Origin of the sequence: Kordia sp. (assembly GCF_050633145.1) — a bacterium.
Classification (GTDB): domain Bacteria; phylum Bacteroidota; class Bacteroidia; order Flavobacteriales; family Flavobacteriaceae; genus Kordia.
The window spans coordinates 1,797-59,467 of record NZ_JBOEFY010000060.1 but is presented as its reverse complement, the minus strand read 5'-3'; the positions used below and the strand labels follow the sequence as shown (position 1 = coordinate 59,467).

The window sequence follows — 57,671 nt, the reverse complement described above, 5'->3', positions numbered from 1 at the left end:
CCTAAGATTACAAACATTTGCCATGCTCTTGAAAATCCTACTCTTCGAATAGTTCCACGGTATAAGGTTAAAATATCATCCAAACCGTATACGCTTCTATATTTTAACGAATCGCGATTAGCATAGGCTTCAAACTTTCCGTAACCTTCTACGCTCAAAAATTCCGTTCTGCGGAATAATCGGTTGTATGGAATGTATTTATATGTGCCTTCTTGAATAAATTTTGCGGTTCCGCCTTGTCCAGCTAAAACAACATTTCTAGGGTTCCATGTAAACTTATAGTTCCATAAGTTGGTATCACTCTCTGGAGCGACTAATCCGCCTGTAAATGACTCAAACAAAATCATTTTTCCGTCATTATCACGAATACGATCAATCACTTCCATGGCGCTCATGTGGTCAATTCCAGGATCAACACCAATTTCGTTCATGAATACCAAGCCTTTTTCTTTTACGGCTTCGTCAAGTGCTTGCATTTCTTTACTGATGTATGAAGCAGTTACCATGTTTTTACCGAAATGAACACAATCTTTAGCGACTTCAATATGAAAACGCGCAGGTAGCATTGAAATAACGATAGACGCTTTTTCGACAGCTTCTTTTCGACTTTCTGCATTAAAAACATCTAACAAAATAGCAGAAGCATTTTCATGATTTCCAACTAGTTTTTGTGCATTTTCAATGTTGATATCTCCAACAGTTATATGTAAATTTTCAGTATGACTTTTATCTAAAAAATATTTAATGAGGTATGAAGCAGATTTTCCTGCGCCAATAATTAAAATGTTTCGCATATGTGGGTTTTGTTGCGTAATTTTGTAAAAACACAAATATAACACGAATGTAGCAAAATGTTACATTTATAAAAATAACTTCGCAATTTTATGAGAAAAAAAATATTGATTACAGGTGCAATCTTAGGTTGCTTGGCAGTTATTTTAGGAGCTTTTGGAGCGCATGGACTCAAAAAAGTATTGAGTGTAGACCAAATTTCTTCGTTTGAAACAGGTGTGCGTTACCAAATGTATCATGCGTTTTTATTGTTGGTTGTTGGAATTTCTGGGTTTATCTCACCTAAAATGCAACGATTAATCTATGTGTTTGTATTGTGGGGAACTATACTTTTCTCAGGTTCTATTTACCTTTTAGTAACTAAAGATGTAACTTCTATAGATATCAGCTCAGTAGGTTTTATAACGCCGATTGGCGGAGTTTTATTGATTGTTGGATGGTTGCTTCTTATCGTTAGTTTCTTTAGGTTGAAAATAGATAAAACAACCTAAAATTGTGGTATTATTAAAAATGAGGCTACATTTTTTAATTTAAGCAGATAAAATCGCTTTAAAATGTGGTATCTATAAAAATATTTATACTTTTGCTCTTTACAAAAAACACAACAAGAGTTAAAAGTTATGACGAATAACACCTTCTCAACGAAAACGATTTCGTTAAATCAATACGGAATTAAAGATGCGAAAGCGCACTACCAACTTTCCTCAGACCAATTACATGACGAAACTATACAAAAGGGACAAGGAGTTGAAACTTCTTTTGGAGCTATCACTGTAAATACAGGAGAGTTTACTGGAAGATCACCTAAAGACCGATTTATAGTAAAAGACAGCATAACAGAAGATAGAGTTTGGTGGGGAGACATCAATATTCCTTTTGAACCAGCTGCTTTTGATAAGTTGTATGATAAAGTTGTTGATTATTTATCAGAAAAAGAAGTATATGTGCGTGATGCATATGCTTGTGCTGACGAAAATTACAAGCTAAATATTCGTGTCGTAAACGAGTATCCATGGAGTAATATGTTTTCTTACAACATGTTTTTGCGTCCAACAGAAGCAGAATTGAACGGTTTTGAAGAAGAATGGCTTATTGTAAATGCACCTGGCTTTATGGCTAACCCTGAAGTTGATGGAACGCGCCAACATAACTTTGCTATTTTGAACTTTGAAAAGAAAATTGCACTTATTGGAGGAACTGGTTATACAGGAGAAATCAAAAAAGGAATTTTCTCTGCGTTGAATTTTATTTTACCAGTATTCAAAAATACATTGCCAATGCACTGTAGTGCAAATGTTGGTAAAGATGGTGATACTGCTATTTTCTTCGGATTGTCGGGAACAGGAAAAACGACGTTATCAGCAGATCCAGAACGTAAGTTAATTGGTGATGATGAACACGGTTGGACAAACGAAAATACAGTCTTTAATTTTGAAGGTGGTTGCTACGCAAAAGCAATCGATCTAAGTGAAGAAAAAGAACCAGAAATTTATCACGCAATTAAAAAAGGAGCAATTCTTGAAAACGTTGTGTTAGATGAAAATAAAAATGTAGATTTTGCGGATACTTCTATTACACAAAATACACGTGTAAGTTATCCAATTTATCATATCGAAAATATTCAAGTACCATCTATAGGTAAAAATCCTAAAAACATTTTCTTTTTAACAGCAGATGCTTTTGGTGTGTTACCTCCAATTTCAAAATTAACACCAGGACAAGCAGCGTACCATTTTATTTCTGGATATACAGCAAAAGTTGCTGGAACAGAAGCTGGAATCAATGAGCCTGTGCCAAGTTTCTCTGCGTGTTTTGGAGCGCCTTTTATGCCGTTGCACCCAACTAAGTATGCAGAAATGCTAAGTGAGAAAATGCAAGAAGCTGGTGTAAATGTTTGGTTAGTGAATACAGGATGGACTGGTGGACCTTACGGAACAGGAAGACGTATGAAATTAAAATATACGCGTGCTATGATTAGTGCGGCATTAGAAGGAAAGTTAAATGCTGTAGACTATCAAACGCATCCAATTTTTGGATTGGCAATGCCAAAAGATTGTCCAAATGTTCCAAATGAAGTATTAAATCCAATTGATACATGGGAAAGTGCAGACGCATACAATGCAAAAGCTTCTGAATTATCGAACTCATTCAAACAAAACTTTGCACAGTTTTCAGCATATGCAAATGAAGAAATTCTGGCTGGTGGCCCAATAAGCTAACTAGTTTAAACGATAACAACCCAAAAACAAAAAAAGCGTATATCTGTAATGGATATACGCTTTTTTAAATTATGTATACGAAAGTAATTATTTCTTATTTACTTCGTCAATGTATTTTGCTAGTGCCATTGTCATTGATGGCGTTTCTGGTGTTGGAGCTTTGATATCTACTCTTAAACCTGCTTCTGTTGTTGCTTTTACGGTTGTATTTCCAAAAACGGCAATACGGGTGTCATTTTGCTCAAAGTCTGGGAAATTAGCTAATAATGATTTAATTCCTGATGGACTAAAGAACACTAAAATGTCATAATACACATTGCGTAAATCTGATAGGTCACTTACAACGGTTTTGTAAAACACACCGCGTTCCCATGTTACATTCAATGAATCTAGTGTGGTTGGAATGATGGCCTTTAATGCATCAGAAGATGGTAACAAGAATGATTCGTCCTTATATTTTTTAATAAGAGGAGACAATTCTTGAAATGTACGCTTACCAACATAAATTTTACGTTTTCTGTATACTACATACTTCTGTAAATAGTAAGCTACTGCTTCTGACTGACAAAAGTATTTCATTGTATCAGGCACTTTGAAGCGCATTTCTTCTGCCACTCTAAAAAAGTGATCAACCGCATTTCTACTAGTTAAGATGATAGCAGTGAACTTTGTCAAATCTATCTTTTGGTGACGTACATCTCTTGCACTAACACCTTCAACGTGGATAAACGGCCTAAAATCGATTTTTACCTTTTGCTTATCAATAAGCCTCGAGTAAGGTGAGTTCTCAATTTTTGGTTCCGGTTGAGAAACTAAAATGGTTTTTACTTTCATAAACCTAAATTTTTATATGTCGCGTTATTCAATTAATAATTTATAGATAACTAAATAAGGGGCAATTTCAAGTGCGCAAAGATACAAAATAAAATAAAACAACTTGCTGATTATCAATTTTTGATAATTCTTTAGTAGAAAAAATAATACAATGAGATTATAAGATAGAAATATAAAAATTACTGAGAAAAATATAACATTATTCTTATAATCGTAGTATACAAGCACTAAGTTTATGGGAATCAAGAATAAACCAAAGAGGTTTCTAGCGTTAATTTTATGAAAGTTATACGCATTTATATACGGTTCAATATCTAAAATAACCGCCATAATTTTTTCAATAATGTACCTAATTACAATGAAAAACATCATAAATGAGATGATTTTTACAAATAAATATGGCGCATTAATTAAGTGAGGACGAAAAAAAACAACGGCAATATATCCGAAAATAGAAAACGAAATTACTTGTACAAAAAACAAAATAGAAGTAAATCCGTTAATGATGTTTTCTTGCTTAGATTCTACTTGAGTCTGATACTTATTAGAGAAAAGGAATCCTAAAAATAAAGAAAGTTTTTTCTGAAATGCAAAACGTGTTATTACAAGCAAACACAAAGTTGTTACAAATAATAGTGTGAGCCAATCTTTAGAAATTATAGTTCTTTCAATAGTAGATAACATTTGGTAAAATTAACAAGTATGTTAAATAATACATAAAAATTTAGGACAAAATAATTTAGTGAGCCTCAAAACTTATAATTTGTTTACTTTTGTTGTATCAAGTAAGCTTTAAAATGATTGATGTAAAATTTGAATTATAGTTTCTTTAGATGAAATAGAAAATATAAGCATAGCCTTAGTTACGGTTCTGTTTTATATTGAAAATATAAAGGAAATAGAAACAAATTTATCGGTTATTTTAAAGTTTATTTGGTATTATCTTAATTTTAGAAAATGTCAGACGCAATTGTAGTCATACCAACGTATAACGAAATTGATAATATAGAAGCCATTATTGAAGCAGTTTTTGCTCAAGAAAAGGCGTTCCATGTTTTGATTGTAGACGACAATTCTCCTGACGGAACGCACAAAAAAGTCATTGAACTTCAAGAAAAATACCCAACCCAGCTATTTTTAGAAGTACGAGAAGCCAAAACAGGTTTGGGAACGGCTTATATTCATGGTTTTCGATGGGCATTGGAACGCGATTACGAATATATTTTTGAAATGGATGCTGATTTTTCACACAATCCATCAGATTTAACTCGTTTGTTAGCGGCTTGCCAAGAAGAAGGCGCAGATGTCGCTATTGGTTCACGTTATGTAAAAGGTGTGAATGTGGTTAACTGGCCAATGAATCGTGTATTGATGTCGTATTTTGCTTCAAAATATGTACGCTTCATCACAGGAATTCGTATTCATGATACTACTGCCGGATTTATTTGCTATCGTAGAAAAGTACTAGAAACAATTGGTTTAGATAACATCCGATTTGTAGGATATGCGTTTCAAATTGAACTTAAATTTAAAGCATGGAAACTCGGTTTCAATATCAAAGAAGTTTCGGTTATTTTTACCGATAGAACTAAAGGAGAATCTAAAATGGACAGCTCTATATTTTCGGAAGCTGTTTTTGGAATTATAAAGATGAAAGTTAGAAGTATGTTTACTAAAACAAAACGCAATGCATAAAATACTACTAAAAAACGCACAAATTGTTAGTGAAGACGCAGTACAAACTGCCGATATTTTAATTGAAGGCGAACGAATTGCAAAAATTGGCACAAATCTTTCAGACGTAGTCGATGAGGTTATCGATATCGCAGGAAAGCATGTTTTTCCAGGTGTAATTGATGATCAAGTGCATTTTAGAGAGCCTGGATTGACTCATAAAGCAAATATTGGAACTGAATCGAGAGCAGCAATAGCAGGCGGAATTACATCTTTTGTAGAAATGCCAAATACAAATCCGCAAACAACTACCATTGAGAAGTTTCAGGAAAAGCTAGACATTGCTAAAGAAACATCATTTGCTAACTATTCGTTTATGTTTGGTGGAACGAATGATAATTTAGACGAAATCTTAAAAGTTGACACAACACAAGTTGCTGGGTTAAAATTATTTTTAGGTTCTTCCACAGGAAATATGTTGGTTGATGATGCTGCAGTTTTAGAAAAAATATTCTCAAGTACAGATATGGTTATTTCTGTACATTGTGAAGATGAAGGAACAATTAGAAAGAATTTAGCCGAATATAAAGAGAAATACGGAGACGATATTCCAATTGAATATCACCCAATTATACGAAGTGAAGAAGCTTGTTATATTTCTTCTTCAAGAGCAATTGAACTTGCAAAGAAAACTGGAGCGCGTTTGCATGTTTTTCACTTATCTACAGGAAAAGAAACGGCTTTGTTTGACAATTCGATTCCGTTAGAAGAGAAGAAAATTACAGCAGAAGTATGTATTCATCATTTATGGTTTTCGGATGAAAATTACAAAGAAAAAGGAACGCATATCAAATGGAATCCTGCGGTAAAAACAGCGAGCGACAGAGATCAATTATGGGAAGCTTTGTTAGATGACAGAATTGATGTTATTGCTACCGATCATGCACCACATACATTAGAAGAAAAAAACAATCCATATACAAAAGCACCTTCTGGCGGACCATTAGTGCAACACGCATTAAATGCCATGATTCAGATGCATAAACAAGGTAAAATCTCTCTAGAAAAAATTGTTCAAAAAATGTGTCACAATCCAGCGCGATTGTTTCAAGTAAAAGACAGAGGTTTTATTAAAGAAGGATATTACGCAGATTTAGTAGTGGTCGATTTAGAAAAATCATACACAGTTACCAGAGATAATGTACTATACAAATGTGGTTGGTCTCCGTTTGAAGGCGTAACGCTTGATAGCACTGTTACACATACATTTCTAAACGGAAATTTAGCGTACAGAGAAGGAACATTTTCTGAAAAACGCCACGGAAAACAATTAGAATTTAACAGATAATGAACAGATATATAGCATTCATACTAATTGTAGTACTCACTATAGTTTCTTGTGAAGAAGAAGCTGTGCCAAAGCCTAGCAATTTATTGTCAAAAGAGAAAATGGCAGAAATTCTATACGACATAACTTTGGTGAACTCCATTAAAGGAGTGAACAAAAAGAAGTTGGAAGATAGTTATATGCATTTAGACACGTATTTATACAAAAAGCACGATACGGATAGCCTGCAATTTGTAGATAGCAATAATTATTACGCAGCAAACCCAACAGTGTACAGTGAAATTTATGGTATTGTACAAGCCAGATTAACTAAAGAACGTAAAGATGTTGGAAAAGAACTAGAAGCTGAGCAAAAACGTAGGGATTCCATTCAAAAAGCTAAAAAATTAGCACGCAAAAATAAAAACAAAGATTCTGTTGCAAAACCAAAACCTAAATTTGGAAAAGCGGAGAATGATGGATAATAATTTTTTAATGAACGGATAATACTTTTGTATTCATATTATATTTTTCCATTCTAACATTGCTACTAAACCATCCATGCCAACCAAAAATGACACTTTTTGTTAATTGTTTTTTCAAATTATAAGGATCTTTGCTGAAATCGATGAAGATTATGAATAATTTTTTCTCTCCATTTTCGATATATCCAATATATTGACGGTCAAATTTTGGAAGCCTTTTAGCTTCGATAACAACCCACTTCATTATATCCGAATATTCTTTTTGCTTATTAATTTTTTGGTCACCATAAATTTGTTTATTCCTAGTATACACTTGTTCGTAAACAAACCTTCTATTGGCTTCTAAATATTGTTTTTGGATCTCTATTTCTGCATTTTTTACTTCCTCTATAGAAGGTGTGAATCTGTTGCTTTTAGATTGATTACCAGTAAGGTTGCTTTCATATCCAGATGGAAAAATGACTCCAGTACTTTTTTTGAGCTTAATTATTTGAATATCTTTTTTTATTTCATCAGAAATAGGATTTATGACCATTCCATAACTTTCTCCAGATTTTGAACTTCTACAGGCGGTTGCTACAATTAGAATTAAAAGTACATTAATACACTTTTTCATATATAGTAATTCAATTAACTATTTTTATATCGCTCACTCACACGCGCAATAGTTTCTTCCATCGGTGTAAACGTAAAGTTCAATGCCTCTTGAATCTTACTACTATCAAAAAATGTTTGTGATTGAATTGATTTTGAAGTCGATCGTGTCAATCTGCGGTGTTTTCCTGTAAAAAATTGTCGCCACCAATCCATTCGCCAAGCAATTCCTAACAAAAAGGAACTGGCTTCTTTCTTAGGAGGTTTTACATTCAATGCTTTTGCGGTGGTTTTGGAAAACTTTTCTACCGTCCAATTTTCGGCAACGAGAATAAAACGTTCGTTTTTAATATTGCTATTCATCAGTTGAATCATCACAGAAACGACATCAACAACATCAACATAGCTTAAAATTCCTTTGGTGTAATATTTTAATCCTTTATCAATTTGTCTAAATAACGAGCCACTTCCGCCACCGCGCCAAAATCCAGCACCCAAAATAATAGCAGGATTTACAATCACCATATCCAAACCTTCTTGCGAACCGCGCCAAACTTCCATTTCCGAACCGTATTTTGAAATGGCGTATACACTATTGTCAATTTCTGCGTTCCAATGGGTTTCTTCGGTAATAGGAACGCTAGGATCTGTATTTTCTCCTATGGCAGCAACCGAGCTTACAAAGCAGAATTTTTTCACGCCGTACGCAATGGATAAATTCACCATATTAGCAGTTCCTTCAATATTTATTTTGCGAAGATTTTCAAACAATTTCGGATCAAATGTAATCAAAGCAGCTATATGATACACGTGCGTAACGTCAGGAAATACCTTTTCCAACGAAGGAACATCGGTCACATCAGCTTTTAACCATTCAATCTTATCAAAATGAGTTGTAACATCATCAAAATAATAACCAAATACATTTTTAACGGATTCCAGCTTTTCGGACGTTCTGTAAATTGCTCGAATGCGCGTTTCTGTTTGTACTAAATGTGCTAATAAATGCGCACCAACCAATCCTGTTCCACCAGTTACTAATATCATGCTACTAAAATAAACTTTTTTCTTTTCACTTTTATATCTTTGCGGAGCTTAAAAAGAATATACAGATGAATAGCAATTTAGTAGAAGAATTACGTTGGAGAGGAATGATACATGATATCATGCCAGGAACAGAAGAACAATTAAATAAAGAAATGACGACTGCGTATATCGGATTTGACCCAACATCCGATTCTTTACACATTGGAAGTATGGTGCCTATTATTTTATTAATGCATTTGTATAAGTCTGGACATAAGCCAATTGCATTGGTTGGTGGTGCAACTGGAATGATTGGTGATCCATCAGGAAAGTCAGACGAGCGTAATTTGCTAACAGAAGATATTTTAAATCATAATGTTGCTGGAATCAAACGTGTATTGTCTCGCTTTTTAGATTTTAATTCGAACGAAGAGAATGCGCCAATTTTAGTAAACAACTACGATTGGATGAAAAATTTCTCTTTTATCGATTTTGCACGTGATGTTGGAAAACGAATTACGGTAAATTATATGATGGCGAAAGATTCTGTAAAAAAACGTGTTTCGAGTGAAGGTGCTGGAATGTCGTTTACAGAGTTTACATACCAACTGATTCAAGGATACGATTTTTACCATTTACATAAAGAGCATAACTGTTTGTTACAAATGGGTGGATCGGATCAATGGGGAAATATTACCACAGGAACCGAATTGGTGCGTAGAATGAACACAGAAGAAGCTGCAAAAGCATACGCAATGACCTGTCCGTTAATTACCAAAGCCGATGGTTCTAAATTTGGAAAAACGGCTGGCGGAAATATTTGGCTAGATGCGGATAAAACATCAGTATTCAGATTTTACCAATTTTGGTTGAATGCTTCGGATGCAGATGCAGAAAAATACATTAAAATCTTTACGTTTTTAGATAAAGAAACTGTTGAAGCGTTAATTGCAGAACATACAGAAACACCACATTTACGAGTTTTACAAAAACGTTTAGCTGAAGAAGTAACAACGTTAGTGCATAGTAAAGAAGATTTAGAAAATGCAAAAAAGGCTACAAATATTCTATTTGGGAAATCAACAGCAGAAGATTTTAAACAACTAGATGAAAAAATATTATTAGAAGTTTTTGAAGGTGTGCCGCAAGCAGAGATTGATCGCGCTGATATTGAAGAAGGTTTGGATATGATTGCTGCATTATCTGCAAAAACGAACTTCTTAAATTCAAACGGAGATGCGCGTAGAGCGTTGAAAGAAAACTCGGTTTCAGTAAATAAAACGAAAGTTAAAGAAGATTATAAAATCACAACAGACGATTTGATTAATGATAAGTTTGTAACGATTCAACGTGGAAGAAAGAGGAATTTCTTGTTGATAGTTAAATAGACTTTTTAGACACGCTTTCACTTCGATTTCGCTCAATGTGAAAGCTGTTAGATCGTTTCACTCTTAGATTGTTAGACAGTTTCATACAATATTTGATTTTTTGTTTGAAACTTTATTGATGCGTTTTCATATTAGCGAATTTATAGAAATTCGCTTTTCCCTACAATGAATTATAACTATTGTAGTTACTCGTCATTTTTAGAACTATTTATGTAAATGATAGTTGGGTTTTCTCCATCACTATTTCGTTTGGAACGTCCATAAATACCTATAGTTATGTCGTTAGGCGAGTTCGTTTCAAGTTCAGAAGGGTTAACGTATGTGTACATTCCATATCCGTGTCCAGAAACAATCCAACCTTCGGTTTTCTTAAGAGATATTACATTAAAATCTCCTGCAGCTCCGCCAGCGTAAACAGGACCGAATTCTTTCATTAATTTTATTGCTTCATCCTCAATGTTGTCAATTTGATTGATATCATCAAATATTATGTAGGTTCCATTTTTAAATAATACCCAATCTTTAAACTTAGGACTTATTGAGAGTTTAACATTTTCTACTAATGATTTAGGTGTCACTTCTTTCTTTTTGGTTTCAATTTTTGACTCTTTGCTCTTCATTTTATTTACACAACTAATTAAAATTAAGGAACTTAAAAGTGCTATGAGTAGTATGCGCATTTTGGATTTTAATTAGTTGTAATGTCTGTAATAATTGAATCTCTATTATTACTAGGTCAGCTTTTAAGAGCTTAATTATTTTAAAACTACAATTTTCTCACTCAAAGTCAAAATCATTTAATTTTAAAACACGACTAAAAGTAAGAATGCCGAAGCAATCTATTTCTTTTGATTGATAATTTTTGTTTGAAGGCAATTGATGCATTAGCGAATTTTCGTATTAGATTAGGTGCACTTAGCAATTAGATTATTAGACTTGTTTGATACATCATTGCGATGAAATAATCTATTGATTGTGAACTAGAGCTGTATTTGCTTTGGCTTTAGGAATTCTATAATTCAACTGGTATTATTTTTGGCTAGCAATTTTTTTATTCAAATTGTGCAGATATCCTATTTGGAGTCTACTCCAACTGCTAGACATGAATTCTGTTGTATAGGTAGTATTTGTTTTTCGATCATAAATAAAGAATTTCTTAACATCAGGGTTATCATCAAAAAAATATTTACCTTCTGGATCTAAGAGTGTATATTCGAATCCAAAAACATATCTATATTTTGATATATCTTGATATTTTTTATTGTTTTTGAATTCTCTTTTTCGTAGAAAAATGTAATTGCCTTTATAGATGTTACGAACGTTTCTTTTCATGTAACGATTGTATGATCCGTGGTACATTAAAAAAATCATAGTGGTATTTTCCTTGCCTAAATCAGGTGGAATTGCGCCACTTTCTTCGGTAATAAGCCTTTTGGCTTCATCCGTGACCAATGTAGCACAAGAATTAAATAGGAAAATAATACTGAATATTGGAAGTAAAAGTGCTAATTGTATTCGCTTCATTTTGTAATGATTTAATTGCAAGTTACATAATTCTATAAAGGAGCATTAATGCTTTTGTTGCGAATTTATAAATTGTATACAAAATAAATAAACCCTGAATATTGAGTAGTAGGAACAATATTCAGGGCTTTTTTTGCTTATTAAATAACTAAACATGAGATGTTAACCTCCATAGTTAGTTCGTATTTTATGGTAAACCTTTCAGTATGATTGAATTAAAATACCATTAAGTTGCAACCTCTGATGTCGGAATGATCAAAACGTCCAAGAATTTCAAAGGTGTTGTCTGTATGTATTTTTCCTAAATCTTGCGTAGCAATGAACGAACATGAGTTTATATTTGCCAGATCAATGACGTTGATTCCGCCCGATTTTCCTTTGGGTTGAATGGTTAATGCATCTTCAGGATCGCGCGTAAAGAGTTTCATCCACGGAGGTGTTTCAAAAATTCCATTTCCTTTTGAGTATCCTTGCGAAAGTAATTCGGTCATGCCATATTCAGAATGAATTTCCGCCACGCCAAAACCTTCACAAAGTTGTTGATGCAATTCTGTACGAATCATTTCTTTTCTACGACCTTTCATACCGCCAGTCTCCATAATAATGGTATGCTTTAAGTTGAATTGTGTTGTTTCAATCAAATCTAATAAGGCAAAAGAAACGCCAATGAGCAGCACTTTTTGTCCTTCTTGATCTAGTTTGATGAGTTTTTCCGTTAATTCATTTAAATCATGTAAATAAAAACCACTTTCAGCCTGTTTGCTGAGTTTGATGAGGTCGTTTGCCATATAGACTAACGATGAGCCTTTTCGTTCTAAATAGTTCGGTAAAAGCGCTAAAACGACGTATTCTTCAATGTTTCCATAGAAATGTTCAAACCCTTTGCAATAGCTTTCTTCATAAATAGACAAATCGGTCACATGATGTTTGCTTGGTATGCTTCCTGTAGTGCCTGAACTTGTAAATGTTTCTTGAATTGAGTGATTGTTTGAAACAATTTCGTGCGATTTGAAGAACTGAATTGGAAGAAATGGAATGTCTTCAATTTTTGTAACATCACTTGGATGAATGTATAGTAAATCGCAAAATGATCGGTACGTACGATTATTTTCAAATTGATACTGAAACGTTTGAAACGTCAATGCTTCAAAAGTAGCTTTATCATGGATATTGAAAATAGGATTGGAATTCATTGTTGTATTCTGAGAGAACAAAAGTAATTAAAATAACACGAAAATTACTTTAGAATTTGACTTGCTTATAAATAAACACTGTCATTCTGAACTTGATTCAGAATCTCATAAGAGTAATTCTTAGTATGCATATTTAGATCCCACTCTACAGCGTGATTAGTTCAACTTATAACTTAAAGTTCGTCTTTAGACTTTTTAAAGCTGAGCTTCACTAAAACAAAAAAGCACCTTGAAAATTCAAGATGCTTTTAATGTATTTATGTTTGGTAAAATTACTTGATTACTAATTTCTTAGTTGCAGATTTACCATTTTCTGTAATCTTAACAATATAGATTCCTGATTGTAAATCAGAAACATTTAATGTATTTGTGATCGTAGTGTTGATTACTTGCTTTCCAAGGATGCTATATACTTGAACATCTTTTGCATTGTTTGAAGCAGAAGAGATTGTTACTGTATTTCCATTTGTTGGATTTGGATACATGCTAAAAGAAGTCGTAGTTCCAAATTCTTCAGTACTTAACGTAGTATCAATATCACTAGCATATCTAGGGAATACTTGGTATGTACCATTAAATTCTGATCCTAAACCAATAATATCAACAGGTACAGCAGGAATAGCTTGTCCAATTAAATCTTCATCACCAAAAGAAACTCTACATACAGTTGTGTCAGTCCCACCATTAGTAGTTACAGTATAGTTAGTATTATCTGCAAACATTCCCATGTCAGCAAAAGTTACATTTAATACTCTGATTAATCTACTTTCGTATGCTTCTCCGTTTGTTGCTAATTCATTAGCAGTTACAAAAAGAGGAGTAAGTGTATTTCCTGTTGTAGAAGCGCCAGGGATATTTGCAGTAGGTACAAATTGAAGTACACCACCAAATTGAGATAATTGACCTTGTAATCCAATCATTCCATCTCCAATATTTAAAGGAGCACTTAATGTTCCAGCAGTATCATCAATTAAGATTCCTGCGTCTGCATCTTGAATATATTTTTGATTTCTTGTACTTTCTGTAACGATATAAGAAATAACTGCTTCACCAGTTAATTCATAAAATTCTCCTATTGTTCCAGCACGTAAGTCAGTAATATTAGCTACTTGTGTCATGTTAGCAACAGAAAAAGATACCATTTTTGTGTCAATTACCATGTTGTTTTCTAATAACTCAACAGTTACGTTGTACGTTCCACCATCCATTGTAGTAACACTATAAGGACTTGTAGCATCTGCATCAGTTGGGTTTGAATCAACCGTTACATTTACTTGGTTTCCAGCAACCATTAAATCAATGTTTTGCGTTGTAAAAGTTACATCAACATTGTTTGTTCCTGGATCATATACCGTTCCATCAGCTGGCGTTACAATACTTAAAGAAGGAACAGAAGAGTTGTTCATGATTTCGTTCCAGCTTTCAGCAACACGAACTCCATCTATAAGGAAAGTTGGGATCCCGCTAGATTGACGAATAGCAATTGCGCTAATGGTTCTTCCAGTAGCTCCAGTATTTGTAGCTTCAGGCATTGCTGGTTCTGTAGCAGTTACTGCTGATAAAACGTGTAAGTTAGATACTCCTGTAGCAACTTCATAAGAGAATACTAAAAGGTATGTAGTATTCAAAGCGTATGATGTTGTTCCGTATATTAAGGTAGAGCTATCTGTTTCAACACCGAATTGTACACCACCACTTCCATCATCTCTTGCTCCAACTCTTGTAGTAAAACCACCCGCAATATTAAAGTGTAAGAAATAGTTTCCGCTACCTACAGCACTTAAGTTTACTAGCGCACTTCCATATACTGTTCCAGATGAAATACCTGAAAAAGATCTGTTCACATCTTGAGAAGTTCCAGAAACTGATGCATGTCCACCTATTCCTGATGAAGGATATCCTGTCATTGTCAAACTTGGCGTTGCCACATACTGTACTGGGCCTGCAGAACCTGAGTGCTGAGCCCATGCTCCACCACTAGCTGTAGTTAAGTCTCCACCAGTCATTCCATAATCAAAGTCTTCCGCTAATACCTGTCCGAAAGAAACAGTAGATATTAACAGCGCAACTAATAGTAAGTAATTTTTAATCATACGTTATATTTTAACTATTTATAATAATATATGGTGCAAATATACAAAAGAAGTCGAATTATAGAAGCCTACTTACGTATTTGTACGTTGTTTTAACCATTTGATAACAAAAGTGTTATTGCGTATAAAGCAAAAAACGCCTTCTGTATGAAGACGTTTTTTATAAACATTGTTTTTTTTGGAATTAGTTTCCTACAGTCCAACCAGCTCCCCAAGTTGCATAGTCAGTTCCTGTTCCGTTTCCGTCTCCTGAGATTAAATCGGCGTCTGTAAACGATACTCCTGTATCATTTTTTACTTTTAGTGTGATGTCTGTGAATAAGATGTCAGTAACCGTAGTTTCACCACTTGTAACTCCAGCACCTGTTGGGCTATCAGTTGCGTTTCCATCTAAGTCAAATCCTTCTCCGTATCCTTCTAAAACTACATTGTTAAAAGTGGCTCTTGTTCCAGCTCTTAAACGAATAGCTTCACTACTATTTGCAGATCCTAAACCTACAATTGTTAAGTTGTTTACTGTTGGAGCAGAGAAATAAATTGGGCTTGAGTTGTTCCCGATATCAGTATTGAAACCATCAGCTTCAATTCCTTTGTCATGATCAGCTCCATGCTTTACATATGCATTTGTGATTGTTCCAGTATATCCTTCTGTCCAGTCGATAGAATCATCTTGTGCGTTTACTACAGAAATATAATCAGCATTTACAGTTCCACCAAAGAACTCAAATCCATCATCTTTTCCTTCAAATACTTGCACGTATTCAACAGTTGTTCCGTTTCCAACTCCGTAGAAAGAGATTCCGTTGTTTTCTGATTGTCCATCTGCAGATCCACCAGAATATTGTACACGTACATAACGTAACATTCCAGAGTTGTCAGTTGCGTCTGTTCCACCGTAAGGTAAGCTTGCAATTTCTGAAGTTGCAGTAGCATTTCCAGCAACAGAGTTGATTGGAGCACTACCTAAGATAATTAGTCCTCCCCAATCTCCAGCGCCTGGTGCAGAAGCATCAGAAGTAAAAACAATTGGGTCACTTGCTGTTCCAACTGCTTCAATTGTAGCTCCTTGAGAAATAGCTACATATACATCAGATCCTGCAGCCAAAGCTTCAATTGTCATACCAGCTGGAATACGTAATGTAGTTCCAGTAGCCATGATTAATGATCCGTTTATTTTGTATGTATTATTAGCGTCTAAGTCTAAATCTTCTGTGTAGGTTCCAGATAATAATATGGTTCCAGGTGTAGTAGGATTTGTAGTTCCTCCGTTGTTTACAATGTTGATGTCTGCTGTGTCATCTGAAGCACAAGAAGTGATGCTTAATAATCCTACCAGTGCTAATCCAAGTACTAAGTAATTTTTCATTTTGTTAATTTTTTTTAGTTGTGTTGTTTGTTTAGAATTTATATTTTAATTGAAATCCAATGTTTCTACCTCTATCAAATCCAGAAACACCTTTTCCATTTGTAGATGTTACTAAAACGTCTCCGCCACTAGTTTCACGAACAAATTTGATGTCAGGATTTAAGATGTTTTTTATGCTGAAGTTTACTTCAAAGTTCTCTGTAATTTTATTCTTTAAGATGAAATCTAATGTTGGTACACCTTTTTCGATAATGTTTCCTAATTGACCTGATCCTAAAGCGTCAATTCTGTCTGAGAAATAAGAGAATACTAAGTTTCCTGTTGGCTTGTAGTTTCCAAAAGTAGGAGAGTAGCTTACATCTGCATTGATAATGAATGGAGAAGCTCCTTGTAATTGCTCTTCATTTTCTCTGAAGCTCACACTGTATGTACCCGCAATCTCGTTATACAAGTCTTGCTTTGTGTGCATGATTGTTGTGTTTAACCCAGCAGAAAGTAAAGTTTCTTCATCTTCGTTTTGTAGTAAGTTCTTTCTGAATTCAAATTCAACTCCATATACATTTGCTTTTTCACCTGTTCTAAAATAACGTTGCGTTCCAGTAGCATCAAAGGCAACTACTCGGTTTACAGGATCAGAAATTTGTTTTCCGAAAGCAGATACAGAGAAGATTTCTCCTTTTCCAAAGAACCATTCATATTTTAAATCAATGTTGATTACGTTTGAATATGATTTATCACTTACATTGATAAATGAAGCATCTGTTGCACCTAATAAGTCAGGGTTACCACCAATTCTGTTGGTTACATCGATGTATACAAAAGGAGCAGTTTCTTTAAATTCTGGTAATGAAACCGTTCTACTTGCAGAGAAACGAATGTTTTGCTCTTCTGTTAATTCATATTTTACGTTTAAACTTGGTAAGATGAAGTTTTCATAAGCGCTTCTGCTAGAGTTTCCATTATTTCCTAAGTTAATTACGTCGTAAGCAATACTTTGATCAAATGATTCAAAACGAATTCCTGGAACAATTAACCATTTTTCTGATTTAATTTCTGCGTCAGCATATCCAGCAAATAAGTCTAAATTACCTGTGTATGTGTTTTCAGCAAGTCCAGGTCTGTTTGTATTTCCTAAATCTGGAATTGAATTGATGACTTTGATATCATAAATTGCTCCTCCGTCAGAATTGAAGTTTCCAATATTGAAAATGCTATTTAGATTATTTACATCAGTGATCGCAAAATCAGAGTCAACAATGTCATAACCATAACGAATGTTTTCAAAATTACGCTCTTTGCTTCTTCCGTTATACCCTAAGTTTAATTTGAAATTTTCGTTTACGTTGTACGCTAAATTTACACGTCCGTTAAATTCTGTATCGTCAATGTCTTGGAAATAACGCTGATTGTCAAAAGCTACATTGCTAAAAAATGTTGGGTTTGTTGAAGCATCATTATCTAAAGCAAACTGATAGTTTTCAATACTAATACGCTTTCTGTCTGGTTGCTTTGCATATACTAAATTGTATCCTGCTGCCCAATCAATCTCTATTTTATCATTTTTATGATTACCGATTAGTTGGTTTACAAATACTTGATTTTGATCGAACTGAGCGTTCATTTGATAAAAACCTTCATCTGTATTTAAAATGGCATCTCTATTTCTACCTTTTCCATCGATACCAAAATATCCAACTTCATTTGTAGAGCTATTGACGAATAATGAATTGAATTTTAATTTATTCTTATCATCAATTTTATAATTTAAAGTTCCCATGGCAGTTGTAGTCGTGCTGTATTCAAACTCTTCTGCATCTTGGAAAGCCTTCTTTTCAACCGTTGTAAAATCGGTAGCTTCACCTCTTCTGTATTCGTATCCGTTTTCAAAAGAAACCGTTCCGAAAACGCTTAAACGAGAATCATTTTCAAAATCCCATGATTTTCCTCCAGAAATTCCAAATGTTATATTGATTGGTACACTTACATCTTCTGGATCAACTCCGTGAGATAAAATCACAGCAAATGGATTTTGTTTATGTCTAGCATAATCTCCAAAGAATCCAGAACCTTCACTCTTTACAAAGTTTTCTCCGATTGCGTTTGTGTTTACACTTGTTCCAGCAAAAGCTTCTAAACTTCCTTTACCTTTATAATCTTTTGAATTGATGTTTACATTACCTGCGGCAAAATCTCCGTATTGTTTTCCAGAATAGGCTTTGCTGATAGATACATTTTCAATCACATCAGAAGCAAATAAACTTAATTCAATATTCTTTTTATTAATATCGTTTGATGGTAATGGCAATCCGTTAAACGTAGTGTTTAAATAACGATCACCCAATCCACGTACATATACATTGCTTGAACCTTCTTGTTTAGAAACTCCCGAAATCTTTGTTACAGCTCCTGCAGCATCACTTACACCTTTTCGGGCAAGTTCCTCGGCTCCAATAATTTGTTTGATATCTTTAGATTTCTTTTGTTCTAATAATGTAGCAGCTTCAGAAATTTTTCTAGTAGTTGCTGTGATGACAATTGCATCTAAACTTGCAGCGTTGACTGCTAAAATTACATCTACAGTTGTTATTTTTCCAGCATTTACAACCACATTAGGAATTTCTTGTGTCTTGTATCCAACAAAACTAACAACCAATGTATAAGTTCCTGGTTCAACTTCTGTAATTTGGTACAGTCCATCTAAATCTGATGTAGTTCCTTTAGTTGTACCTTTTATAGAGATATTAGAAAAAGGTAAAGGATCATTGTTCATTTCTTTGTCAAGAATCTTTCCAACAATGGAACCGTTTTGAGCATATCCTAAAAAGCAAATTAGTAATAGGAGAATCGTAAGTGTAATTTTTTGTCTCATCTAAGTTTTTATTTCACAGCGCAAAGAAATGAGGAACGTGTAAAGATGATGTTACTTGCAGGTTAAAGATTTGTAATATGTATGTTAGCTTAATGTTATGATATTAAAAGAGTGTTAACTGCTTTCATTATTTAATTTTATCTTTACTTTTGAGGTCTAGAAACAAAACACAACTATCAAGTAACTGTAATAAAATCAGTTATTTATGTTAAAAAACGTAAAATGAGAAAAAAGGATATTAAAATTTTATTGGTTGATGACGAGCCAGATATATTAGAAATTGTTGGATATAATCTTTCATCTGAAGGATATCAAATTTCAACAGCAGCAAATGGAGTGGAAGCAATTTCAATAGCAAAAAAAGTAAAACCACATTTAATCATTATGGATGTAATGATGCCAGAAATGGACGGAATGGAAGCTTGTGAGAATATTAGAAAAGATAGCAGCCTTGCCAATACCATTATTACATTTTTAACTGCAAGAGGTGAAGATTATTCGCAAGTTGCAGGATTTGATGCTGGTGCAGATGATTATATTACAAAACCAATTAAACCAAAAGTATTGGTAAGTAAAGTAAAAGCATTGCTTCGTAGGTTGAAAGAGGAAGATGAAAATGCACAAATTGTAACTGTTGGTAATATTGTAATTAACAGAGAAGAATACAAAATAGAAAAAGAAGGTGTAGAAATTATTTTACCTAGAAAAGAATTTGAACTCTTATCTTTATTGGCATCTCGTCCAGGAAAAGTATTTAAAAGAGAAGAAATTTTAGATAAAGTTTGGGGAAATGAAGTTATTGTTGGTGGACGAACAATAGATGTACACATTCGTAAATTAAGAGAAAAAATTGGTGAAAACCATTTTAAAACTGTAAAAGGCGTAGGATATAAATACGTAGAATAATACATGACTAGAAAACTCAAAAAATCCTATAAGTTTGCTTTAAGGTCTTCTTTCTATATTACCTTATTTGTAACGGTTTTACTTGTTTCATTACTGTATAGTTTCGGTATTAATCAATATATAATACCGATTATATTTATGGTGATATGTTTCGCGTTTTGCTTTTTTATCATTCAATTTAGAGTAGAACGTTTTATTTATAGACGTGTAAAGCGAATTTATGATGATGTGACGTTGTTAGATGTGAGTGATTTTCAAAATCATCCAATTACAACAGATATGGCAACGTTGACAAAAGAGATTGAAAAATTTGCCACAAATAAAAAGTTAGAAATTGAAACATTAAAGATTCGAGAAAACTACCGAAAAGAATTTATTGGAAATGTTTCACACGAATTAAAAACGCCACTTTTTACCGTGCAAGGTTATATTTTGACTTTGCTAGACGGCGCTATGGAAGATAAGGCAATTCGTAAAAAATACTTGAATCGCGCAGGAAAAGGAGTTGAAAGGTTAATCTATATCGTGAAAGATTTGGATATGATTACCAAATTAGAAACAGGAGATTTAAATTTAGATACCGAAGAGTTTGATATCATCGAATTGGTGCAAAATGTATTTGATTTGCTGGAAATGAAAGCGGCAAAAAAAGAAATTTCATTAGCGTTTGATATGAATTATGTCGATCCAATTATGGTTATGGCAGATAAAGAGCGTATTCAGCAAGTATTAACCAATTTGATTGTAAATTCTATTAAATACGGACGCGAAAATGGAACGACGGAAATCAGTGTCGAAAACCTCATTCGAAATAAAGTAATTGTCCGTGTGACCGATAATGGAGAAGGAATTGAAAAAGAAAATATTCCTCGATTATTTGAACGTTTCTATCGTGTAGATAAAAGTCGTACACGAAAAGAAGGTGGCTCTGGTTTAGGACTTTCTATAGTAAAACATATTATTGAAGCGCATACCGAAAAAATATATGTAGAAAGTGAATATGATGTTGGTTCAGAGTTCTCATTCACTTTGGAAAAGGCTGAATAAATCTTTGTAATCTTCTTCGTAATTAAATTGACTCAATCCTTTAAAATCTTTTACACGTTCCAATTGATCAATGGAAAATTTAGCTTGCGTAGCAGTTGGAACTAATTGTTGTTTCTGCAAACGTTTGGCTAAAAACTCTTGCTCAAATTGTCCAGGTGTTGGAATAAAAAAGGCTTTCTTATTCAATTTTGCCAAATCCATTACCGTTGTATAACCCGAACGCGATAATACAATTTCACTTTCGTTAAATGCTTTTACGAGTTCATCACTCTGCATAAAATTTACCACTTCACAATTCAAAAACTGAAAACGTTCTTGGTTGGCTTCTACCTTTCCGCGAACAAACAATACCTTTCCGTCAAAATGCTTTACTTCTTCAAACAACTTTTCTTCCAACATTGTGCGCTGCGGTTCTGGTCCTGACAAGATCACCATTAAATCATATACAATTGGCAGTTCTTGTGCATGTAATCTGCTCAGCGGTCCTATATACTTTATTGGAAACGAATGTTTCTTTAAATGCCCTAATTTTCCTGAAAGATTTGGTTTGTCAGCCACATCAGGAACCCAACATTCGTCAAACTTCTTAATAGCAAGTTGATGCAATTTACTGCTAAACCATGTTGTGTTACCACTTAGCACATTTAATTGATGCGTCATAAAAACAGAAGGCACTTTTTTACTGTATACGCCCAATCGGTTGTCAGAAATAATTCCGCAAAAATCACGCTTTTTCACCAACTTCTTTACAATTTTCTTTTCTTCGGAAATGGCTTTGAGAATTTTTGGAGAATCTTTCAGCATTTTCAACTTAAAATTCTTTCCTTTTTTTGCGTATTCAATTTGGTAATCGGGCAAGGTAATTGTCTCTAATTCTGGAAATTCTTTTTGTAGCAATTGAAGCGCAATTCCATCAGAACCAATGACTGGTGTATAATTTTCGGCAAGTAAACCTCGTATAATTGGAATGCATCTAGTAGCATGACCTAAACCCCAATTTAAGGGAGCAATAAGAACAGTTTTTGAATTCTTCATAAAATCAAAGATAAGAATATTAAAAGGTCTGCAAGATTTCCTTAGTTTTGTCAAAATATTAAGAAAACATCAGTTTGATAAAAATAAATGATATGAGTTAAAAATGCATTTCTTTTATTTAGCGAGTAAAAAACGAAAATAAAAAACTGAATTTTCAATATTTAAGAACAGCATAAAAAAATATTTATAAATTTTGTTCGAATGTAATACGTCGAGCTTACATTAAGAAACTATTGTGGGAAGTAAAAACAAACTGAAACGCTTTAGAGAAAACGATACGTTTTCAAATGTAATACAGCCAACACGTGAAGAAATTGTGGATGGAAATTTTCCGTACAAAGGAAAATGGAACAGTGATTTCTTTAAAAACGATGCGCCAATTGTATTGGAATTAGGCTGTGGAAAAGGAGAATATAGTGTCGCACTGGCAAAAAAGTTTCCAAATAAAAACTTTATTGGAATCGACATCAAAGGTGCACGTTTTTGGCGTGGAGCTAAAACGGCGGTGGAAGACGATATGAACAATGTTGCTTTCATTAGAACGCAAATAGAATTGGTAGAAGGATTATTTGCCGAAAATGAAGTAGCTGAAATATGGATTACTTTTCCCGATCCGCAAATAAAATACAAGCGAACCAAACACAGAATGACCAATGAAGTCTTTTTAGCACGGTACAAAAAAATACTCAACGCAGAAGGAACTGTACATTTAAAAACGGATAGCGAATTTATGCACGGATATACGCTTGGGCTTTTGCATGGCGCAGGACACGAGGTGTTGTATGCCAATCATGATGTGTATAGAAACGAAGGAAGTCCTGCAGAAGTTACTGACATACAGACATTTTACGAGTCGCAATATTTGGAAGTAAACAAAGCAATTACTTATATTCACTTCAAAATTAAGTAATGACCGATCTCATTATTCTCTTTTTTATCACTTTTTCAGCGGCACTTTTAGGTGTTGTTCCTCCGGGTTTAATAAACATTACGGCGGCTAAAATTAGTACACAAAAAGGGAAAATGAATGGTGTTATTTTTGCCATTGGAGCTTCTATTGTAGTGCTTATTCAAGCAATTATTGCAGTAATGATTTCCAAATATTTGTACAATAATCAGCAAATAATTGCAGTATTAGAAAAAGCTGCTTTGGTAATATTTGGACTTTTGGGGATTTATTTTTTCATCATTGCAAGAAAGAAAAAGCACAAAGAAAAACGAATTCGCATGGTAAAAGTGAGCAAAAAAGGAAGTTTCTTTAAAGGAATTTTTCTAGCAATGCTCAATGTATTACCAATTCCTTACTTTATAGGTTTAAATGCTTTGTGGAGGACTTCGGGCTTGATGGAATTTTCAATTCCTGATATTGTTGTCTTTGTTTTAGGAACAGGATTTGGAACCTTTGCTATGTTGTACATGTATGTGTTTTATTTTAACAAATCACAATCAAAATCGGGACATTTCTCTAAATATTCCGATCATATTTTAAGTGCGTTAATGTTGGTTTTAGTCATCGTGACGCTCGTTCGTATTTTTTATCATAATGATGCTGCTATATGAAACCAGAAAACCAAAATTTCTTTGAGCGTGTATACGAAGTTGCTCGTTTAATTCCGTATGGAAGAGTTACAAGTTACGGCGCTATTGCCAAATATTTAGGCGCAGCCAGAAGCGCACGTATGGTTGGTTGGGCAATGAATAGCTCAGGTAAACATGAAGACGTACATGCGCACAGAGTGGTAAACAAAAAAGGCTTACTTACAGGAAAACATCATTTTCAAGGCACCAACTTAATGCAACAATTGCTAGAAAGCGAAGGTGTTGAGGTTGTCGACAATCAAATTCAAAATCTTGAAAAATATCTTTGGGATCCTTCTGAGGAACTTTTGTAGGAGGTTTATTTGAAAATGTATTAAAAACTACGATTCGTCTTTGCGAGAAAGAATGACGAAGCAATCTTCTTCAAAGAAAACTTTAATTTCTATTAGAAACAGACTACCACGTCGTAAACTCTTCGTAGTGACGTATATATTTAATTTTATATCGCTTCCGCAGAATTGACGCTGCTACATTGAAAATTTATTAAAAATAACTACCAATCGTTTTTGTGAGAATGAATGACCAAGCAATCTGTTACTCAAGAAACAGATTGTCACAAGTTTTTTTAAAACTTTCGCAAAGACGAAACAAAGGTCATTGTAAAAAAAAATGTCTGATCGAGAGCTACTTTAATTTCTTTTGTAAACTTTCATGAGAATATTGCTTCCATGGAGTTATCCGGCAATTAGTCAACACTAATGTCACTTCGAGCGCAGTCGAGAAGCTAAAGAACAGCATCATTTTTATTGACTCTAAAAGTTCTATCCTTTCACCATTTTCTTTACCATAACCGCACCTGATTCTGTTTCAATCTTAACAAAATACGTTCCTTGTGCAAGCTTTGAAGTCTCAATTTCAATCGTGTTTTGTATTCCTGTAAATGATTGTTCATAAATAAACTTCCCAGAAATAGCATAGATTTTAATACTCTCAATCGTTTCTTTCGTTTTAATACTAACCACATCTTTCACAGGATTTGGATACATTTCAAAACTTTCAAACGAAATATCAGTTGTACTCAACACATCTTTAATAACTGTAATACTATTGTTTGTTTCAATAGGAAAGTTGAAGTCAAAATAAATTTCTGCTTTGTTTTCAAACGTATCGTCAATGTCTAAAGTTGGAAGTGTTTTTATTTTAAACGTTACAAAACCATCATTTGAAGCATCGTCAAAAGGCAAATTGATATTTTCAAAAATAAACTCTACCGTATTTGCATTGGTAAATCGAGTCGCAACAGAATGACTTGCATTGGTCACAATCAATGTGCTTGGGTCAAACATTGTAGTTTCAATCACATCTTTTACAACCACATTAATAGCATTGGCAGTTCCTGTATTTTCAAAACGAATCATATAATCTACATACTTTCCAACAAGTTCTGTTGTCACTTCAGTTCCTTGCAAGCAATTCTTATCATTCGGATCAAAAGAATTCACCACAATTTGCGAAAGTGTGTTTGTATTATCGTCCATAGTTTCATCGGCAACTACAGGACTTATTATAGCTTCAAAAGCTAAAGTATCATCAGCATTTAAAGGAAAAGAAGCATCTGTTGGTGTGTTTAAATTCATCGTAAACATAATTTCACGTGATTCAAACGGTAATAGATTTGTATAATTCCACTCAAGTGAATTAACGGCTTGAGTAGCTGTCAAAGGGTTAGAAGAAACTAAATCCATAAAATCATCTTCAAAAGTCAAGCTAATAGCGCCAGATAACGTCGTATTTCCTTTGTTTTTGTAAACTAATTTGTAATTGGTATCAAATCCTGGTCTGGCAATATTTAGCGGAATCAGTGTTACATCAACATCATTAGCAATTCCGTTTGGCGTAACGCAAAAATCTTGCGTAAACGGACTAGCATCTGTTGGAAAATTGACCGTAATACTTGCAGGAGACACTGTAAAATAGGCTGTATTTTCTAACACAGGCGTTACGGTATATACATCATCATCTGAGGCATGAAACGCATACGAACCATCGTTTAAGCTAACTACTGTTGAGGTTTCGTTCTCGCTATTTGTTACATTCAAATTTAAGTATTGATACGGATTATCACTTACGTCACAACCATTACTATTTCCATCTAAACGAACCGTTCCTTGAATCGTATTATAGCTTCCACCAGGTGTAAATGAACAATAAGTGTTTACAGCGATATTTAAATTAGAAGGCATATAATTTAAAATTTCTTCAATTTCAAAATCATCTGCACAAATATATGCTATAGGGTTTCCTGTATATTGAAAATGATAAGTGTAGTGATAATCATCTGTAACGGTTGTTGTAAAATTATTTCCGTTTTTCACAAACAATTGTGTAATCATATTATCTCGACAATATAAATATGTCAAGTTGGAATTTTGAGAAACATCAAGTGTTGTTAGGCTATTATCATTGCAATTTACACTGTATAAATCTGGAAACGGACTCAAATCTAGTGTCGTGAGTCCTATATTGGCACAACCTAATGTCTTTAATCCTGTACTTTGAGAAACATTAAAAGTGTTTAACGGATTATTACCGCAATCAAAATAAAATAAATTGCTGTTTTGCGAAATATCAATTGAAGTCAAGGAATTATAACTACAATTTAATGTTTGTAGAACACTGTTTAAAGATGTGTCTAGAGTGCTAATATTGTTTTTATAACACAACAACGTCAATAGATTGGTGTTTTGTGAAATATCTAGTGCTGTAAGTTGATTAGATTCATTATTTGGAATATAACCACTTGTACCATCATTTGTATAACAATGCAAGGTTTTTAAATTTGGAAGTTGCGAAATATCAAGCGAAGTAAGACCGTTGTTTATACAATAAATTGTTTCTAAGTTTGTGTTACTGCCAAAAACAATTCCTTCCATGGTAGCATACGAGCAATTTACAGATTCTAACAAAGGATTATTGCTCAAATCTAATGTTTTAAACGTATTTCTGTTTACCTCAGAATATGCGCCAGGAGGAATAACTAGACCTCCTGTAATATTTCCACAAGTTAAATATTTTAAATTCGGGTTATTATGAAGCAACAATGAGTTTAGTATATTTCCTGCACAATCAAGACGTTCCAAATTTGTATTTTGACTTACATCTAACGTAGCAATTCGATTCCCCGAAGCGTATAAGTTTTTCAAATTAACCAATGGACTTACATCTAAATATAGCACCCAAACTGTATTAAAAGGATCGGCAAAAATTGAAGAACTACTACAATTTAGCGTTTCAATATTTATAAAATCATCCAACCCTTTAATAATTGGACTCACAATATTTAAATTGGTCACACTTTCAGCTTCCGTAATTTGTATTTCGCCATCGCCATTCGTATCAACATTAGTTTGCGCAATTAGATCATTTTTTAATCGTGTAGAAAGTGAGGTTACAATGGGAGCGCCGTTTGGTGTCACACAAAAATCTTGTACAACCATCGTTCCATCTGCCGGAAGGTTTATCGTAACACTTGCAGGAGAAAATGTATAATAGCTTGTATTTGGAATACTAGGTGTAATGGTATACGTACCTGCTTTTCCAACAAATTCGTAATTTCCAAGTTTATCAGTATAAATCGTTACGTCATTTGTACCATCTGAAATGGTGTATTCAACTGTTGGTAAAAAACTGTCTCCGACATCACAGCCATTTAAGTTTGAGTCTAAGGTGTTTTTTCCTTGAATCGTATAATATGGAGTACTTGGAGTAGGCGTACAATTTGTTTCAAAAGTAACGCCTGTATGTCCTGCACTGGCAACGCTATTTTGAACTGTTGTTAGTTCACTTACATCACAACAAATAGACTGAATATTTGTAGCTTCAAACGAATTTGAATCTATACTATTATCGATTCCATCTTTTATATTTAAGTTGGTTATTGGGTTGTATGCAAAGCCAAAAATTCCAGTAATATTGGTATTGCTAACATCTAATGAAGTTAGTTGGTTTTGTGTACAATGAAACTGCGTTAAATTAGTCATATTAGACAAGTCCAATGATGTAATTTCATTAGTTGAACAATACAAGGTTTCCAAGTTTGATAAGTTTCCAATCTCTAAAGAGGTAAGCCTGTTTTGGTATACTTCTAGTCTTGTTAAGTTTGTTAAATTGTTAAAATATGCCTGTACGGGAGGCTCATTAGGTTCTCCTGAATTTGTTGGGCCATATATAAACTCTTCTAAGTTGGTTAATCCAGTTAAATTAAATTTAGAAATATTACTAAATGTAGCAACACCTGCATTTACTATTTTTAAGTTATTCAAATCAGAAACATTCACTTCTCCATTAATACCAAAACCACAACTCAGAACTTCAAGGTTTGTTAATTTTCTGAGATCAAGATTAGTATATTCATCAAAAGGATAAGATGATGATCCAATAGTCAAACTTGTAACATTTGTAAATTGATCAATACCTTCAAAAGTTCTCGTTTGATTACCACTTATATTCAAACTAGTAACTGCAAGCGCTTCACTGACTTGAATTTCTCCATCATTATTAGCGTCAACACCATCAGCAATCAATTCAGCTTTTAAACTTGGATCTCCAATATTTACAATTTGGGCTTGAACACTATGAATACAAATTAGGGAAAGTATGATTGCAATAAAGTAGGTTTTTTTCATGAAGGTTTGGTTTTTGGCTATGTATTTGAAAGTAAAAATATCTTAAAAGTTTATTTAAAGCTAACTTAATTCGTACGAATTCATTTGCTTTTACCTCTTACTAAGATTTTAATTACTTAGTCACAAAAAAACTAAAATTTCAAGTATAACCCTAATGTAGACAGTCGGTTTTTATAAAAACAGAGATACTTTGATGCAAATCACTAGAAAAACGAACGAGTTTTAACAGGCAAAAAGAAATTGTCTCTAATAAAAGAATGTTATTTTAACACCTTATAAGAAGACTAAATTATACCATCAATCATTTCAATACTACAACTTCTAATTCTAAACATTTCGCTGTATCTTTGCAATTTAGAATCAATTTACATTGAAGCTATTACAAAAAACGCTTTCAGAATTGAATAAAGCAAACTAAAAACAACATTTTGAAAATAGAAAAGAAAGATATACAAGCAGCATTAAGTACCATTACCGTTCCTGGCGAAGGTGCTAATATGATTGCTAGCGGCGCTGTAAGAAACATAATGACATTTGCAGATGAAATTGTAGTTGATATTGTCATTACAAATCCTGCATTACAAGCAAAGAAAAAAGTAGAATCGGAAATTACTTCGGTATTACTTGAAAAAGTATATGCAGACGCGAAAGTCAAAGTAAATATAAAAGTTGAAGCGCCAGCAAAACCTGAAATCAAAGGAAAACAATTGCCAAATATTAAAAATATTATCGCTGTTGCTTCTGGAAAAGGTGGTGTAGGGAAATCTACTGTAACCGCAAATTTAGCCGTAACCTTAGCGGGAATGGGCTTTAAAGTTGGTGTATTAGATGCAGATATTTACGGGCCATCAATGCCAATTATGTTTGATGTTGAAGGTGAAAAACCATTAGCTGTTCGTGTAGATGGAACATCAAAAATGAAACCTGTAGAAAGCTATGGAGTAAAAATTCTTTCTATCGGATTCTTTACAAAACCAAATCAGGCAGTAGTTTGGCGTGGACCAATGGCGAGTAAAGCTTTAAATCAAATGATTTTTGATGCCGCTTGGGGCGAAATCGACTTCTTATTATTAGACTTGCCTCCAGGAACAGGAGACATTCACTTAAGTATCATGCAATCATTGCCAATTACAGGAGCAGTTGTCGTAAGTACACCGCAAAATGTAGCTTTAGCTGATGCAAAAAAAGGTGTGGCAATGTTCCAACAAGAAAGTATAAACGTTCCTGTATTGGGAATTATAGAAAATATGGCGTATTTTACTCCTGAAGAGTTGCCAAACAACAAATATTACATCTTTGGAAAAGAAGGTGCAAAAAACCTAGCAGAAGATATTGAAGTGCCATTCTTAGGAGAAATTCCATTGGTACAAAGTATTCGTGAAGCTGGAGATGTTGGAAGACCTGCAGCAATGCAAACCGCTACATCAACCGAAGAAGCTTTTAAAGAGATAACTCGAAATGTAGTGCAAGAAGTGGTAAACAGAAATGAAAGTTTGCCTGCTACAGAAGTAATTAAAATTACCACAATGGCTGGATGTTCGGCTGTTAAAAAATAAACACTTAAATAGAATAGAGATGACAAGTGAAGAAATAAAAAACAACGTTGAAAAGGCGCTAGACGAAATTCGCCCTTTTCTTCAAAGCGATGGCGGCGATATTAGACTCGTTGGCATTGAAAATGATACGTTGGTAAAAGTTCAGTTAGAAGGAGCTTGCGTCGGATGTAGTGTAAACCAAATGACACTAAAGTCAGGTGTTGAAATGACTATCAAAAAACATGTGCCGCAAATTGAAAAGGTAATCAACATAGAGTAACTGACAAATGTCATAAAAAGGCAGCTGTGCACACGTTATTTTTGTATCAGATTTATATAAAAGAAAATGATTAAGACCGATATACTCATTATTGGAGCTGGTCCTACGGGACTTTTTACTGTTTTTGAAGCAGGATTATTAAAATTAAAATGTCACTTAATAGATGCATTGCCACAACCAGGTGGACAATGTTCTGAAATTTATCCAAAAAAACCAATTTATGATATCCCAGGATATCCTGAAGTATTGGCAGGTGATTTGGTAGACAATTTAATGAAGCAAATTGAGCCGTTTGAACCTACATTTACACTAGGAGAACGCGCGCAAACTATTGAAAAACTAGACGATGGAACGTTCATCGTAACTACAAATAAAGGGACAAAACATCACGCGCCAATTGTTGCCATTGCTGGCGGATTGGGAAGTTTTGAACCGCGAAAACCACCAATTAAAGATTTAGCAAATTACGAAGACAAAGGTGTCGAATATATTATTCGTGATCCAGAAATTTATCGTGATAAAAAAGTAGTCATTGCTGGTGGTGGAGACTCTGCTTTAGATTGGAGTATCTTCTTAACAGACGTTGCCTCAGAAGTAACTTTAGTGCACAGACGTAATGAATTTCGTGGCGCATTAGATTCTGTTGAAAAAGTACAAGAACTCAAAAACCTTGGAAAAATCAACTTAATAACGCCTGCGGAAATTACAGCAATTCATGGTGAAAATCATGTAACTGGTGTTGAGGTTTCTAAAAAAGGAGAAGATTCGGTTACTTTAGAAACCGATCATTTCATTCCACTATTCGGATTGGCACCAAAATTAGGTCCAATAGGAGATTGGGGATTAGAAATTGAGAAAAACGCCATTAAAGTTGACAATACCTTAGACTATCAAACGAACATTCCAGGGATTTACGCCATTGGTGATGTAAACACATATCCAGGGAAATTAAAGTTGATTCTTTGCGGATTTCATGAAGCAACTTTAATGTGTCAAAGTGCATATCAACGTATATTTCCAGACAAAAAATATGTCATGAAATACACAACGGTAAGCGGAATTGATGGTTTTGATGGAACACGTAAAGAAGCACCAAAAGCAGTTGTAAAAGCAATTAACTAATTTAATTTGAAACGTCTTTGCGAGAATTTTGAAAAATTCGTGGCAATCTGTTTCAATAATGGCAGAATTTGTTTTACAATGAACAGATTACCACGTCACTATCGTTCCTCGTAAAGACGAATCATAGTAAAACGTCAGTTCGAGTGAATTTGTGCAACAAATTTGTATCGAGAACAGCTCAGAAATCAACAATCGTAAATCATAAAATCGTATATCAAAAATGTCAGCAGTAGACATCAACATAAAAATAACAGACAGAGAAGGCATTGTACACGAAATACAAGCGCCAACCGATATGGCAATGAACCTAATGGAAGTAGTACGTTCGTACGAACTCGCTCCCGAAGGAACTATTGGAATTTGTGGCGGAATGGCTATGTGTGCTTCTTGTCAATGTTATGTGCATTCTGATCATGAGTTACCAGAAATGAGCGTTGACGAAGATATGATGCTTGCAGAAGCGTTTCACGTAGAAGACAACAGTCGCTTAGGTTGCCAAATTCAAATGACTCCAGAAATGGATGGTTTGGAAGTGGAATTGGCGCCTGAGAGTTAGGTCTTTAATAATCATTATACTTATTGAAACCATTAGCAAAGAGTAAATCTAAACTTCAAAACATTTCTCGATAGTCCTTCTGAGTTTACCGAAGTACAACGAATCTGTGATTCGCCACTCAAAAATATGCTAGTGTTTCAAATATATTCTACGATTCCAAGCGTCACTTCGAGTGGTTTTTCGTAATAAAATGAAGAAAAATTGTATCGAGAAGTACTTTGAAACATAAAAGTGTTTTCATTAGCAAAAACCCCAAAAGCGAAGTACACGTCTAACAGTCTAAGAAGTCTAACAATCTAAGTAAGTCTAAGTAGTCTAGAAATCAAAGCATTTCTCAATAGAACTATCGAGAAGCGCTTGGAAACAGAAAATAAGAAATGTAAATTACTCTCTACTATATTCGTTTAGAGAAGAATCAACAAAATCACCGCTTATAAATAGGCGATTGTCAATGATTTCAACAACTAAATTTGGTTGATCGCCCAAAATAATCATTTCATATACTTGACTATTTATACTAGATTCTCTAGTTTCAAGACTATAATCCTTTTCTAAGACCAATTCATTATTAAAATAACTCTTAAAAACGGTGCTCGTAATTTCTAATCTTTGAGTATTTCCAGTTGATGCAGGAGTATGTGTTATGTTGGTAATTCCTCCTGAAGATTTTACCCAATTCCAGTTTCCAATAATTTGAGTACTAGTATCTGGCGAATTGTCATCATCATTTGAACAACTCACTAGTGCAATTCCAATAAATAAAAGTAAAAAGTAGTTTTTCATGGTATCGGTTTTTGTTAAAGATTCATACTAATTACTAGTATAACTTAAAATTAAACTTTGCGTGACATTTTAATTTTTCTAAAATACAATTGGCCATTTCAATGTCAATATGTCTTTATGATGTATGAAACTTGTAGAAGTTGCGTGTAAAAATGTTAAAAGTAAGTTTGTTGGCAAAATACCGAAAAACAAAACGTTTCCAATAATTGAAGAAAACACTACAAATTCCGTTGGTATTCACTTAGTTTTCGTGGACCTTCCAACACTTCACGTTCAATTTTTAAAATACCATCGTCAGTTGTGGTTGTATGCCATTTAATCAAAGAAATCGCACCATTTTCAATCTCGATTCCCATAATACTTCGCGGATGCACACAACTTCCATCATTAAAAAAAGAAATCTCATCAGGGTTTGGAAATCGCGGTCGATGTGTATGTCCAACAACTGTAATTAAATTATCATTGGCAATAATCCACTTTTTAATTCGGCGTTCAACTTTGATTAAATTCTTATAGTTTTTTGCAGGACTTGTCGGATCGGCAATACCCCAAACTTGCATAGGTTTCCATAGGGCACGCACCAAAAATCGACTCCATTTCCAAAAAATATAATTCCACCAATCGGCTTGATGTCCGTGTGTTAAGAAAATTTCTTGCGCTGTTTCTGTATGTTTCAATACAATGCCTTCATGGTATTTTATATCGGTAAACAAAGGTTTGTCTGTTCCTGTTTTTTGGTCAAAATACGTAGATAGATGCTTTTGTACATACTTTTCATTGCGATACACCATATCATGATTTCCCCAAATTAAATGCAATCGGTTATCTTCATGAAATGCTTTCATTAGCATATACACATTCTTGTGTGCTGAAAAAATTGATTTAAAACTTAGGTTTTCCCACAACTCATCGCCATCACCCAATTCGCAATAGGTAAAACCTTGCTTGTAATACTGTTTTAAGGCATGAAAATAGATGTTTCTATTATTGGCAAAATCGTCTGCAAAACTATTATCTCCGCGGTGACAATCGCTAAACAATACAATTTTAGAAGTATCGTCAAACGAAATTTTAAGTGCTTCTTGGTATGCACGCGTCAAACGAGTTTGTGAGGACATAAGTTAGTTTTATCAAGCTAAATATCCGTAAAAAAAACAACTACTGCAACTACAGGAAAGATTTGTGGAATTTAAAAAGAAGGATATCAATTGTTGCAATTTGCAGGATGATACCGCCGCAAAATAAATACGATAAATAATGCAAGATATTGAGGTAACAATCGTCTATTATAATAAATACTCTATATAAAAGTATAAAGATATGAATATCAGTTAAGCAGTTAATTTGCTTTTAAGGCTCTAAAATTGAGGATTTCGTATCTTTGTAAACTAAATGATTTTGACTATGGATCAAAAAAATGAAAACCAGGATTTAAATTTACCTTTACAACTTGTCATTAGCTTTGACGAGGTAATGGCTTTTTACGATAAGTATGCAGAAGATAAAAATCATCCATATCATAAATCGGCAGTTGAAGTTGTTAAATACTTAGATAATTATCCAGAACTTAGAGAAGGGTTTACTGATTTTTCAAAACTGGAAGAATATCAAGAACAAATTGATCTGGTTTTAGAAGGATTATTTCCTCAGATACTTACGAATAACGAAATAAAAGTAGCAACGGTTCCATTTTCTTTTAAATCTTTTAAATATTCAAGTCGACTTAAAAAAATACTTGAAGAAGCAGACGATTCATACGATTTCACAGCAAGGAATTTAGACGAGAAAGAAATGTACTTACATGCTTGTGTCATGATATTGGCAGTATGTTATGGATATAATATTGACTTAAAGCGTCCGTTTTATTTTGACATTCCAGATAAAAAATTAGGAGTTACAAAACACTACAGAGTTGCTTTTAATGGAGATTTCTGCAAAGTAATTCCAACTGAAAATGCTCCTGAAATTACAGATGAAGATGTTAAATTATTACTTGATAACTTTGATAATATAGACGTTTGGAAAGAAAAGTTTCCGAAAGACAGTTATATTTTCAGAGGATTCGGAATCATGAATTTATTTGATGTTACTTTTGATGAAACACTATCTTCAATTCGTACTAATTTATTACGTAGTGACGATAATTTAATCACAGATGTTCGTCAAAATTTACGAGAATTTTTCAACATAAAAGATTTAGAATTAGGATTTTCTGTATATACGCTTACGACTAAAGAAGGCAAAGAAATTACACGCATTAAACAGTCAGATAGCTTAATTTTTAATACGGAAAAAGAAATATCATGCAGCAAGTTTTTCTGCGATGGTATTGCTCAGAAAGTATTTCATAAGAAAGAAACAATGGCTATTTCTGATGTTGAAGTATATGGAAAGAGAACAGATTATAATAAATTTTACCAACGTTTAAAGGCTCAAGGAATACAAAGTATTATCTTAATTCCTATCAATGCAAAGAATGGTAGTGACTTAGCAGTCTTAGAAATTGCTTCGCCAAGATCGTATGAATTAAACTCTGTAAATCAGCAAAAACTACGAGATATCATTCCAGTATTTGAATCGGCAGTCTCAAGAGCTTCAGAAGATTATCAAAATATATTAGAAGCTACGCTGCAAGAACATTACACATCTATTCACCCTACGGTAAAATGGCGTTTTTATGAAGCTGCGGAAAAGTATCAAACAGCATTAAGCGAGAATGTAGAAAATCCTGTAGTTGACTCTATTGTTTTTGAAGGAGTTCATCCTTTATTTGGACAAAGTGATATAAAAGGTTCATCTTTAGCTAGAAATAATGCTATTAAAGACGATTTAACAACACAGCTAGAGTTGGCAATCAATGTATTGAAAGGCGCGCTTAAAAAAGCAAATTTGCCAATATATGAAGAACTAGTTTTTAGAATTGAAGAATATTTAAATCATACCAAAGAAGGATTAAATGCTGGTGACGAGTTAGGTATTTTAGAGTTTTTAAAGAAAGATATTTATCCTGTATTCAGACATTTAAAAGAGTCAGATGCAGATGTTGCTTTGCTTGTAGAAACGTATATGAATCGTTTGGATGACAACCTAAAAGTAGTATACGAGAAGCGAAAAGCTTATGAAAATAGCGTAACTATTTTAAATAATAAGCTTGCTAATTATATTGATAAGAAGCAAGAAGAAGCACAAGAAATGTTTCCACATTATTTTGAACGTTACAAAACAGATGGTGTTGAGTACAACATGTACATAGGGCAATCGTTGGTGCGAGATAAATCGTTCCATTCCTTATATTTATACAACTTGCGTTTGTGGCAATTACAGAATATGTATGAAATGGAGCAAGTAGCACATAATGCGCGAAAAGAAATGGATCACGACTTGCAAGTGGCTTCCTTGATTTTAGTACATAGCAATCCGTTGGCGATAAAATTCCGAATGGATGAAAAGCAATTTGATGTGGATGGCGCGTATAATATTCGTTATGAAATCATCAAAAAACGTATTGACAAAGCAAATATTAAAGGCACGACAGAACGTTTAACAGTTCCTGGGAAAATTGCCATTGTATACTCACAAGACAAAGACGCACGTGAATATGTAAAGTATATCAAGTACATGCAATCTAAAAACTACTTTGGGAAGCTTGAAAAACTCGAATTAGAAGACTTGCAAGGTGTTTCGGGCTTACGGGCGTTGCGTGTAGAAGTAATATATCAAGAAGATTTTTGTGAAAAATCATCCTTGACAATAGATGAACTAATGGAAGAATTCAAATAGAATTCTTCCAGTTTTTATTTTATTAAAACTGCCATAGCAGTATCATGCACTTTTCTGCCAGCTTCTGGATCTCTTAGATAAAAAGCAATTACAAACGATAATACACTTACTACAATACCAATCATAAAAACGGTATAAGTAGTACGTAACAAACTATATTTTCTATTCAAAACGAGTCCTAAAAAGTATAAATCTTTCGTGAGTGAACCGTACAAATAATCGCGGTCTTTCATCATTTCGCCCATAGCCCATTCAAACTCATTGAGCTTCATCTTGTGGAAATTTCCAAAGAATAATAAATTCACTTTTTTATTGGCAACGTCTTCTTTGCTAAATTTTCCTTGTGTTACATTTGGTCGCGTAGCCAAAATGGAAAGTACCATAGAGACCACTGTAAAAAGAGCAAAAATAATCGTTGGGTAAATCAAATAGTTATTTGAAGGATTGTCAAGCTTTGAAACCAAGTTAGAAAGCACCATTGAAATAATAATGGCATTTACCGATAATAATATGTTTGCTTTGGTATCTGCAATATCACTTAACGTGATATGATTTCGCAATGCAACACGAAACATGGTTTCAATTCCACGTTCTGGTAATTCAACTTTATTCTTTTTAAACTTTAACTCGGCTTTTTTCTGTTGTAATTTAGAACTTTCTAATTCTATTTTCTTTTTATCTTTTAAAACTCTAGCTAAGTTTTTTCCTTTCTGTTTCTCCCAGTTTTTTGAAGCAAACGAAGTATGGAATTTATGTGAACGTGTTATAAAATTAATATTCTCATCGAGCCATTCGCTTTCGCTTAAAACTCTATCTTTAGTAAGTTCCCACTCTTTACGAAGTAACTCAGTTAAATCACTAAAATTTTTGCTTCCTATATGTGAGCAATCGGCATCACAAATCACTTTTTCAAGCAATGTTTTTGGAGAAGAACCCATTTTAGTTGCCATAATTAAGTCACTAATAACTTTAATGGTTTCCTCAGAAGCATTGTGTTTCGTTAAAAAATCTCTAGCAACTATAACACCATCATCTTCATGGTCATCAATACATTTGGTATAGCCAGTATCGTGAAACCATGCTGCAAGTGCCAATTGTTGTGTTTCTATTTCAGAAAGCGCCAAACCTTCAGCAATTTCTTGTGTTTTTGAAACAACACGTTTGGTGTGCGATAAATTATGATAAACAAATTTGCTATCTAAATTTGTGTTTAAAAAATCAACAACAAATTTCTCAGCTTCAATAATAAGAGTCTCCATAAAGGTTTCTTTAATTTGAGTAAAAATACTAAACTTTAATTAATGTTCTACAAAGAAGAATATAACGTGGTATTTTGTCGTAAATTTCATAAAAGCTTTCAAATTATACTTTTCCTATTATATTGCCATGTTTATGAATAGATACGAATGCTAATATTACATAAATTATCTGTACAATTATTGGATGAGTAAAAGAAAAATGTACAATAAGAATATTTTAATAAAAGATACATTTAATCAAATACTAAATATCTTTGTTTGGTAGCATACCCAAATTTTAATAGAAAAATAACGATAGCACACTAAAAAAATGAACTTCAAATTTCAAGGATTTACAGAACAAAGTGTCTTTATGTTGACCAATTTTAGTGATGGAAATTTTACAGAATCTTTAAATAAGGATAACTATAAAATCATTTGGGCAAAAGAAGAAGAAGTAATGCTTACAATAGATGGATATCACATAAGCCTTGAAAAAAATCAACTTTTATTTTGTACGCCCTTAAATACAGTAAAAATAGAAGCTCCTTTTAATGGAGTAATTGGCTATATTTTTAATAGAGAATTTTATTGTATCAGAGATCATGATAATGAAGTAGCATGCAATGGACTTTTGTTTTTAGGTTCTTCTGTGCCGCCATTAATCACATTAGATGAAGAAGAACAAAGAAGCTATGACATTTTACTAATGATGTTTGAAGAAGAGTTTATGAACAACGATCATATACAAGGCGAAATGCTTCGTGTATTGCTAAAAAGATTGCTTATCAAATCGGTTCGTTTAGTGAAAAAAGGAATGCCTAGTCAAGATTTTTATGATGCAAAACTCGATATTATACGACAGTTTAATTTGTTGGTAGAAGAACATTTTAGAAAACTTCATAAAGTTTCTGATTATGCAGAAATGTTAAACATAGCGCCTAAGTCAATATCGAATATATTTTCGAAATACAATTATAAATCGCCACTAAAAGTAATTAGTGAGCGAATCAATCTAGAAGCGCAACGCTTATTGCAGTTCTCGGATAAAAATATGAATGAAATTACAGAAGAATTAGGCTTTTCTGAAGCTTCTCATTTTTCAAAATTCTTTAAAAAGCATACAGGACATTCTCCATCTGTTTTTAAAAACAATTTAAAGCAACTCTAAAAGAAAAATCTACAATTATATAGGTGGAATTGCCATTCTATCCTGCTGTGTCATAAGTTAATTTTACCTCGAAAAATAAGAGGTATACTTATGACAACTCCCGAAAATACGTTTGATGTTCAAATAGGTTCAAATATTTTAATTAATGATGTGAATCGTTATAAAATCATTTGGATTAAAAATGATGCATGTATATATAGTTTGGACTTTGAAGAAAAAAAAGCAAAGGCAAACTCGATACTTATTCTTAATCCAGGTCAGGTATTTTACGTTTCATCAAAACAAAAGGATGCTGTAGTATTACTAGGAGTAGAAAACTTACCAAATGCAATTTTAAAAATACACTTCAACCCTTGGATAACAAGCAATCATTTTAATAACTCAATTATAGAATTCAAAGGAGCAGATGCCACTTTTGTAAGCGAACGTATCTCAAATATTATTGCATTATTTCAAAATAATAATCAAGGTTGTTGTGAAATAGACAATCATATCAATGCCATTTTTTTAAAAGTATTAAATGCTAAAATTGAAAAGCAGTACAGAACAACTTTGGCTTTTGATAAACTAGTATTCAACTACTATAAAACAGATCATTTGGTAGCCAACTATGCAAGTAAATTAAATATTACGCCAAAACAATTGCTCCTCAAACTAGGAAAGCAAGGAGTAAATAAGCCGCATACTATTATAAAGAAAAGACTGCTTATGGAGGCAAAGAAACTATTGTTATACACTAACAAACCAATAAAAGAAATCTGTTATGAACTAGGCTTTGACGATCCAGCGTACTTTGCGAGATTTTTCAAAAAAAACGAAGGTATGACCGCATTGCGCTTTCGAAAACAAACTGAAAATTAAAAAGAAAAATGTCCAATTAATTGATTTTGATAAATAGTAAATTGACTCACTAATATGAATCATACGAACGAAAATAGTTATGAATCATCGCAATTCATAGCACTATTAAAACATAAAAAAGTAGAAAAAGCTATATGTACATATATGAAGCATGAGCTTACTATTGAATATAACCAAAAAGAAAGAATTGTACACAAAAACAGTTGGTTAAAGTATTTAAAAGGAAACTTATTAAAACCATCTATAAAACTAGTTCAATTTGAAATAAGTGAAATAGAATCATTGCATAACAACTTGTCGTTTACAATTCACCTAATCTGTAAAAACCTAAAAGGCAATTTGTTTTTTACTGAAGTAACAATGCATAATAAATGGAGCAATAAAAAAATACATAAAACTACCTATAAAATAACGAGTCATTAAACCTAAATAAAGAATAACTATGCTTAAAAAAACGAATAAAATGTATCTGCTACTGATGCTTGTATTGCTATTTGTAGCTTGTAAAAATGATAAAGAAGAGTATAAAGATGTTGCGTATTTTGCAATGGATGCTAATGGAGAATTAGAGCGTCCAATGAATTATAGAACGTGGATTTATGTAGGAACACCTGTTACTCCAAATGATATGAATGATGGAAAAGCTGCCTTTCCAGAATTGCACAATGTGTATATAGATCCTATGAGTTATGAACATTGGAAAAAAACAGGAACTTGGAGAGAAGGAACCATCTTAATAAAAGAACTTGTAAGTGTAGGAAGTAAAGCTGCGGTAAGTGGAAATGGATATTTTATGGGAGAATTCATTGGTTTGGAAGCTACAGTAAAAAGTAAAAAACATTTCCCAAACGAACCTGGAAATTGGGCATATTTTAGCTTCACAAATCCAGAAGGAGGAACATTATCAGCTACAGGAAAAGCTTTTAAAACAAAACAATGTAACGGTTGTCATAATGCAAGTGCAGCAGACGATTTTGTATTTACGCAATATTATCCTGTGCTATCATCAGCAAAAGGAGTTGGAGATGTTACACCTGAAAATGCTGCTAAAAGAGTAGCGTCTCAAACAAAAAAAGAAACTAAAAAAGTAGGAAAATGGGAAGCTTCTGTTCCAACTCCTGAAGGACTAACATTAGACATTCCATTAAGTAAACAACAACTATTTGATTATTTGGCTTCAGGGAAATACAAAGCATTCAAAAACAAAGAAAAAGAAGCGCATCCATCTTTAGGGCCACATCAAAAATTAGGATTGCCTGTGAGAGTCTTTATCAATGATATTATTGCCGAATCTTTAGAAAAAGGAAACGATGAACATCCGTTGGGATCTGTAATCGTAAAAGAAATGTTTAACGCAGATAACACACTTTCTGGTTGGGCAGTAATGGTAAAAACGCATGATAAAGCAGATAACGGAAATGGGTGGTTTTGGTATGAAGTTACCGATCCTAAAGACGCTAATAAACTTGCAGCCATTGGAAATGGTGTAGAAGGTTGTGTAAGCTGTCACGCTATCGGAAATGATATGGTTAGAACGTCTTATCCTTTAAAATAAAAACTATAAAAACAAACACATGAAAACTATAAAAATAATATTAACCGCTGTATTTGGAGCAATGATGCTCATCGCTTGTTCCAATAGCAATGCTGATGGATATAGTGAAGCAACTTTTTTTGAAATGAATAGCGAGGGCGATTTAGTTCGTCCGACGAATTACAGAAGTTGGGTGTATGTTGGTACGCCATTAACACCAAATGATATGAATTCTGGAAAAGCTGCCTTCCCAGAATTCCACAATGTATACATAGATCCCGCAAGTTATGCACATTATAAAAAAACAGGAACTTGGAGAGAAGGAACAATTCTTATTAAAGAGTTAGTAAGTGTGGGAAGCAAAGCTGCTGTGAGTGGTAACGGATATTTTATGGGAGATTTCATAGGATTAGAAGCAACCATCAAAAGTAAAAAGCACTTTCCTAACGAACCTGGAAATTGGGCATATTACAGCTTTACAAATCCTAAAGAAGGAACGCTAGCCGCTACAGGAAAAGCTTTTAAAACGAAACAATGTAATGGTTGTCATAATGCAAGTGCCGCAGACGATTTTGTATTCACACAATACTATCCTGTATTATCAGCTGCAAAAGGAGTTGGAAAAAAAACCGTTCCAGAAAACACAGCAAAAAGAGCGACAGGAAAATAAAACCATTCAAACGTATTTATTGTTGGCCTAAAGAGGATCGAAGTCTATGGTTACATGCTTTTCCTTTTTAGGCTTTTTTAATTTTGAAACAAATGACAAAACAAATACTCTTATATATCGTATGTATTGTTGGAGGAATTAATGCATTAGTAGCACAGGAACAACAAAATCATGCTTTAGAAAGTAATGCAGAAAAAGATCCAGGATTAGAACTTGTAGTCTCTGGATTACTAGTGTATGCACCCGAACATAGCAATTCAGATTTCGCTACAGAAATTCATCTTACATATTGGGCAACGCATACTTGGGCATTTGGAGTTGGATACACACTATTATTTGAAGAAGATAACAGAATTGGACACGAAGTAGCCGCGTTAGTAAGTCATAAGCGATGGTCTTTTTTAACACTCAATATTGGACCAAGTTTTTCATTGCCAAACGCACACAGGGACACAGAAATTTCGGCATACCTAGAAAGTGAGTTTGCTTTCAAAATTGGAAACCTTCATACTGGACCAACTCTAGGAATACTTGCAGGAAAAGAATTTAGGTATTTTGGAGGACTTCATCTAAGTTATGAATTCTAACTACGAGGTTAGCCTTTTGAAAGCTTACCTTTAAAAAAACGACTAGAATGATATATCTATAACATATAAACCATTTTTAAGAAAAAAGTACAATTTCAAAGGAATTATAGATATTTTAAATGAGATACTTACAGTGTATCTTTGTATTATTAATAATTAAAGAAAGGAATAATAATATGCTCACTTGGAAAGATGTAATTAGTTTTTCCGTAAACGGAAATCCAACTCCAGACAGACGTGTTGAAAAAACAGAAACTGAATGGATAGAACAATTAACACCAGAACAGTACCGAATTACAAGATTAAAAGGAACTGAACGTCCACACAGTGGCGCACTTTGTAGTGCTCATGATGCTGGGAAATACAATTGTGTATGTTGCAATACACCTTTGTTCGATTCTACTATCAAATTTAGTTCAGGAACTGGATGGCCTAGTTTTACGCAACCAATCAAAGAAAACGCAATCAAGTATCATAAAGATACCAGTTTTGGAATGATTCGCGTTGAGGTAATGTGTAATACTTGTGACGGACATTTGGGACATGTATTTCCCGATGGACCAGAACCAAGCGGGCTGAGGTACTGTATCAATTCAGAATCTATGCAATTAGAAAAGGAGGAAGCAAATGGAAACTAATAACTTAGAAGTAGCAACTTTTGGTGGTGGCTGTTTTTGGTGTACAGAAGCCGTATTTCAAGAAGTAAAAGGAGTAGAAAAAGTGGTTTCTGGATATTCTGGAGGAAACGCGCCAGGTAAACCAACATACAGAGAAATTTGTTCGGGACTCACCGGACATGCCGAAGTCATTCAAATAACATATGATCCGAGTGTCATTTCATACGAATATATCTTACTCATATTTATGACTACGCATGATCCTACAACCTTAAACCGTCAAGGAGCAGACAGAGGAACACAATATAGATCTGTAATTTATTATCATAATGAAAAGCAAAAAGCGAGTGCAGAACTTGTAAAAGATCAAGTTGCTAAATATTATGAAGACCCAATTATAACCGAAATTTCTCCATTAGATGTTTTCTATGAAGCAGAAGCAGAACATCAAAACTATTACAGAGAAAATCAAGCGCAAGGCTATTGCAGTTTTGTAATCACACCAAAATTGACAAAACTCCGCAAACTTCACGCAGAAAAATTAAAATAAAAAACAAATCAGGTTTTCAAAAACAACAAATTGGAAACCTGGTTTAAAAAAACAGCTAAAAAGATGACCGATATAATATTATATGGCGCTGACTGGTGTCCAGATTGTAGAAGAGCAAAAGCATATTTAAAAGAAAATAACATCGCATATACATTTATAGATGTTGATTTAGATAAAGATGCAACTGCAAAAGTAGAAGCAATCAATAATGGAAAGCGAATCATTCCAACGCTTATCATAAAAGGCAAATCGTATACAAATCCAGATAATATTGAACTAGCTTCAATCTTAGGAATCAATGAGGTAGGACGCGTACAACTCTTTGGCGCAGATTGGTGTCCAGATTGCAGAAGAGCCAAAAGCTTTCTAAGAGATAATAGTATCAACTTTGAATTTATTGATGTCGATGTATATGAATGGGCTACTCAAAAAGTTGAAGAAATTAACAATGGAAAACGAATCATTCCAACAATTCTAATAGATGATGTGCCGCACACAAACCCTGATAATGTAGCGTTGACAAATCTTCTTTCAATAAACATAGAGAAAGAACATAAAATATTCGATACAATAATTATTGGTGGTGGAGCAGCCGGATTAACGACTTCTATTTATGCACAAAGAGATCGTTTTGATACATTAATATTAGAGAAATCTACCATAGGAGGAAATGCTTTTCTAACTGAAAAAATAGAAAACTATCCAGGTTTTCAATCCATTTCAGGACCAAAACTAATGGAGAAAATGGAAGAGCAAGCCAAAACCTATGGAGCAGTTATCAAAACAGGAGAAGAAGTAGTTGCAATAGAAAAAAAGGACGATCTATTTTCAATCCAAACAAAAAGCACAACATACCTAGGGAAGACGGTTGTACTATCTACAGGTTCTACCTATCGTAAACTAGGAATTCCTAATGAAGAAGAATTAATAGGATCGGGAATTCATTTCTGTGCAACCTGTGATGGTGCTTTTTACAGAGACAAAGATATAATTGTAATTGGAGGAGGTAACTCAGCATTGGAAGAAGGAATATTTTTAGCAGGATTCTGTAAAAGTGTAAAAATTGTAAACAGGTCTGAAAATTTCTCAGCTTCAAAAACCTATGTAGAAAAATTGGAGACTATAGAGAATATTTCAACCTACATGAACAAAACATCCTTAGAGTTTATTTCGGATGAAAACGAATTGTTCAATGGTTTAAGAGTAAAAGATAATGAAACGAATGAAGAATCAATTATAGAAGCAGACGGCGTATTTATCTTTATTGGATTAATTCCAAACACAAAATCATTCAAAAATATTGTAGGGCTAGATGCTAAAGGATTCATTCAAACAACTGGCTTAGCAGAAACTTCAGTAAATGGAATATTTGCTGCTGGCGATTGTAGAGAAGGTGCAATTGCACAAGTTGCTGCTGCTACGGGAGAAGGCGTATTAGCAAGTTATGGAGTTAGAAATTATTTAAAATAAACAATAAAAAGAAAGGACAATCTCATGTCAAATCAAACAGAAGAAAACAAAATTTTTAAAGCACCAGAGTTTAATGTCAATCAATGGATTGATGCTGATGGAAATGTAACAACACCAATAAAACTTGCTGACTTTAAAGGGAATTTTAAAATAATCTATTGTTTTCAAAGTTGGTGTCCAGGTTGTCATAGTGTCGGATTGCCTAACCTTAAAAAAATGGTGGATGCTTTACAGGACAATCCCAAAATAACCTTCTTAGCTATTCAAACTGTCTTTGAAGGATTTGAAGAGAACACCTATGAAAAAATGGTAGAAACGCAAAAGCAATATGAATTAGAAATACCATTTGGACATGATGCTGGAAATGATGGAAAATCAAGATCGAACATCATGCAAAACTATCAAACAGGCGGAACACCTTGGTTTATATTTATAGACAAACATGACAATGTGGTTTTTGCAGATTTTCATCTGAATGCGGATGCGGCAATCAATTTTTTGAAAGGACTCAACTATGAATAACATTCCTAAGATAAAATTATATGGTACTGAAGGTTGTCATAAAACACAGTATTACAAACTTTTGTTGGATGAAACAAAACTGCCATATCAATTTTTGGATGTAGAAGAAAATGAAGAATATGCAGAAGAACTTCGGAATTTATATGAAAATAGAAAACTCAACTTTCCAACGATTACAATCGGACAAAAGAAACTGAGAAACCCTTATAAAGAAGAGTTAGAAAAATGGCTAAATAAATTAATTCCAAGTCGTTTAGAAATTCAACATGATAAAGAAAACAAACGCTTTGTACTTGGTATCAATGGAGAATTTGCCAAAGTAGAGTATAAATTGCGAGATGATATAATGTATCTAACGCATTCGGAAGTTCCTTATAATTTAAGAGGAAAAGGTGTAGGAAAAGTACTGGTAATAAAGACGTTTGAAAAACTAACGGATGAAGGATATAAAGCGGTTGCTATTTGTAGTTATGTAAAAGCAGTTGCTAAACGAAGTGAAAAATGGCAAAACATCATTAAATAATATACACCATGTCAAAAAAATTAAAAAAAATCGGATTTGTTTTACTCATACTATTTATTGGAATTCAATTTTATAGACCCAATAAAAATGAACAAAAAGAAACAACTACAGATGATTTTTTAATTACTGAAAAAGCACCAAATCATATCAGGAGCTTATTCAAAACATCGTGTTATAACTGTCATTCTAGTAAAACAGCATATTCTTGGTACGATAATATTGCGCCTGCATCTTGGTATGTAGACAATCATATAAAAAATGCAAAAGCAAAACTCAATTTCTCAAACTGGGCAACCATAGACGCTAGAGATAAGAATGGTGTAATCTCAGAAATAGCTGTAAACATTCAAGAAAACAAAATGCCATTGGCGTCGTATACGATGTTTCATTCGGAGGCAAAACTATCAGACGAAGAAAAGCAACAAATCATAAAATGGTTATCAGGTTTATAATAAACAAGAATGATTAAAGAAAAAATTGAAGCCATTGCTTTAGGCTATTCTGAAGTAATGTATAATAATAAAAAATATGGACTTACAAAAAGCGAGTTTAATAATGGAAATAGCTATAAAATTTATGCAGAAGAACTAGGAGGAAATGACTTTATAAGTCTAAATTACTATATTACAACAAAAGATGAACTTTTAAAACCTTGTGAAATGCCACAACAAAAAGTAATTCATTTTTTAACTAATTATAAAAAAGTAAAATAACTTATAACAGCATCCTAATATGAATATTATAGAAAACTTAAAAAACTACTTTAGTAAAAAAACAACAGAAACAACTCCAGAAGGTATTTGTCCAAACTGTTGGGGAAAACAAGAATGGGATGGTCAATATTATAAAAAAATAGTAGCAAATAATATTACGCCAGAACATAATGAATATAACAACTTCATTCATGAAGTTGCTAGTAAATTAGATAAAATCACATTAAAAAAAGATACATATACCTGTGAAACATGTCAGGTTAGTTATAAAAAATAAATCATTCTTAAATTGAATTATTATCTTTAATCCTATAAAACACCGACCAATGATAAAATCCTTACAATCAGTAGGAATAATAGTTCTTTTACTATGCTTTAGCGCCTGTGCTACATTCAAAGCTCAATACGCAGAAAAAACAAGTAAAAATTCATATCCAACAAATAAAGAAATCAAACATTCATTTTATTTAATGGGAGATGCAGGGAACTCTCCGTTAGGAGAAACTGCAATAGCTTTACAAATGTTGGAAAAAGAACTAAAAACGGCTTCTAAAAATAGTACAGCTATCTTTTTAGGTGACAATGTATACCCAAAAGGATTGCCTAAAAAAAATCATGAAGGTCGTGCCTTTGCACAACATCAACTAGAAGTACAAACTGGTGTGGTAAAAGATTTTAAAGGAGAAACCATATTTCTTCCGGGAAATCACGATTGGTATAGTGATGGTTTAGAAGGATTAAAAAGGCAAGAAAAATTCATAGAAAAAGCATTAGGAAAAAATACTTTCTTACCTGAAAATGGTTGCCCAATTGAGAAAATTCATATCAATAAAGACATTGAATTAATTTTAATAGATAGTCAATGGTATATTACAAATTGGGACAATCATCCAACGATAAATGACAATTGCGAAATTAAAACTCGTACAAAATTCTTAGATGAATTTGGGAGTTTAATCAAAAAAGCGCGTGGAAAAACAACAATTGTTGCAATGCACCATCCTATATATACAAATGGTTCGCATGGCGGACAGTACACTTTTAAAAGTCACATGTCACCAATTCCAATATTGGGATCGCTAAAAAATATAATTCGTAGTACAAGTGGTGTTGCCAATGTAGATATTTCTAACAAACGCTACAACGAACTCAGAAAACGCATCATAACAATTGCGCAAGAAAATGATAAAGTCATCTTTGTATCTGGACACGAACACAGTTTACAATATATTGTAGAAGACAATTTGCGTCAAATAGTAAGTGGTTCAGGTGCAAAAAAATCGGGAACAAGAAATGTTGGTGGTGGACAGTTTTCGTACGGAACTCAAGGTTTTGCTCGATTAGATGTATTTAAAGATGGTTCATCTCATGTACGTTTTTATGCTGCGGAAGAAAACAAAGTAGTTTTTGAAACAGAAGTATTACCTGCTAGGGTAAAGGAAGCAAAAATGGATTATCCATCACAATTTCCAAAAGAAAAATCAGCATCAATCTATACTGAAGAAGAAACTCAAAAATCAGGTTTTGGTACATTTCTTTGGGGCGAACGTTACCGAAAACAATACAGTACTAAAGTAACGGCACCAACGGTAAACTTAGATACACTGTATGGTGGATTAAAACCTGTACGTAAAGGTGGAGGAAATCAATCAAAATCTTTGCGATTAGAAGATAAAAACGGAGCGCAATATGTAATGCGAGCACTTCGCAAACAAGCCTTGCAATATTTGCAAGCAGTTCTTTTTAGAGATCAATATATAAAAGGACAATTTGACGATACAAGCACCGAAGCTTTAATACTAGATGTATTTACAGGAGCACATCCGTATGCACCTTTTGCTATTGGAACTTTAGCCGATGCAGTTGATGTGTATCATACAAATCCTATTTTATATTATGTACCAAAACAAAATGCACTCGGACAATATAATGACGAGTTTGGTGGAGAATTGTACATGATAGAAGAACATACTTCTGAAGGACACAGCGACAAAGCAAGTTTTGGATATCAAGATACATTGATTAGTACAGACGATTTAATGAACGAATTGCACAGAGATGAAGACATTGTTATTGATGAAGAAGCATACATTCGTGCACGACTATTTGATATGATGATTGGCGATTGGGACAGACATCAAGATCAATGGCGTTGGATAAAATTTAAAGAAAATGGTAAAAAAGTATATCGCCCAATGCCACGTGATCGCGATCAGGCATTTTCAATTATGTCTGATGGTTTCTTACTTGGAGCTGCAGTAAAATTGATTCCAACAGCTCGATTATTACGTAAATATGATGATGATTTAGTTGACGTAAAAGGTGTCAATGTTGAGCCATATCCATTAGATATGGAACTCATTCAACAATCTGAAAAAGCAGTTTGGGATGCACAAGTAAAACGCATTCAAGAAGGATTGACAGATGAGGTAATAGAAAAAGCCTTTTTAGAATTCCCGAAAGAAGTACGTGACGAACGCGTGGAAGAAATCAAACAGAAATTAAAAGCAAGACGCGCTAATCTTCAAAAAATAACAGACAGATATTACAAATTAGTCAACAAGTATGCGGTCATAAAAGGAACCAACAAAGATGATTGGTTTGACATTGAACGTTTGCCAAACGGACAAACTAAAGTAACTGCATATCGTATTAAAAAAGGTCAAAAAAGTGATAAATTTCACGAACGTACCTATACAAATTCAGAAACCAAAGAAATTTGGATTTACGGTTTAGATGATGATGATCAGTTTCATGTATTTGGTGATGGAAAATGCATCACAAGAATACGATTGATTGGTGGGCAAAATAAAGATGTATATGACATTCAAAACGGTAAAAAAGTAAAAATATACGACTACAAATCAAAGAAAAGTGAATTTGTAACCAACAAAGGAAGCAAGAAACTTACGGACGATTATGAAACGAATGTATACGATTATAAAAAACTGAAAAACAATACCAATCAATTAATTCCAACAATTGGTTCAAACCCTGATGATGGTTTCAAAATTGGCGCAACAAACACATATACAAACTATGGTTTTGAACGCAATCCGTTTACCTCAAGACATACCATTTCGGCAGCATATTATTTCGCAACCAATGGATTCGATTTAGGCTACACAGGAGAATTTGCCAATGTAATAGGAAACTTAAACTTACAAATACAAGCGCAATTCAACAGTCCAAACTATGCAGTAAACTTCTTTGGCTTTGGAAATGAAACACCAAATTTTGAAGCAGATGATGATGACGGAATTGATGCAGACTTAGATTTTAACAGAGTCAAAATAAGAACCTTTGAAATAGCACCGTCTCTAGTTTGGCGTGGAGAACTTGGCGCAAGTTTTAAAGCAGGATTGTCATATGAAAGTAATGAAATAGAACGCACAGCAAATCGTTTTCTAGAACAAATTTTTCCTGCAAACTCAAGTGTGTTTGACAAGCAAGATTTCTACGGAATCAATGCAAAATACCACTTTCAAAATCTAGACAATGCAGCCTTTCCGACTATGGGAATGGAAGTAAGCTTTGAAACAGGTTACAAAAACAATGTAAGTACTTCCAAAGGTTTTGCATATATCATTCCAGAGTTTTCTATTGACCACCGATTAATTCCAAGCGGGCAACTTGTATTGGCAACAAAACTTCGTGGACATCTAAACTTTGGTGACGGATTTGAATTTTATCAAGGAGCCAATCTTGGCGCAAGTAATGGATTGCGAGGATATAGAAATGAACGATTTACTGGAAAACGTGCTTTTGTGCAAAGTACAGATGTTCGTTTAAACCTTCGCAAAATAAAAACAGGTATACTACCTTTAAATATTGGTGTCTTTGGCGGATTTGATTATGGTAGAGTATGGATAAGTGATGATCCTTCTAAAAAGTGGAATACATCGCTCGGTGGCGGAATTTGGTTCAATGGAGCAGACATACTATCGGCAAACCTTTCATTATTCAGTTCGGATGACGGAATGCGTTTTGCGTTTGGTCTTGGATTTGGATTTTAAGGAATATACATGATCTATGAAACTATTTAGAAACCAAAGAAACAAGCTTTTGAAAAAGAAAAATCTAGGAAATTATATTCTATACGCTGTAGGCGAAATTATCTTGGTAGTAATAGGAATCTTAATAGCAGTATCACTCAACGATTGGAATTCAAGCAGGAAAGAGAAAAATAAACTATTCAACATCTACAATATTGTTGCTGCAGACCTGGAGAATGATATAAAGGAAATTGACAAAATGGAATTCTTTTATGGTCAAGTAAAACCATTATTCAATAAAATACTCAAAGACTCTGTTAGGGATGTCGATTATGCTTTCAATCCACAATATACCTACATCATGATAGGGTTTCCTGAAATCACATTCAACAAACGTGGATACAATCAATTAGCAGCGTTCAATACAGATAAATTTAAAGACAGTCTACCAACACAAATCATAGAATTTTACACAGAACGTTTGCGCGAAATCAAAATAGATGATGATATGCGAGCTGATGACATCAAAGAAAACTATTCACATTTTAAAAATAATTATGCATGGTGGTCAGATGTCATTTCTTTAAAACCAAACAAAGACTTTATTGACTATGCATTAAACGATCCAGATTATAAAAATAGGATTGCAACAACGCATTTTATGGCGTATCAAGTATTTCTGCCAGAATTAAGAATTTTCAAAAAGCAGGCAGAAACAATTTTAGAAGAAATCCAAAAACGGACAACCAATTAATAATAATAGAAATCAAAGTACAATCTAAGTTACGTGAAAAGAAGATGGCTAAATCGTATCTATTTTGATAAAGTTGTTCATGGTGAAAAATGACAAAATAATGTAAGAATTTACCCGAGCACGCATAAATTGGTGAAAATTGCTTTATATCTTAAAGAAAATCACATGCATAATGCTGCATAGGAGTCGATTTTTCATTTTTCTTAAATTTTTTAAAGTATTGAAAATGCACTAGTAATCCGTCTAAATGCATAATTTCAAGTTGACTTTCATAAAATTATTTGAATTTAAGAAAATATTAACTATATTTATAAATATAGAATGATTGCTTAAATACTAAATCTATACGAGCAATCAAATTTCATAAGAAGGGGCTTAAGATAATAATTGTTTGGTTTTTACTTCACCAGAGTAAATGAAAAACCATAATTAATGTAGGGTTAAACCATCGTTAGTTAATATTATTTATCTTAATTTTATGACAGTTATTTCTCTCTTTTGTAAAAAGAGGGCTATTTTTAAGTAAATATTTTATTGAATTTAATAACCATAAAAAACCCGAAACAACCTATGAACCTAATTCAATTTCCCTATAAAACTAAAAACATTGATTAAATCCCCTTAGTAGTTTTCTAAGAACTATTTTATCAATTTTCAATAAACGATCAACAAATATTTGCTTGAAAAAGCAAATAAAAATCTGCATGTATGATTTATGAAAGTAAATCATGCATAGGTATATATTAAATAAAAAACCCCGCAATTGTAAAACTTTGGCGAGCCAACAAAAGCAGGGTAGGATAACAGTTAATTTAATTAAAAACTAACCGTATTATGTTACATCTTTATTTTATTAGGAGTCAAGTATGTCTAACTGACTCAATTCCAATATATAAAAAGTGCGAAAATTACAGATTTACTTATAAAAAGTAGATATGTAGATATGTTGTAAAAGAACTTCAATTCGTATTTAAATATAAAGCCAATATTCTAACTAACCAAATATACTTCTATCAAATTAGAAGTGTGCTAATATACTTTTCAATTATGTTAAGATATCTTTTAATTATTTATTCGAGAGTTAGGCTGTTTTTTGAGGAAATGAGCAATCATCATTCCGTAATAAAAAAGAGAATTACTACACATAAAATACATCACTCACAGTTTGCTATTCTGCTAACTGTTTTGATGCTCATATTTTCAAATGAATCAAAAGCACAAGTAGTAACAACTTGGGGAGGCTTATCAGGAACAACTCCAGAAAATAACTTTCAAACCAGTAGCTTATCAGCTGTTGGTGATGGAGTTACATTTGTTACAGTTGATATTACTAGAGGACCTTCTGTCACAACTGGAGGTATAGAAAATGCAGTGCCTCCTGCATTAATATTAACAAATAGTTTCAACAATACCAGAACAAGTACAGGTGTTTCGGGAAATACGTACACGTACACATTTAGTGAACCTGTACATGTTATATTGAGCTCGCAAGAACACAGTGAGCTAGTTCGTACAGAAAATATAAAAATATCGAGTCCAGATGCAGGAGCTTTATTCTCAGGAAGCTTAACTGCTGGGCAAACGGGACACTTTGTAAACAATAATAACAGTTCAGAAATACATATTGGTTCTTCAAGTTCTATTACTACAGCTGGAACATATTGGACAGTACAAAGTAACATAGCAATCACAACACTTACGGTAGAATATTATGTGACCGATGGAACTGAAGCAGCTTCGGGAGAACCTTTTACATTAGATTTAGCCCCGGTTCCATATATAAGACTTGATGATACAAATAGTACAGGTGCAGGAGCAATCAATATCAATGTTCCAGGATGCTCAAAAAGCGCAGAGTTTTTAGATGCAGCATCAACTGGAGCTACGTCTATATTCAATGCGCCACATGGTCTAGATTTTATGACTATTACGCTTACAAATCCGCAAGATGCAGGAAATGAAACATTAAACATAAAAGGTATATTTCCTGGGATTTCAGTATCAGGAAACGGAACAACTACATTAACAGTAACAAATGAAAGTGCAGATGTAAATACACTAAGAAATTCACTAGACGATTTAGTATATGTGAATAGTACAGCAGTTCCAGAAATTGTAACACCAAGAACAGTAGACATAACTGTTACAGATCCTTTCGGGAATACATCAGCTGCAGCAACAGCAACACTAACACTAACAAATCCTCCAAACTCAGGAGCAACTTCTGGTCCGTTTTATGTGTTTACAACAGACACAACCGTAGATCTATTCAATGGACTAGACGGATCGGAGGATGCCGGAGGAACATGGATGGATAATGATGCTACAGGAGCTTTATCTGGAAGTACACTAACAGTAGCAAGTTTACCTCTTGGTCCTTCAACCTTTAACTATGTAGTTACAGGAACTGGACCGTGTAGTGATGAAACCACAACGGTATTAGTAATTAAACTTGAAGGAACTGAAATAGCTTTAACAGCTCCAGCTGCTTCTTCCAATTGTGGAACACTTACAACGAGTTACTCTAATGCTATATTTTCAGCAAATTCAGACGATCCTATATTTGTCTATGATGGAGGTGTCAATGTCGGACAGCTAGAATGCCCAGCAGGTACTGGAGTCACAACGTATGATTGGTATGTATTCAACCCAACTACAAATTCTTATCAAGATTATGCCTTAAACTCTACCAGAATTCAAACAGGATTAGCTGATGGTGGTTATTTAGTGGTTAGAAATGACGGAGGAACAATTGAAGAAGGAAGAGCTTGGGTTTGGAATACATCCATACAAACACAAGCTGGTTCAGACTTTACCGCTTGTGAAGGAGATACGGTAATGTTAAATGGTATTGCAGCAAATAATACCGATTTTACTTATTACAATCCTGTCGAAAGACCATTTGCAATAACAAACTCAACAATAGTATCAGTTACATTTAATGTTACACATACATACATTTCAGATGTAGGATACTATTTAGTATCACCAGATGGTTTGGTAACCATTCCATTAGGACTAAACGAAACAGGAAGTCCATGTTATGCAGCAGACAACGCCGTAAATTTGACATTCACCAATGATCAAACCATAACGCCAACACTACCAGTTTTTGATATATGTGAATTTGCAAGAAACAATGCGTGTAGTGGAGCTGGTCCTGCATTAACAGGAACATACAATGCATATTATTCCGATCCTTCCAATAATTCAACTGTATGTACTGTATTTTCTCCGGCAGCAGGAATCAATCTTATTGATATGACGCCGCTTAATGGATATGATGCACGACAAGGAGGATGGAAAGTGCAAATATATGACTGTGAATTTCAGGATTTTGGTGAAATAGACTCTGTAATTATAAGCTTTGTTGATGGATCAAATACTTCTACTTTTACGAGTGGAACAATACCAAATGGAACACCTTCAGCACAAATAAATGATGATTCGTGTACCGCAGCAACAGCTTCTATTTACGAAGTGCCATTTACAACAGCAGTTGCAGTAAATGAAGCATTAAATATTCAAGATAATATTGGAGTAAATGGCTCAGGAGGTTATGCTTGGTCATACAGTACAGATGGACCAACTGGTCCATGGAGTACTCCTTTTGAAATAGGAACACTAACACCATCAGTAACAGTAAATGAAACAACTTGGTTTAGATTAAATGCTGATAATGGAACGATGTGTGCAGGAGAAGATGTTGTGCAAGTTACTGTTACAGACAAACCAGTCGCTGGAACAGGAACTGATAATTATGCTTGCGCAGGTGATACAGTTGTAGACTTAAACACATTAATATCTGGAGCAGATTCAGGTGGAACTTGGACAGTTTCAGGAAGCTCACCTAATGCTCCAGGTGGAGACTTTAGTGCAGGAGCAGGAACGTATGATCCAACTACTGGCGGAGTATATACTTTCGACTATACAGTAAATGCTGCAGGACCATGTACCGTAAATGAAGCTACGTCAGTGACAGTTTCGGTACAGGCCGCACCAGATGCAGGGCTAGACAATACAATAGTAGAAGATAACACATCAGGAGTTATAGATTTATTTACCAATTTATTAGGTACTCCTGATATTGGTGGAACATGGAGTGTAAATGGAAGTTCAGTTGCTCCAGGAGCTAGTTTTGATCAAAGTGCAGGAACTTTAGATGCTTCAACTTTAACGACATCAGGTACTTATGTTTTTGACTATTCAGTAACTAGTTGTTTAACTTCTATAGCAACAATAACCATAAACTTTACAGCAATTGTAGCTACTACTGATGGCGATGGAGATGGTAATCCAGATACATCAGACCCGAATCCTGGTGCGCCTACAGCGACAGATGATACAGCAACTACAGATATAGGAGTTCCTATTATTATAGATGTTTTAAATAATGATGATTATTTAGATAATAATGATCTAACTAATGAAGGAGTTACTACTGTGACCGACACAGGAACTGGAACAGCAACAGGAATAATTTCAATTGATCCTATAACTGGCGAAATTACATATGCACCAACTCTAGCAGAGTTTGGTACAGATGTAACTATAATTTATGAAGTGTGTAATGATGCTAGTGGAGCGCCTATTTGTGAACGTGCTACAATAACAATCACAATAACTGGTGCTGATCTAGATGCAGATGGTGTTCCAGATATTGCAGATTTAGATAATGACAATGATGGTATTTTAGATAGCGTTGAGTGTCCATCAACAGGAGGAAGCACAAGTAGTAGTTTTATTCCTAATGGAGATTTTAATGACAACTATATAGATATTAATAATCCTGGTACACCTTTTACGACAGGACAAGTAAATAGCGTTCCTTCTCCTTGGGGACAGGCTTCTACACCTGATATTTCAGCTACTACATTAGCTAACTTTAACGGTACAGATATAGCTATAGCTAGTTTGCCTGGGTTTAACCCTTCTCCCGTAGGAGGATCATTTATGGGATTCAGAAGTAATTTTGGAGGAACTCCAGCGAATGATGAAGGAATGTTTAATACGCTTCAAATAGATGATATTAATGAAGAAATAACTATACAATTTTATTACACAGAATACACACCTGATCAAATCTTTGTACCTTCTTTTGCTTATGTTGCTCCATCGTCAGTACCTGCTACAGATCCATTAGTTAATATAGGTTTTAAATTAGATTTAGATAGTTCATCAACGTTGCCTTTTACAAGCCCTGCAGAATTTGAAACAACAGTTCTTAATATCTCTAATTTTGATAGTTCAGGAGGCACACCTGGCACATGGGAAGTAATCACAGTAACATTTATACCTTCTTCGGTTGGTGTAACTACTCCGGGTCCATATCCTTTCTATTTAGGATCTTTAGGTTCTGGTATAGATACATGGGTTTTTGTGGATGGTTTGGTAGTTGTTCCGACTAGTGCTTTAAGTTGTGATACAGATAATGATGGAGTTCTAGATTACTTAGATTTAGATTCCGATAATGATGGTATTTACGATGTAGTAGAAGCAGGAGGAACAGACAATAATAATGATGGTATAGCCGATGGAGCAGTTGGAACAACACCAACGACTAACGGTATACCAGCAACAGCAGGAACAGGAACTACACCAACAGATACATTAGGAGACGGTAGTTTAGATTATGTAACATTAGACAGTGACGGCGATGGCTGTAGTGATGCAAATGAGGCGTATGGAAATAGTACAGCCGATGGCGGTGATACAGGCGTATATGGACCAGATCCAGCTACGGTTAATCCAACTAATGGGTTAGTAACGTCAGGAGGCGTAACCTATGCAGATCCTGTAAATACAGATTATCAA

Annotated in this window: 49 protein-coding genes (1 of these 49 only partly in view); 33 read left to right on the top strand and 16 right to left on the bottom strand. The window is 33.6% G+C overall.

The window, feature by feature from the left end; all coding sequences use genetic code 11:
- Nucleotides 1–794: the 5' portion of a saccharopine dehydrogenase family protein gene (locus tag ACRBBL_RS23000; protein WP_431371446.1), read on the bottom strand. 571 nt of this gene lie to the left of the window's left edge; only the first 794 of its 1,365 coding nucleotides appear in the window; the start codon lies at nucleotides 792–794; its stop codon lies beyond the left edge, outside the window.
- 90 nt (nucleotides 795–884) lie between these two features.
- On the opposite strand from ACRBBL_RS23000, the gene ACRBBL_RS22995 reads away from it, so the two are divergent.
- Both ACRBBL_RS22995 and pckA read left to right on the top strand, forming a co-directional pair.
- Nucleotides 885–1,283: a DUF423 domain-containing protein gene (locus tag ACRBBL_RS22995; RefSeq protein WP_431371445.1), complete on the top strand. Its 399-nt coding sequence runs from the start codon at nucleotides 885–887 to the stop codon at nucleotides 1,281–1,283.
- Between the two features lie 129 nt (nucleotides 1,284–1,412).
- Nucleotides 1,413–3,011 carry a phosphoenolpyruvate carboxykinase (ATP) gene (gene pckA, locus ACRBBL_RS22990; RefSeq protein ID WP_431371444.1) on the top strand — a complete coding sequence of 533 codons (1,599 nt, stop codon included), beginning with the start codon at nucleotides 1,413–1,415 and terminating at the stop codon, nucleotides 3,009–3,011.
- 87 nt (nucleotides 3,012–3,098) lie between these two features.
- On the opposite strand, the gene ACRBBL_RS22985 is transcribed toward pckA, so the two are convergent.
- Complete coding sequence (locus ACRBBL_RS22985; protein ID WP_431371443.1) at nucleotides 3,099–3,845, bottom strand: uroporphyrinogen-III synthase; 747 nt, start codon at nucleotides 3,843–3,845, stop codon at nucleotides 3,099–3,101.
- A gap of 24 nt (nucleotides 3,846–3,869) precedes the next feature.
- Nucleotides 3,870–4,529 (bottom strand): DUF4271 domain-containing protein, encoded by a 660-nt coding sequence (locus ACRBBL_RS22980; protein ID WP_431371442.1) that lies wholly within the window; start codon nucleotides 4,527–4,529, stop codon nucleotides 3,870–3,872.
- Nucleotides 4,530–4,802: 273 nt separating this feature from the next.
- On the opposite strand from ACRBBL_RS22980, the gene ACRBBL_RS22975 reads away from it, so the two are divergent.
- The 3 genes from ACRBBL_RS22975 to ACRBBL_RS22965 are packed head-to-tail and all read left to right on the top strand — an operon-like array spanning nucleotide 4,803 to nucleotide 7,331.
- Nucleotides 4,803–5,540: a polyprenol monophosphomannose synthase gene (locus ACRBBL_RS22975; protein WP_431371441.1), complete on the top strand. Its 738-nt coding sequence runs from the start codon at nucleotides 4,803–4,805 to the stop codon at nucleotides 5,538–5,540.
- Complete coding sequence (locus ACRBBL_RS22970) at nucleotides 5,533–6,867, top strand: dihydroorotase (RefSeq protein WP_431371440.1); 1,335 nt, start codon at nucleotides 5,533–5,535, stop codon at nucleotides 6,865–6,867. Before ACRBBL_RS22975 ends, ACRBBL_RS22970 begins: the two co-directional genes overlap by 8 nt.
- A complete protein-coding gene (locus tag ACRBBL_RS22965; RefSeq protein ID WP_431371439.1) occupies nucleotides 6,867–7,331 on the top strand; it encodes a DUF4296 domain-containing protein in 465 nt (154 codons plus the stop codon). The genes ACRBBL_RS22970 and ACRBBL_RS22965 overlap by 1 nt, the downstream gene beginning before the upstream one ends.
- A 7-nt stretch (nucleotides 7,332–7,338) precedes the next feature.
- Here ACRBBL_RS22965 and ACRBBL_RS22960 read toward each other — a convergent pair whose 3' ends face one another.
- Both ACRBBL_RS22960 and ACRBBL_RS22955 read right to left on the bottom strand, forming a co-directional pair.
- Complete coding sequence (locus ACRBBL_RS22960; RefSeq protein ID WP_431371438.1) at nucleotides 7,339–7,947, bottom strand: hypothetical protein; 609 nt, start codon at nucleotides 7,945–7,947, stop codon at nucleotides 7,339–7,341.
- Nucleotides 7,948–7,961: 14 nt separating this feature from the next.
- Complete coding sequence (locus ACRBBL_RS22955) at nucleotides 7,962–8,972, bottom strand: NAD-dependent epimerase/dehydratase family protein (RefSeq protein WP_431371437.1); 1,011 nt, start codon at nucleotides 8,970–8,972, stop codon at nucleotides 7,962–7,964.
- A 65-nt stretch (nucleotides 8,973–9,037) separates the two neighbouring features.
- Between ACRBBL_RS22955 and tyrS the strand changes: the two genes are divergently transcribed.
- The gene (gene tyrS / locus ACRBBL_RS22950) at nucleotides 9,038–10,339 is read left to right on the top strand and encodes a tyrosine--tRNA ligase (protein WP_431371436.1); all 1,302 of its coding nucleotides are present in this window, start codon (nucleotides 9,038–9,040) and stop codon (nucleotides 10,337–10,339) included.
- Between the two features lie 185 nt (nucleotides 10,340–10,524).
- Here tyrS and ACRBBL_RS22945 read toward each other — a convergent pair whose 3' ends face one another.
- From ACRBBL_RS22945 to ACRBBL_RS22920, 6 genes are all read right to left on the bottom strand, one after another.
- On the bottom strand, nucleotides 10,525–10,959 hold the full coding sequence (locus ACRBBL_RS22945) for a hypothetical protein (protein ID WP_431371435.1): 435 nt from the start codon (nucleotides 10,957–10,959) through the stop codon (nucleotides 10,525–10,527).
- Between the two features lie 409 nt (nucleotides 10,960–11,368).
- Entirely contained in the window at nucleotides 11,369–11,863 is a 495-nt protein-coding gene (locus tag ACRBBL_RS22940; protein WP_431371434.1) for a hypothetical protein, read from the bottom strand.
- A 215-nt stretch (nucleotides 11,864–12,078) separates the two neighbouring features.
- Complete coding sequence (locus ACRBBL_RS22935) at nucleotides 12,079–13,056, bottom strand: acyl transferase (RefSeq protein WP_431371433.1); 978 nt, start codon at nucleotides 13,054–13,056, stop codon at nucleotides 12,079–12,081.
- 272 nt (nucleotides 13,057–13,328) lie between these two features.
- A complete protein-coding gene (locus ACRBBL_RS22930) occupies nucleotides 13,329–15,149 on the bottom strand; it encodes a T9SS type A sorting domain-containing protein (RefSeq protein WP_431371432.1) in 1,821 nt (606 codons plus the stop codon).
- A gap of 184 nt (nucleotides 15,150–15,333) precedes the next feature.
- A complete protein-coding gene (locus ACRBBL_RS22925; protein WP_431371431.1) occupies nucleotides 15,334–16,515 on the bottom strand; it encodes a multidrug transporter in 1,182 nt (393 codons plus the stop codon).
- Nucleotides 16,516–16,546: 31 nt separating this feature from the next.
- Complete coding sequence (locus ACRBBL_RS22920) at nucleotides 16,547–19,384, bottom strand: TonB-dependent receptor domain-containing protein (protein WP_431371430.1); 2,838 nt, start codon at nucleotides 19,382–19,384, stop codon at nucleotides 16,547–16,549.
- A 222-nt stretch (nucleotides 19,385–19,606) separates the two neighbouring features.
- Between ACRBBL_RS22920 and ACRBBL_RS22915 the strand changes: the two genes are divergently transcribed.
- On the top strand, nucleotides 19,607–20,290 hold the full coding sequence (locus ACRBBL_RS22915) for a response regulator transcription factor (RefSeq protein ID WP_431371429.1): 684 nt from the start codon (nucleotides 19,607–19,609) through the stop codon (nucleotides 20,288–20,290).
- A 3-nt stretch (nucleotides 20,291–20,293) separates the two neighbouring features.
- The gene (locus ACRBBL_RS22910; RefSeq protein WP_431371428.1) at nucleotides 20,294–21,337 is read left to right on the top strand and encodes an ATP-binding protein; all 1,044 of its coding nucleotides are present in this window, start codon (nucleotides 20,294–20,296) and stop codon (nucleotides 21,335–21,337) included.
- Here the strand turns inward: ACRBBL_RS22910 and ACRBBL_RS22905 are convergent.
- Nucleotides 21,311–22,372, bottom strand: a complete 1,062-nt coding sequence (locus ACRBBL_RS22905; RefSeq protein WP_431371427.1) for a glycosyltransferase — start codon at nucleotides 22,370–22,372, stop codon at nucleotides 21,311–21,313. The two genes, ACRBBL_RS22910 and ACRBBL_RS22905, sit on opposite strands and share 27 nt — an antisense overlap.
- 235 nt (nucleotides 22,373–22,607) lie before the next feature.
- Here ACRBBL_RS22905 and trmB point away from each other — a divergent pair, with 235 nt between their 5' ends.
- Genes trmB through ACRBBL_RS22890 form a run of 3 tightly spaced genes read left to right on the top strand, consistent with a single transcriptional unit; the run spans nucleotide 22,608 to nucleotide 24,264 of the window.
- Nucleotides 22,608–23,282: a tRNA (guanosine(46)-N7)-methyltransferase TrmB gene (trmB, locus tag ACRBBL_RS22900; protein ID WP_431371426.1), complete on the top strand. Its 675-nt coding sequence runs from the start codon at nucleotides 22,608–22,610 to the stop codon at nucleotides 23,280–23,282.
- The gene (locus ACRBBL_RS22895) at nucleotides 23,282–23,932 is read left to right on the top strand and encodes a lysine transporter LysE (RefSeq protein WP_431371425.1); all 651 of its coding nucleotides are present in this window, start codon (nucleotides 23,282–23,284) and stop codon (nucleotides 23,930–23,932) included. The genes trmB and ACRBBL_RS22895 overlap by 1 nt, the downstream gene beginning before the upstream one ends.
- Nucleotides 23,929–24,264 (top strand): MGMT family protein, encoded by a 336-nt coding sequence (locus ACRBBL_RS22890; RefSeq protein WP_431371424.1) that lies wholly within the window; start codon nucleotides 23,929–23,931, stop codon nucleotides 24,262–24,264. The genes ACRBBL_RS22895 and ACRBBL_RS22890 overlap by 4 nt, the downstream gene beginning before the upstream one ends.
- 468 nt (nucleotides 24,265–24,732) lie before the next feature.
- Here the strand turns inward: ACRBBL_RS22890 and ACRBBL_RS22885 are convergent, their stop codons facing one another.
- Nucleotides 24,733–28,596: a DUF7619 domain-containing protein gene (locus ACRBBL_RS22885; protein ID WP_431371423.1), complete on the bottom strand. Its 3,864-nt coding sequence runs from the start codon at nucleotides 28,594–28,596 to the stop codon at nucleotides 24,733–24,735.
- 428 nt (nucleotides 28,597–29,024) lie between these two features.
- Between ACRBBL_RS22885 and ACRBBL_RS22880 the strand changes: the two genes are divergently transcribed.
- The 4 genes from ACRBBL_RS22880 (at nucleotide 29,025) to ACRBBL_RS22865 (ending at nucleotide 32,089) form a co-directional block, all read left to right on the top strand.
- Nucleotides 29,025–30,152 carry a P-loop NTPase gene (locus ACRBBL_RS22880; RefSeq protein WP_431371422.1) on the top strand — a complete coding sequence of 376 codons (1,128 nt, stop codon included), beginning with the start codon at nucleotides 29,025–29,027 and terminating at the stop codon, nucleotides 30,150–30,152.
- Between the two features lie 19 nt (nucleotides 30,153–30,171).
- Nucleotides 30,172–30,411, top strand: coding sequence for a NifU family protein (locus ACRBBL_RS22875; protein WP_431371421.1), 240 nt, complete (start codon nucleotides 30,172–30,174; stop codon nucleotides 30,409–30,411).
- 66 nt (nucleotides 30,412–30,477) lie between these two features.
- The gene (locus tag ACRBBL_RS22870) at nucleotides 30,478–31,533 is read left to right on the top strand and encodes an NAD(P)/FAD-dependent oxidoreductase (protein ID WP_431371420.1); all 1,056 of its coding nucleotides are present in this window, start codon (nucleotides 30,478–30,480) and stop codon (nucleotides 31,531–31,533) included.
- Nucleotides 31,534–31,753: 220 nt separating this feature from the next.
- Complete coding sequence (locus tag ACRBBL_RS22865) at nucleotides 31,754–32,089, top strand: ferredoxin (protein WP_431371419.1); 336 nt, start codon at nucleotides 31,754–31,756, stop codon at nucleotides 32,087–32,089.
- Nucleotides 32,090–32,473: 384 nt separating this feature from the next.
- Here the strand turns inward: ACRBBL_RS22865 and ACRBBL_RS22860 are convergent, their stop codons facing one another.
- Nucleotides 32,474–32,872, bottom strand: a complete 399-nt coding sequence (locus ACRBBL_RS22860) for a hypothetical protein (protein WP_431371418.1) — start codon at nucleotides 32,870–32,872, stop codon at nucleotides 32,474–32,476.
- Nucleotides 32,873–33,090: 218 nt separating this feature from the next.
- Entirely contained in the window at nucleotides 33,091–33,990 is a 900-nt protein-coding gene (locus tag ACRBBL_RS22855; RefSeq protein WP_431371417.1) for a serine/threonine protein phosphatase, read from the bottom strand.
- Nucleotides 33,991–34,276: 286 nt separating this feature from the next.
- Here ACRBBL_RS22855 and ACRBBL_RS22850 point away from each other — a divergent pair, with 286 nt between their 5' ends.
- Nucleotides 34,277–36,652 carry a GAF domain-containing protein gene (locus ACRBBL_RS22850; RefSeq protein ID WP_431371416.1) on the top strand — a complete coding sequence of 792 codons (2,376 nt, stop codon included), beginning with the start codon at nucleotides 34,277–34,279 and terminating at the stop codon, nucleotides 36,650–36,652.
- 14 nt (nucleotides 36,653–36,666) lie between these two features.
- On the opposite strand, the gene ACRBBL_RS22845 is transcribed toward ACRBBL_RS22850, so the two are convergent.
- Complete coding sequence (locus ACRBBL_RS22845; RefSeq protein ID WP_431371415.1) at nucleotides 36,667–37,911, bottom strand: Pycsar system effector family protein; 1,245 nt, start codon at nucleotides 37,909–37,911, stop codon at nucleotides 36,667–36,669.
- A 310-nt stretch (nucleotides 37,912–38,221) separates the two neighbouring features.
- On the opposite strand from ACRBBL_RS22845, the gene ACRBBL_RS22840 reads away from it, so the two are divergent.
- The 17 genes from ACRBBL_RS22840 to ACRBBL_RS22760 all read left to right on the top strand — a co-directional run.
- The gene (locus tag ACRBBL_RS22840) at nucleotides 38,222–39,061 is read left to right on the top strand and encodes a helix-turn-helix domain-containing protein (RefSeq protein WP_431371414.1); all 840 of its coding nucleotides are present in this window, start codon (nucleotides 38,222–38,224) and stop codon (nucleotides 39,059–39,061) included.
- 90 nt (nucleotides 39,062–39,151) lie between these two features.
- Nucleotides 39,152–39,922: a helix-turn-helix domain-containing protein gene (locus ACRBBL_RS22835; protein ID WP_431371413.1), complete on the top strand. Its 771-nt coding sequence runs from the start codon at nucleotides 39,152–39,154 to the stop codon at nucleotides 39,920–39,922.
- A 54-nt stretch (nucleotides 39,923–39,976) separates the two neighbouring features.
- Complete coding sequence (locus tag ACRBBL_RS22830) at nucleotides 39,977–40,345, top strand: hypothetical protein (protein WP_431371412.1); 369 nt, start codon at nucleotides 39,977–39,979, stop codon at nucleotides 40,343–40,345.
- A 40-nt stretch (nucleotides 40,346–40,385) separates the two neighbouring features.
- A complete protein-coding gene (locus ACRBBL_RS22825; protein ID WP_431371411.1) occupies nucleotides 40,386–41,477 on the top strand; it encodes a cytochrome P460 family protein in 1,092 nt (363 codons plus the stop codon).
- 19 nt (nucleotides 41,478–41,496) lie between these two features.
- A complete protein-coding gene (locus ACRBBL_RS22820) occupies nucleotides 41,497–42,126 on the top strand; it encodes a cytochrome P460 family protein (RefSeq protein WP_431371410.1) in 630 nt (209 codons plus the stop codon).
- A gap of 92 nt (nucleotides 42,127–42,218) precedes the next feature.
- Nucleotides 42,219–42,713: a hypothetical protein gene (locus ACRBBL_RS22815; RefSeq protein WP_431371409.1), complete on the top strand. Its 495-nt coding sequence runs from the start codon at nucleotides 42,219–42,221 to the stop codon at nucleotides 42,711–42,713.
- A gap of 176 nt (nucleotides 42,714–42,889) precedes the next feature.
- Complete coding sequence (gene msrB / locus ACRBBL_RS22810) at nucleotides 42,890–43,351, top strand: peptide-methionine (R)-S-oxide reductase MsrB (protein ID WP_431371408.1); 462 nt, start codon at nucleotides 42,890–42,892, stop codon at nucleotides 43,349–43,351.
- Nucleotides 43,341–43,880, top strand: a complete 540-nt coding sequence (gene msrA / locus ACRBBL_RS22805) for a peptide-methionine (S)-S-oxide reductase MsrA (protein WP_431371407.1) — start codon at nucleotides 43,341–43,343, stop codon at nucleotides 43,878–43,880. Before msrB ends, msrA begins: the two co-directional genes overlap by 11 nt.
- A 30-nt stretch (nucleotides 43,881–43,910) precedes the next feature.
- Nucleotides 43,911–45,350 (top strand): FAD-dependent oxidoreductase, encoded by a 1,440-nt coding sequence (locus tag ACRBBL_RS22800; protein ID WP_431371406.1) that lies wholly within the window; start codon nucleotides 43,911–43,913, stop codon nucleotides 45,348–45,350.
- A 24-nt stretch (nucleotides 45,351–45,374) separates the two neighbouring features.
- The gene (locus tag ACRBBL_RS22795) at nucleotides 45,375–45,872 is read left to right on the top strand and encodes a peroxiredoxin family protein (protein ID WP_431371405.1); all 498 of its coding nucleotides are present in this window, start codon (nucleotides 45,375–45,377) and stop codon (nucleotides 45,870–45,872) included.
- A complete protein-coding gene (locus tag ACRBBL_RS22790; protein ID WP_431371404.1) occupies nucleotides 45,865–46,395 on the top strand; it encodes an N-acetyltransferase in 531 nt (176 codons plus the stop codon). Before ACRBBL_RS22795 ends, ACRBBL_RS22790 begins: the two co-directional genes overlap by 8 nt.
- An 8-nt stretch (nucleotides 46,396–46,403) precedes the next feature.
- Nucleotides 46,404–46,847: a heme-binding domain-containing protein gene (locus ACRBBL_RS22785; RefSeq protein WP_431371403.1), complete on the top strand. Its 444-nt coding sequence runs from the start codon at nucleotides 46,404–46,406 to the stop codon at nucleotides 46,845–46,847.
- Between the two features lie 9 nt (nucleotides 46,848–46,856).
- Entirely contained in the window at nucleotides 46,857–47,108 is a 252-nt protein-coding gene (locus tag ACRBBL_RS22780; protein ID WP_431371402.1) for a peptide methionine sulfoxide reductase, read from the top strand.
- A 19-nt stretch (nucleotides 47,109–47,127) separates the two neighbouring features.
- Nucleotides 47,128–47,385, top strand: a complete 258-nt coding sequence (locus ACRBBL_RS22775; RefSeq protein ID WP_431371401.1) for a hypothetical protein — start codon at nucleotides 47,128–47,130, stop codon at nucleotides 47,383–47,385.
- A 49-nt stretch (nucleotides 47,386–47,434) separates the two neighbouring features.
- Nucleotides 47,435–51,124: a metallophosphoesterase gene (locus ACRBBL_RS22770; protein WP_431371400.1), complete on the top strand. Its 3,690-nt coding sequence runs from the start codon at nucleotides 47,435–47,437 to the stop codon at nucleotides 51,122–51,124.
- A 49-nt stretch (nucleotides 51,125–51,173) separates the two neighbouring features.
- Nucleotides 51,174–51,857 (top strand): DUF6090 family protein, encoded by a 684-nt coding sequence (locus tag ACRBBL_RS22765; RefSeq protein ID WP_431371399.1) that lies wholly within the window; start codon nucleotides 51,174–51,176, stop codon nucleotides 51,855–51,857.
- Between the two features lie 1,188 nt (nucleotides 51,858–53,045).
- Nucleotides 53,046–57,671 (top strand): Ig-like domain-containing protein (locus ACRBBL_RS22760; protein ID WP_431371398.1); only part of this gene is annotated, 4,626 nt, incomplete at its 3' end.

Excerpts from the sequence above, each read along its gene's own strand:
- ACRBBL_RS22995 (WP_431371445.1), top strand. The coding sequence starts at position 885 with ATGAGAAAAAAAATATTGATTACAGGTGCAATCTTAGGTTGCTTGGCA.
- pckA (WP_431371444.1), top strand. The coding sequence starts at position 1,413 with ATGACGAATAACACCTTCTCAACGAAAACGATTTCGTTAAATCAATAC.
- ACRBBL_RS22985 (WP_431371443.1), bottom strand. The coding sequence starts at position 3,845 with ATGAAAGTAAAAACCATTTTAGTTTCTCAACCGGAACCAAAAATTGAG.
- ACRBBL_RS22980 (WP_431371442.1), bottom strand. The coding sequence starts at position 4,529 with ATGTTATCTACTATTGAAAGAACTATAATTTCTAAAGATTGGCTCACA.
- ACRBBL_RS22975 (WP_431371441.1), top strand. The coding sequence starts at position 4,803 with ATGTCAGACGCAATTGTAGTCATACCAACGTATAACGAAATTGATAAT.
- ACRBBL_RS22970 (WP_431371440.1), top strand. The coding sequence starts at position 5,533 with ATGCATAAAATACTACTAAAAAACGCACAAATTGTTAGTGAAGACGCA.
- ACRBBL_RS22965 (WP_431371439.1), top strand. The coding sequence starts at position 6,867 with ATGAACAGATATATAGCATTCATACTAATTGTAGTACTCACTATAGTT.
- ACRBBL_RS22960 (WP_431371438.1), bottom strand. The coding sequence starts at position 7,947 with ATGAAAAAGTGTATTAATGTACTTTTAATTCTAATTGTAGCAACCGCC.
- ACRBBL_RS22955 (WP_431371437.1), bottom strand. The coding sequence starts at position 8,972 with ATGATATTAGTAACTGGTGGAACAGGATTGGTTGGTGCGCATTTATTA.
- tyrS (WP_431371436.1), top strand. The coding sequence starts at position 9,038 with ATGAATAGCAATTTAGTAGAAGAATTACGTTGGAGAGGAATGATACAT.
- ACRBBL_RS22945 (WP_431371435.1), bottom strand. The coding sequence starts at position 10,959 with ATGAAGAGCAAAGAGTCAAAAATTGAAACCAAAAAGAAAGAAGTGACA.
- ACRBBL_RS22940 (WP_431371434.1), bottom strand. The coding sequence starts at position 11,863 with ATGAAGCGAATACAATTAGCACTTTTACTTCCAATATTCAGTATTATT.
- ACRBBL_RS22935 (WP_431371433.1), bottom strand. The coding sequence starts at position 13,056 with ATGAATTCCAATCCTATTTTCAATATCCATGATAAAGCTACTTTTGAA.
- ACRBBL_RS22930 (WP_431371432.1), bottom strand. The coding sequence starts at position 15,149 with ATGATTAAAAATTACTTACTATTAGTTGCGCTGTTAATATCTACTGTT.
- ACRBBL_RS22925 (WP_431371431.1), bottom strand. The coding sequence starts at position 16,515 with ATGAAAAATTACTTAGTACTTGGATTAGCACTGGTAGGATTATTAAGC.
- ACRBBL_RS22920 (WP_431371430.1), bottom strand. The coding sequence starts at position 19,384 with ATGAGACAAAAAATTACACTTACGATTCTCCTATTACTAATTTGCTTT.
- ACRBBL_RS22915 (WP_431371429.1), top strand. The coding sequence starts at position 19,607 with ATGAGAAAAAAGGATATTAAAATTTTATTGGTTGATGACGAGCCAGAT.
- ACRBBL_RS22910 (WP_431371428.1), top strand. The coding sequence starts at position 20,294 with ATGACTAGAAAACTCAAAAAATCCTATAAGTTTGCTTTAAGGTCTTCT.
- ACRBBL_RS22905 (WP_431371427.1), bottom strand. The coding sequence starts at position 22,372 with ATGAAGAATTCAAAAACTGTTCTTATTGCTCCCTTAAATTGGGGTTTA.
- ACRBBL_RS22895 (WP_431371425.1), top strand. The coding sequence starts at position 23,282 with ATGACCGATCTCATTATTCTCTTTTTTATCACTTTTTCAGCGGCACTT.
- ACRBBL_RS22890 (WP_431371424.1), top strand. The coding sequence starts at position 23,929 with ATGAAACCAGAAAACCAAAATTTCTTTGAGCGTGTATACGAAGTTGCT.
- ACRBBL_RS22885 (WP_431371423.1), bottom strand. The coding sequence starts at position 28,596 with ATGAAAAAAACCTACTTTATTGCAATCATACTTTCCCTAATTTGTATT.
- ACRBBL_RS22875 (WP_431371421.1), top strand. The coding sequence starts at position 30,172 with ATGACAAGTGAAGAAATAAAAAACAACGTTGAAAAGGCGCTAGACGAA.
- ACRBBL_RS22870 (WP_431371420.1), top strand. The coding sequence starts at position 30,478 with ATGATTAAGACCGATATACTCATTATTGGAGCTGGTCCTACGGGACTT.
- ACRBBL_RS22865 (WP_431371419.1), top strand. The coding sequence starts at position 31,754 with ATGTCAGCAGTAGACATCAACATAAAAATAACAGACAGAGAAGGCATT.
- ACRBBL_RS22860 (WP_431371418.1), bottom strand. The coding sequence starts at position 32,872 with ATGAAAAACTACTTTTTACTTTTATTTATTGGAATTGCACTAGTGAGT.
- ACRBBL_RS22855 (WP_431371417.1), bottom strand. The coding sequence starts at position 33,990 with ATGTCCTCACAAACTCGTTTGACGCGTGCATACCAAGAAGCACTTAAA.
- ACRBBL_RS22850 (WP_431371416.1), top strand. The coding sequence starts at position 34,277 with ATGGATCAAAAAAATGAAAACCAGGATTTAAATTTACCTTTACAACTT.
- ACRBBL_RS22845 (WP_431371415.1), bottom strand. The coding sequence starts at position 37,911 with ATGGAGACTCTTATTATTGAAGCTGAGAAATTTGTTGTTGATTTTTTA.
- ACRBBL_RS22840 (WP_431371414.1), top strand. The coding sequence starts at position 38,222 with ATGAACTTCAAATTTCAAGGATTTACAGAACAAAGTGTCTTTATGTTG.
- ACRBBL_RS22835 (WP_431371413.1), top strand. The coding sequence starts at position 39,152 with ATGACAACTCCCGAAAATACGTTTGATGTTCAAATAGGTTCAAATATT.
- ACRBBL_RS22830 (WP_431371412.1), top strand. The coding sequence starts at position 39,977 with ATGAATCATACGAACGAAAATAGTTATGAATCATCGCAATTCATAGCA.
- ACRBBL_RS22825 (WP_431371411.1), top strand. The coding sequence starts at position 40,386 with ATGTATCTGCTACTGATGCTTGTATTGCTATTTGTAGCTTGTAAAAAT.
- ACRBBL_RS22820 (WP_431371410.1), top strand. The coding sequence starts at position 41,497 with ATGAAAACTATAAAAATAATATTAACCGCTGTATTTGGAGCAATGATG.
- ACRBBL_RS22815 (WP_431371409.1), top strand. The coding sequence starts at position 42,219 with ATGACAAAACAAATACTCTTATATATCGTATGTATTGTTGGAGGAATT.
- msrB (WP_431371408.1), top strand. The coding sequence starts at position 42,890 with ATGCTCACTTGGAAAGATGTAATTAGTTTTTCCGTAAACGGAAATCCA.
- msrA (WP_431371407.1), top strand. The coding sequence starts at position 43,341 with ATGGAAACTAATAACTTAGAAGTAGCAACTTTTGGTGGTGGCTGTTTT.
- ACRBBL_RS22795 (WP_431371405.1), top strand. The coding sequence starts at position 45,375 with ATGTCAAATCAAACAGAAGAAAACAAAATTTTTAAAGCACCAGAGTTT.
- ACRBBL_RS22790 (WP_431371404.1), top strand. The coding sequence starts at position 45,865 with ATGAATAACATTCCTAAGATAAAATTATATGGTACTGAAGGTTGTCAT.
- ACRBBL_RS22785 (WP_431371403.1), top strand. The coding sequence starts at position 46,404 with ATGTCAAAAAAATTAAAAAAAATCGGATTTGTTTTACTCATACTATTT.
- ACRBBL_RS22780 (WP_431371402.1), top strand. The coding sequence starts at position 46,857 with ATGATTAAAGAAAAAATTGAAGCCATTGCTTTAGGCTATTCTGAAGTA.
- ACRBBL_RS22775 (WP_431371401.1), top strand. The coding sequence starts at position 47,128 with ATGAATATTATAGAAAACTTAAAAAACTACTTTAGTAAAAAAACAACA.
- ACRBBL_RS22770 (WP_431371400.1), top strand. The coding sequence starts at position 47,435 with ATGATAAAATCCTTACAATCAGTAGGAATAATAGTTCTTTTACTATGC.